Genomic DNA, 57,280 nt, shown 5'->3' with positions numbered 1-57,280 from the left:
GAGCCGGAGATGATGTACTCGCCTCCGCAGAAGAGCGCCCCGTCCCCGCTACAGGAACCCTCGCAGTTCGCCCGGAACTCGTGCTCGCACTCCTCGAAGATCTCGTCCTGGCAGGTGGTCTGGCAATCCATGTTCGCGTCGGCCGTGCACGAGCCCCCGCAGCACTCGACGCAGTGCTGATAGCAGCCTCCGTCCACCGTCACGCACTGGGCGTCGCACTCGCTGTCGCAGTTCGCGTCCCACGTCGCGGCGCACTGCACGGCGTCGGTGGCGCCGGAGCACTCGACGTCCCGGGTCGTGGTGCACTCGGCGAAGCAGTTGTGAGAGCAGATGACGTTGACGCCGTTATCGCAGTCCGTCTTGCACTGCGTGGTGCAGCTGTCCGTGCAGGTCGGCGTCGCGGAGAGGGAGCACTCCGTCTTGCAGACGGGCACGAGCTTCGTGGCGCACGCCGTCTTGTAGATCCCGAGCTCGCTACAGCTCGCGGAGCACTCGGCCGTGACGCGCACTTCACAGTTCGACAGCCCCTCGAACCGGATGTTGCCGCACTCGTCGACACCGGCGCTCGCCGGGAGCGCGGCCGTCAGACCAACGGTGAACCCCATCAACCCAAGAAAACCGGTTCTTCGCATGGCGAGCCTTCCTTCTCAACAGCGGTAAACACAAGATTCTACACGGGGGGCTTGCCATGGGAAGCGCCATCTCCTCTGCGCACAGTCGAGACGCGCGCGGTGAATTCCGGGACACACCGAGCGCTCGTGTACGTGTGGAATCGTCCGTTGATAGGTCGTGTGTGAACGCCGGGCGACAGCGTCGCCCACAGCGGCCCTCACGGCGTGGATCCCTGGCGCCCGGCGCCTCGCATCCGGGCGTCCCGGGCCTCGGGTCGCGCCGCTGCGAGGCGCCGTGCCCCGGCAAAACAGGGCGAGGCGCCGAGCCCCGCTCCGCGGCAGCGGCGGCCGTCGCCCGCCGCGGTGGGGTCAGTCGGCGGGCCAGGGGTTCGGCGGGGCGGCTGGCGTGTAGGGCTGCACGTTCGCCTCCGCCTCGATGAGGTTCGCGATGAACAGGTCGACGTAACGCAGGTCGTCCTCGACGTCCGGATCCGGGTTCGCCTCGAGCCACGCCTCGACGTTCGGGCGCAGCGCCTCCAGCGTGCGGCGCGCGGTGCGCGGGTCGGCGTCGGCGGCGAGCTGCGCGGCGAGCCTGAACCCCGCGTAGAGGTTCAGCATCACGAAGCCCTTCTCGACCGTGTCGTCCGAGAAAAACCCTGCCTTGGGCGGCGCGTCGGGCGCGGTCGGCGCGTCGATGTCGACCTCTTGCGAGCGCGCTTCGCCGGTCAGCGGGTGCCTCCAGGACAGCTTCAGCGTGCCGACGGCGTGCGGATCGTCGACGCCGCTCTGGTCCTGCCGCGGCACCAGCTCGAGCAGGATGGCGCCGCCGCCGCCGCGCCGGCCGGAGCCGACGGGCTCCGCGGCGCTGGTCCGCCCGGCGAGGAAGAGGCTCGGGATGTGCACGGTGCCGCCGCCCTCGCCGGCGCTCCAGCCGTTCGTGCCGTAGGCGCCGCGCACGACGTAGCCGTCGCCCAGCGTGACGTCGAGATCGACGTCGAGCGCCACGGGCACGAGGAACGTCTTCACCTCCTCGGTGAAGACCTCCTCCACGGCCTTCGGGTCCTCGAGGAAGTAGAAGTTGCCCGCCCCGACCTCGCTGATCCCGCGCATCGCGTCGACGTCGAACTCGCTGCCGACGCCGATGGCGGTGACGCCGATCCCCATGGCCGCGTAGCCCGCCGCGAGCGACTCGAGCCGCGCGGGCGAGGTGAGCCCGGCGGTGGCCACGCCGTCGGACAGGAAGATGACGCGGTTCTGCCATGCGGGATCGAGGTGCCTCTCGGCGAGCGCGAACGCGGTGAAGAGCCCCTCGTAGAGGTTGGTCGACCCGAAGGTGGTGAGGCCCTCGAACGCCTGCGTGAGCGCTTCCCTGTCCGAGGCCTCCGCCTGCTCGAGGACGACCTCGGCGGTGCTCGAGTAGCGCACGAGCGAGATCCGGTCCGCCGGCCCGAGGGCGTCGATCATCTCGACGAGCCCCGCCTTGACGTAGGTGATCGGGTCGCCCTCCATCGAGGCGCTCGTGTCGACCGCGATGACGAGGTGCAGCGGCGGCCGCTCGAGCGCGCCGAGGTCCACGGGCGAGTTCATCCCGATCTGGATGAGCGTGCAGGGCGACCCGCTGATCATGTTGCCCATGATCCCGAGCAGGCCGTGCATGCACACGTCCTCGCCGCAGTCCGCGGCCGGGTAGTCGAGCTTGTGCTCGGCGAAGAAGCCGACATCGTCGAGCGTGCCCGGCCCGGGGATCTCGCCGTCCTCCAGGAGCTGGCGGAACAGACCGAAATCCTGCGCTCCGCCCTGGGAGACGCCCACGTTGCCCGGGGAGGGCCCGGGCTGCGCGGGCGGCCCGGGCGCGACGAGATCGCCTGAGCTCGCGTCCTCGCCCATGCCGCAGCCGGGGGCGCCGAGCGCGACGGCGGCGCCTAGCAACACAAGATCATGGATTCGAAGCTTCATGGTGTGACCTCCTAGGGCGCCGCGTTGACGGCGACCAAGACCGACTCGAGCAGACGGGGTTGATCGATGGGAGCGGTGAAGCACTCGGCGTCGCGCACGGGCATGTCCTCGGCGCGCACGAGCAGGAGCGTCTCGGCGCCCTCCGCGAGCTTCGCGCTCTCACCGGCGCGCAGCGAGACGACCCCGGAGACGCCCTCGCCGAGGAGCGACGCCTCGAGCGGCGCGACGAGGCTGCCGCACGCGTCCTGGAACGCATCGCAGCCCGCGAGCGGCGTGAGGGCGGCCGAGAAGCCGGCGGGCGCCTGCCTGTCGACCATGGACCAGCGGGCGAGCACGTTGCCTCGCACCGCGAGCACCGAGTGCGTCTCGCTCTCGATGTGGATGCCGCGCGCGAACGCCTGCTGGTCCTGCGGGAGCTCCGGGTAGCTGCCGCCGTCGACCCCGACGGGGCTCACGCGCACGATGTCGCCGACGCTGAACGGCATCGCCTCGGCAGGAGCGCAGAGGAAGAAGGTCTCGCCGCGATCGAGCGTGAGGGCGTGGCAGCCGTCCGGGGACGACGTCACGCTGGTGAGGACCGCTGCCTCGGCGAGGGGCAGGGTCCAGTCGAGCCTGCTCCCGTCGACGGAGACGCTGCACGCCTCCGCGGGCGGCGGGGTCTCCAGGGGCGGCGCCGGGAACACCGCCGGGTGCTCGGCGAGCTCGAGCCTCGCCCCGACGCGCAGGAGCGTGATCATCCGACCCGGGAGCGGGTTCTCCGTCGATGTGACGAGGAACTGCTCCGGAAACTCCGCCGCGGACCACGCGAGCAGCGTGAGCGGCAGCCCGTCGGCGTCGATCAGGTAGGCGTCGCACCTCGTGTTGCCCAGCGGGAGCGCGCGGCCCGGCTGGATGAGCCAGGTCTCGGCGTTCGCGAACAGATCGCGCGAGAGGGCGCTCGTCGGGTCGGCGAGCACCACGCCGCAGTCGAGCCGGACCGACTCGCGGAGCCGGCGCACGCGGATGAGCTGCTCGGTCTCCGTCGTGTTGCCGATCACGAGCGACGCGGACTCCTGCGGATCCGGCGGCTCGCATCCGTCGATCCCGTCGCACGGCTCCGGCGCGCGGCTCGTGGCGGCGCACGCGAGGCTGCCCGCCATCAGCGCGAGCCGGTGCGCGACCGGCCGCGGCGCGGGCCCGGGCCGCCGCGCGGCCTCGCCGAGCACGCGGTACGAAACGAGGAGCGCGGGCAGCGCGATGAGGTCCGTCGGATCGACGGTGATGCGCCACGGAATCGGCGTGAGCGCCATGAGCGCCTCGACCGCGCGGGCGGCCTCCGGAGCGAGCTTGATGGCCGAGAAGACGGCGCCGGTGGCGAGGTGCGCGCCGAGGAAGGCGCGGCGCGACGAGAGGCAGAGCAGCGCGGCGAGGACCGCGGGCGCGACGAGCAGCCCGGCGAAATCGCTGAGCTTCCCGGTGAGCCACCCGGGGAGCAGGCCGGAGCCCTTGAGGGCGTGGTCGTTGAGGACGAGGAGCGCCAGGGCGCCCAGCCACAAGGGGTGAAGGAGCGATCGGTACGAGCGCAGTTCTCGATACATCAGAGCTATCCCTCCGTGCGATGAGCGGCCAGCACGGGTGGCCAAGCAAGCAAGCGGCTTGCTGACGGCCGGGCCACAGCAAGCGACATACCGGGGAGGAATATGAATTAATTCAGGTAGTTACAGCGCAGCGCCGCGGCGTGCCCCTGACGTCGATGTCAGCCGGACGGCGGCGCGTCGCGCCGAGCGGTCTGCTGGCGGGGGTCTGGTGGCGGCGGTCTGCTGGCGGGGGAGCGGCGTCAGGGCGTCAGTACGACCTTGACGCAGTCTTCAAGCTTCTTGTTGAAGACCTCGTAACCGTGCGGGGCGCGCGAGAGCGGCAGGCGGTGGGTGATGATGTCGTCCGCCCGCAGGTGGCCGTCCTCGATGTGCTTGAGGATCTGGTCGACGTAGTTGTGCGCCGGAGCCTGGCCGGCCCGGAGCCTGAGGCCCTTGTCGAAGAACTGGCCAAACGGGAAGTTGTCATAGGGCACGCCGTAGACGCCCACGACCGGCACGATGCCGCCCCGGCGCACGGCGCTGAAGGCGAGCTTGAGCGCCGATATCGTCCCGACCTGGCCGTGAATGACGTTGGCGGCCTTCTCGAGGACGGTGCGGTGCGCCTCCATCCCGACCGCGTCGACACACACGTCGGCGCCGCGGCCGTCCGTCATGGAGCGGATCGCCTCGACGGCGTCCGCCTTGTCGAGGTTGATCGTCTCGGCCTGGGCGACCTCGCGGGCCTTCTTCAGGCGGTACTCCTCCCGATCGACGCCGATGACCCGCCCCGCGCCGCGGAGCCAGGCGCACTTCATGGCCGCGAGGCCGACCGGCCCGCAGCCGAACACCGCGACAGTCTCTCCGCCCTTGAGCTCGGCCCACTCGATCGCCGTCCAGCCGGTGGGGAGGACGTCTGTCGTGAAGAGGACCTGCTCGTCGGTGAGCCCCTCGGACACCTTCCGCGGCCCGAAGTCGGCGTAGGGGACGCGGACGGCCTCGGCCTGACCGCCGTTGTAACCGCCATAGAGATCCGTGTACCCGAAGAGGGCGGCCCCCTTGCTCTCGAGCACGCCGCCCTCGGGGCCGTAATTCTTGGGGTTGGAGCGCTCGCAGTGGACGGGGAGCTCCGCCTGACAGAAGAAGCAGTGTCCGCAGGCGATGGGGAACGGGACGATGACCCTGTCGCCCTTCTTCACCTTCGTGACCAGCGGGCCGACCTCTTCGACGATGCCCATGAACTCATGGCCGAGCACCATCGGCCGCGGCTGGGGGAAGAAGCCGTTGTAGATATGGAGATCCGAGCCGCAGATCGCGGTCGCGGTGACGCGCACGATGGCGTCGGTGGGCTCTTCAATCCTGGGATCCGGGACGTCCTCGACACGGACGTCGGAGGGTTTATGAAAAACAAGGGCCTTCACGATACCTCCTCTTCTGGTGAAACATCGGTATCGGGCGATCGACGGCTCTACCCGGTCGAGCCCAAGCACGAGAACTGCTGAACCGCTGCGTTGGTCCGCCGGTCGCACAAAACGAGCCATGGAGCATGGCTGCGCCTGCGGACGGAGCGCGGACGGAAATTGAATGATTGCCGCGAATTCCGATGTGGCGCGGTGCCCCAGGGTGGCGGTTTGTCTCGGAGTCGCGCCGGGCAGCGGTGAGCCGGGCCCATCCGCTGCCCATTCACCCTCTCCGCCCGCTCATCCGCCGCCCATCTCCGCTCGTCCGCCGCCCATCTCCGCTCGTCCGCCGCCCGTCTGTCTGCCGCTTCGCGGCGCAGGGGCCCCTCGCACACGACCCCGCTGGCACCCCTCGCACGCGACCCCGCTGGCACCCCTCGCACGCGACCCCGCTGGCACCCCCGCCCGCGACGATGTCTACTCCTCCCCGATGCTCCCCTCCTCCCGCGAGCCGCTCCTCGACGCGAGCTTCGTCCGCGAGCTCGAGGTCCTGCAGCGGCGGCTCGAGGTCCGCGCTCGCTCCGGCGGCGTCGGCGAGCACCTCGCGCGGCGTCGCGGCGGGTCGGCCGAGTTCAAGGAGCACCGCGCCTACGCCCCCGGCGACGACATGCGGCGCATCGACTGGGCCGCTTACGCCCGCACGGGCGAGCCCGTCCTCAAGCTGTTCCGGGCCGAGGAGGACGTCATCGCCCGCATCGTCTGCGACGCGTCGGCGTCCCTCGATTTCGGCGAGCCCACGAAGCTCGACGCCGCCCGGCGGCTCGCGGCCGCGATCGGCTACATGACGCTCGCGCGCTCCGAGCGCGCGCAGCTCTTCGTGGCGGGCGACGGCATCGCGCGCGAGCACGCGCCCGTGCGCGGGCGCGCCGGGCTCGCGGCGCTGCTCCGCGCCCTCGACGGGGTGAGGGCGGCCGGCGGGACCCACCTCGCCCGCGCCATCGACGCCGTCGTGCGGCAGAGCGCCCGGCCCGGCCTGCTCTGCGTCCTCTCCGACTTCTTCGATCCGGGCCCCGTCACCGCGGCGCTCGGGCGCGCGGCGCAGGCGGGCCACGACGTCGCCGTCGTCCAGGTCGTCGCGGCCGAGGAGCTCGCGCCGGGCCTCGAGGGCGACCTGACGCTGGAGGACGCCGAGACCGGGGCGCTCGTCGACGTGACCATGGACGCCGCGGCCCTCGCCGCCTACGCCGCGCGCTTCGCCGCCCTCTGCGAGGCGCTGCGCGCCTGGGCGCGCCGCCACGGGGCGACGTACGTGCGCGCGCGGAGCGACGAGCCGCTCGAGGGCGCCGTCCGCCGCTTCGTCTCGAGGAGCGTCGACTGACGTGGCCGCGCCGCTCGCACAGGCCTCCGCGGGCCCCTCGCTCACGCTGCTCGCCCCCGGCGGCCTGTGGCTGCTCGCGCTGCTCGGCCCGCTCGTCCTCCTCTACATCCTCAAGATCAAGCGCACCCGCCGCCGCGTCCCCTCGACGTGGCTCTGGGCCGCCGCGCAGCGCGACCTCATGGCGCGCGCGCCGTTCCGGCGGCTCATCGCCCAGCTGCCGCTCATCTTGCAGGCGCTCGCGCTCGCGCTGCTCGCCCTCGCCCTCGCCCGCCCCGCCTCGCGCGGGCGCGCCTTCACCGGCGACCACGTGGCGATCCTCCTCGACACGAGCGCCTCGATGTCCGCGGCCGCGCGGGCGCCCTCCGGCGAGGCGACCACGCGGATCGAGCTCGGAAAGCGGCTCGCGAAGGATCTCCTCTCCGGCCTCACCCCCGGCAGCGACGCGCTGATCCTGGAGGCGGGGCGCGAGGCGCGCCTCGTCGCGGCGCTCGATCGCGACCTCGTCCGGCTCAAGGCGGCGATCGATCCCATCGCGGCGCGCGACGTGGAAGGCGACCTCGGGGCCGCTGTCGCGCTCGCCGTCGACCGGCTCCGGCAGCTCGGCGGCGCACGCCGGATCGTCGTGATCACCGACGGGAACCTGGCCCGCCCCGCCGCGCTGCGCGGCGTGTCGCTCCCGCTCGAGGTCATCACCGTCGGCGACGCGGTGGACAACGCCGCCATCGTCCGCGTCGACGTGCGCTCCGGGAGCGGGCCCGCGGGCGAGGCCGCCGCGGGCGACGCGGACGCGCCGCAACAGGAGCGCCGCGAGGAGGTGCAGGCGTTCCTCGTGGTCGCGAACTTCGGGGCGCAGCCGCGCGATCTCTACGTGACGATGCGGCAGGACAGCGCCTCGGACGTGCTCGGCTCGCGGCGCGTGCTGGTGAAGCCGGGCGAGCGACTGCCCGTCGTGCTCACGTTCCGCCCGTCGCCCGGCGACTACCGCAAGGGGCTCGTCTTCGAGCTCTCGCCGCGGGACGCGATGCCGCTCGATGACGTCGCCTACGGCCGCGTGCCGGCGGGCGACAAGCTCCCGGTGTTCCTCGCGTCGGGCGGGCCGGCTCCGGGTGGGACGCCGGGCGCGACGGCCAGCGGCAGCTCCCCGTGGCTGGCGCGGGCGCTCGCTTCCGATCCGATGACGTCGGTCACCGCGGGCTCGCTCGCGGAGCTCCTGGGGACGCCCGCGCTCGATCCGGACACGTTCGTCGTGATCGACGGCGCCTGCCCGCCCGACCCGCCGGGGGGCGACCTGCTCATCGTGAACCCGCCGCCCGGGCGCTGCTTCGGCACCCTCGTCGGCCGCCCCCTCGATCGGCCCACGCTCACGTCGTGGGACACGGCCGACCCGCGGCTGCGCTTCCTCACGCTCGACGGCGTGCACCTCCGCGCCGCCGCGTCGCTGGAGCCCGAGGCGGCGACGCAGGCGCTGATCCGGGCGCAGGAGGGTACGGTGGCGGCCGACATCTCGACCGCCTCGCGGACCGGCACGCTGCTCGGCTTCGACGTGGGCGAGAGCGACTGGCCGCTCAAGGCGTCGTTCGTGCTCTTCGTGCGCAACCTGCTCGAGCAGGCGCGCGCCCACCGCGCCCACGGCATCACCGGCCCCGCGCGCACGGGCGAGCCGCTGCGCGTGGGCGTCCCCGCGACGGCGCGCGAGCTCCAGGCCATCGGCCCTGCGGGCGAGCGGCTCGACGTCGCGCAGCGCGCCGGCCTCGCCCTGATCGCGGAGACGCCGCGCGCCGGCTTCTACCGCCTCTCCTGGCAGGGGCCGCAGGCCGGGTCCGTCCTGGTGCCGGCGAACCTCACGAGCGTCGCCGAGAGCGACCTCGCGCCGAAGCCGCTCGTCGCCGAGGGCGGCGGCGAGGTCGCCGTCTCCAGCGCGGCGAGCCAGCCCGACGCCCACGCCGAGTGGACCTGGCTGCTGGCGCTCGCGGCGCTCGGCCTGGTGGTGTTCGACGTCTGGTACTTCACGCGCGCGCCGCGGCGGCTGCCGGGCCAGGACAGGCCCGCCGCGTAGGTCTCGCTGTCATCTTCGTCTGGCGTGAACGACGCGTGGGGCGTGGAAAGGCGCGCACCGCGGGCTCCAGGTAGGCCCCCCGCCGTCAGTGGCAGGAGGCGGCCTGCTCGACCTGAGGCCGGGTCCGGTGCAGCCGGTGCACCCGGCGGCGCGACGACCAACGGCGGCTTGGCCGGCCCCGCTCTTCCATCCATGAAAAGCGTGGCGTTATGCCACAGGTCACGGGCGCGCAGGCTTCCTCGCGGGGGAGCCACTCGCCCTGGAGCGACACGCCGCGCGCGTCCTCGTGCACGTCCCGCGACCAGAGCCACGCGGCGAGCGCCTCGCCGAGCTCGCGCAGGCTCGACCAGCGCGCCGAAGGCTCCTTCTGCAGCCCGCGCTCCAGGATCGCCCAGAGATCCGCGTCGAGGTTGCACGAGTCCACCAGCGACGGCACCGCGTCCTGCAGGACCGCCCGCAGGCCGTCCAGCGCGTTGCGCGACGAGAACGGGGGCCGGCCCGACAGGAGCTCGTACATCATCGCGCAGAACGACCAGACGTCGGCGCGGCGATCGACCGTGGGCAAGGCCAGCGCCTGCTCCGGCGGCATGTAGTCCGGGGTCCCGAAGACCTCGAAGCTCGCCGACGCGGGGCTCTCCTCGCGCTCGGTAAGGAGCTTGGCGACGCCGAAGTCGACGACCTTCGGCAGCAGCCTGCCGCCGCCGCGGCGGACCAGCATCACGTTGTCCGGCTTGAGATCGCGGTGGACGACGCCCTTCTCGTGCGCCGCGTGCATCGCGCCCGCGACCGGCAGGAGCAGCGAGATCGCCCGCTCCGGCGTCATGCGCCCCTCGCGCGCCAGCACGCTCCGCAGCGACTCGCCCTCGATGAGCTCCATCACGATGTAAGGATCGCCCTCGGCGGTCTCGCCGAGGTCGAACACCCTCACGATCTCCGCGTGGTTCATCCGGCCGGCGGCGCGCGCCTCGCGGTGGAAGTAGTCCGTGAGCTCCGGCGACCGGAGCTCGGGGCGCATCAGCTTGATCGCGACCTTCGACTCGACCGCGACGTTCGTCGCGACCCAGACCGTGCCCATCGCCCCCTCGCCGATCTTGTGGAGCAGCCGGTACTTGCCCGCGATGAGATCACCGTCCTGGTAGTGCACGCTGCAGGGCGACTCGCCGAACCCCTCGCCGAGGTCCCATGAGCTGTCGTCCGTGCTGCTCCAGGCGTCCGTGGTCTCGATGCGCGACATGATCTCTCCTGCCCCTGCACCGCGGTCCTCGCCGCGGTCGTGACCGGGCATAAGCAGACAGCGTGCCATCCATGGCAAACCTGGAAGGTTTCCAGGTGAGGCTGAATTTCCGCATGAAACACGCTCGACACCGACAGAGACGCCGCACGGCTGCCTCGATGGGGCACTCGGCCACACCCACGCGAAGCGGCGTCCCCCGGAGCGGCGCAGAAGGTGGTTTACTGCGGCTCCCCCGCATGCGGATCGAACGGAGGCCTCCCTGATCCCGGCGGCCGCGCTGCGCTTGCTGCCTCATGCCGCCACGCTGGCCGGCGCGCTCGCCTTCCTCGCTCTGCTGCGCCTCGCCCTGCGGCGCGGCGCGCTCGGCCGCCCGATCCTGCTCGCCTGGATGGTCGCGGGCGCGCTGCCGGCGCTCCACGTGGGCCTGGTCTGGTGCGGCCTGCTCCCGGAGACCCACCTCCGGCTCGCGCGCCCCTGGGGCGCCCTGCTCGCGCTGGGCGCGACCTCGTTCGTCGCGCTGCGGTACCTCGCGCTCGCGCTCGCCTCGCCGCACGCCCGCAGGCAGGGAGCGTGGCGCGCGCGGCTCGGCGACCTCCTCGCGCCGTTCGCCGCGTTCGCCGCGGCCATGGCCGTGGCCGGGCCGGAGCTCGGCCGGCCACTCGACCGGCTCACCGTCCTGGTCGCCATCGATCGCAGCCGCTCGATCGACCTCGTGCCGAACGCCGACAAGCGCGTCGCGCACGAGCTCTCCGTCGCCGAGCTCGGCATGCGCGAGGACGACCGGATCGCCACGATCGCCTTCGCCGCCGGCGCGGCGACCGAGGATCCGCCGCGCCCGCGATCGCAGCTGCCCGCGCCGCAGCGGGTCGCGCTCGGCCGCGACGGGACGGACCTCGCCGCGGGCATCCGGCGCGCGCTCGCCGAGGTGCCGCCGGACTCCGCCGCGCGCGTCGTGCTCCTCAGCGACGGCGTCGCGACCCGCGGCGACGCGATGGCCGCGGCCGCGGCCGCCCTCGCCGCCGGCCTCCCCGTCGACGTGATCCCGCTGGAGCAGCGGGCCGTCCCCGACATCCGCGTCGTCGCCCTGCGCGCGCCCGCGCGGGCCGACGAGGGCGAGGCGCTCGATCTGCGGCTCGTCACCGCGTCGCCGTCCCCGGCCGAGGTCGAGATCCGCCTCCGCCGCGACGGCGAGCTCATCGCGCGCACCGAGGCCTCGATCGCCGCGGGGGAGGACGTGCTGCGCATCCGCGAGAAGGCGCCCGGGCCGGGGCTGCACCGCTACGACGTCGAGATCACCGCGAAGGATCCGCGGCTCGACGAGGCCGCCGAGGACAACGCGGCGAGCGCGTTCCTGCGCGTCCGCGGCGCCGCCGCCGCGCTCGTGCTCGAGGGCGACGCGGGGCAGGGCGCCTTCGTCGCGCGGGCGCTCGAGGGCGGCGCGTTCCGGGTGGCCGAGGGCGGCGTCGACCGCGTCCCCGCCGATCTCGGGCAGCTCGCCGGCTACGACGTGGTGGTGCTCAGCGACATCCGCGCGGACGCCCTCTCCCCGGGCCAGATCGACGCGCTCGCGAGCTACGTCCGCGACCTCGGCGGCGGCCTCATCTTGATGGGCGGCGACCGGAGCATGGGGCCGGGCGGCTACGCGCGGACGTCGCTCGAGGAGGTCTCGCCCGTCTCGTTCGACCTGAAGCAGGAGCGCCGGCGGGCGAGCCTGGCCGAGGTGATCGGCATCGACATCTCCGGCTCGATGGCGGCGAGCGCCGGCGCCCACACCAAGCTCGAGCTCGCCAACGAGGCCGCGGCCCGGTCGGCGTCGCTGCTCGGACCGGGCGACCGGGTCGGCGTCGCGCACGTCGACACGGCGGTGCGGTGGAGCGTGCCGCTCGGGCCCGTCGTGGACAAGGCCGCGATCGAGAAGGCGATCCGCGCCGTGGGCCCGGGCGGCGGCGGCATCTACGTCGACATCACGCTCGAGGCGGCCTACCGGGCGCTCGACCGTGAGGCCGTGAACCTGAAGCACGTGCTGCTCTTCGCCGACGGCTCGGACGCCGAGAACATGGGCCCTTGCCGCGCGATGGTGGAGGAGGCGGTGCGCCGCGGGATCACGACGAGCGTCGTGGCGCTCGGCCAGGGGAGCGACGTGCCGGAGCTCGAGATGCTGTCGCGCCTCGGGAACGGCCGCTTCTACCTCGTCGAGGACGCCGCGCGGCTGCCCGCCGTGTTCACGCAGGAGACCATCCTCGCGGCGAGGAGCGCGATCGTGGAGGAGCCGTTCCACGTCGCGCTGGGCGCGCCGTCGTCGATCACGGCCGGCGTGCCGTTCGGCGAGGCGCCGCCGCTCGCGGGCTACGTGGTGACGATCCCGAAGGGCCGGGCGACGGTGCTGCTGTCCGGGCCGGAGGGCGATCCGGTGCTCGCCGTGTGGTCGGCGGGGCTCGGCCGGGCGGCGGCTTTCACGAGCGATCTGAAGGGCCGCTGGGGGGCGGCGTGGACGCGCTGGCCCGGCGCGTCGCGGATGATCGCGCAGGCCGCGCGCGACGTGACGCGCAAGGCCGAGGACCCGCGGGTGCGCCTCGAGGCGGACGCGTCGGGCGGCGAGCTGTCGGTGCGGGCGAGCGTCGTGGGCGACGACGGGCGGGCGCAGTCGTTCCGCCGGCTGGTGGTGCACGTCGCGGGGCCGGACGGCTTCTCGCGCGAGCTGCCGCTCGAGGCGACGGGCGCGGGGGCTTACACGGCGACGCTGCCGCTGTCGCGGCCGGGGACCTACGTCGCGGTGGCCCGCGACGAGCTCACGGGGGAGGCCGTCGGGACCACGGGCGCGGCGATGACGGCCGGCGAGGAGCTGCGCCCGACGGGCAGCGATCTGGCGCTGCTCGGGCGGATCGCGGAGTTCACCGGGGGAAAGCGGCGCGACACGCTCGCGGGCATCTTCGAGGACCGGGCGTCGAGGCGCTTCGCTTACCGGGACGCGACGCCGCAGCTCGTGCTGTTCGCCGCGCTCGCGCTGCTCTTCGCCGTGGCCGCGCGGCGGCTCGCGCTGCCGGAAGCGGTGGGGGCGTGGGCCGCGCGGGCCGGGGAGCGGCTGCGGGCGAGGCGGTGGACGGGCGCGGCGGAGCCGGCCGGCGCGGGCGCGACGGTGGGGGCGCTGCTGTCGGCGAGAGAGCGGGGGCGCGAGCGGCGCGAGGGCGCGCAGGAGAGGCCAGCAGGGGGGCTCGGGGATGGGGGCGGCGAGCGCGGCGGGCGCGGCGAGCGCGGCGAGCACGGCGAGCACGGCGAGCGCGGCCCAGCGTGGGCGGCGCCTCCCGGGAGGCCGGCGCAGTCGGCGTGGACGCCGCCGCCCCAGGGGGCGGCGCAGCCGGCGTGGACGGCGGAGCAGGTGGCCGCGCGACAGGATCAGCGCGGCCCGGCCGGGGCGCCGGCGGCGGGGCGAAGCGCGCCAGGGACAGCGGCGCCCGCAGCACCCGAGCCCGCGCGCCAGGAGCGGCCGCTCACCGCCGCGGAGAAGATCCTGGCGCGGCGCCGCGGGCGCATGTGACATGGCCTGTCGGCCATCGCGACGCAGACGATCAACGCTCTCGACGGTGCGCGGGGAGAGGCGGTGTCCGCCGGGAGCCGTCGATCAGCGCCGCCTCGCCCGAGCTCATCCCCGGTTCATGAGAGATGAACCAGAAGCACAGAGGACACAGAGGAGAGAGTCAAAGAAGCTCTGTGTCCTCTGGTCCGATCAAAGCGGGACCTGGATCACGTCATCGCAGGTGAACTCGACGGCGAGCGCCGCCGCGGCGTCGGCTTGCACCGTGGCGCACGTGCTGGCGCAGAGCTCGATCGACGTCGGGTTCGCGGGGTCATCGTAGCGCCATGCGCCCTCGGCCGCGCATTCCTGATCATACATGAGGGTCGTCGGCGCGTTGCCCCCGCCGCTCGTGTACGTCACGTTGACCTTCTGCTTGTCGAACGTCCTCCCATCGGGCGCGGCCGGGATCCCGATGGTGCACGAGATCGCGGTCCCGCGGATCTGGTCGATGGCCGCCTTGAACGTGGCTGCGGTCTGCGCCGGGTCGCCGGTGTCGATGAGGAACGCGTCTCCCGTTCCGCCCGCCTCCGCGATCTCCTGCAGGTTTTCGACGCTCTCCGGAGCGCCTTCCACCGGCGGATTCGCGACGCCGACCACGTAGGTGAAGATGTTGTTCTCGCGCGCCGCCTGGACGCGCCGCACGACGGCCTCGATCGTGTCCGCCCCGTCGTCGCACAGCTGCGGGTAACCGTCGGTCACGAGCACAACCGCGTATTTCCCGGGGTTCTGCTGCCGCGCCTCCTCGATGAAATCGACCGTGCCTTCCACAACGAACGCCGTCGGCGTGCCGAGGCGCCAGTTGTCATCGTCGCGGGGCGTGACGTCGTCGATCGCCTCGCCGAACGCCGGAGAGGGCAGCGGCGTCATCTCGACATCCGGGTTCGTGTAAGCGCGGGCCGAGCACATCCGCCGCCGGTCGGGGCCGGGGAAGAACGTGAGCGACGCCATGAGCCCGGCGGACTCTGTATCCGAGAAGAACTGCTTCGTGGCGGCGACGACCGGATCCCACTTGAGCGTCTTGTCGTGCCAGGGCTGGTCGCCCGCTCCCATGCTGCCCGACACGTCGAACGCAAAGGCAAGATATACCTGCTGAAGCCCCGCTTCGGACTGCTGGGTGGCGCACGCCTGCCCTGCGCCCGTCGAGCCAACGGTGCTGTTGCCGCCCGCGCCGGAGGAACCGCCCGGGCCAGCGCCGGTGCCCGCACCTATATCGCCGGAGCCCGTCGAGCCGGTCGGCGAGCTGCCGCTGCTCTGCGAGCTGCCACCGCTCTCGCCGCTGTCCGAGGCCCCTCCGCACGCAGCGCCGACCAAAGCCACCATTGACAAAGCAATGGTCATCGTAAGCAATCTCATGGTCTAACTCCTCTTAAGCCCGTGCCAGCGCCTTCGCCGGCGCGATAGCAACCAGAATCGAGGAGGCCTCCGGAGACGGCACCTGCCGGACCACCCTTGCTGAAACTCCGGGACCAGTGTGGAGTATAACCGAGAAAGCTACCCTTTGGGTGACATACGCATGAAAAAGAGACCGCGTCGGTCGCGACGATCACAGCGCAAGACATCCTCGCGCACGCAACGCGCCTGTGCGCTCGTGTACCCGAGGGGCTCACACGGAGGCGTCGTGGGAGCTCTGCACGCGTAGGACGGGATAGTTCTGGCGACGTTGCTCGCTGACCGAGCGGTAGTGAGCGCTAGGCGAGCGCTCCGCCCACGTGCGCCGCGTGCGCCGGCGCGCCCGGGTGCCCCGGCGAGAACCCGAGGCGCTGCCGCACCTGCGCGAGGCCGACGCCAACGCCCCCCGCGGCGAGCGCGAGCGGCCAGGGTTTCCCGGTCTTCTGTCCGATGAACGCGCGCACCCGCCCCACGTCCTCGAGCACCGAGGTCAGCTGAGCCGGGTCGGTGAAGTTGTTCACGAACGCGTTCGCGAGCGCCTGTTGCCTGCTCGTGTTGTCTGCCCGCCCATCGCTGCCGTATTGCGCGAAGAGGAGGTGAGCCATCCCGGGCGTGACACCCTCCAGGAGGAGGTTGTTGAACCTGTCCGTGGGCCTGCCGTGGCGAGCATAGAAGCGCTCGAAGGTGCGCGTCATCCATCCGGCGTCGAAGGGGCGCTCGCCGTGCTCCACGATGCATTCGACCAGGTTGCGCGCCATCTTGCTCCCGTTGTTGGCGCCCTGGCCGCCGACCGGGTCGAGCGACATCGCCGTGTCGCCCAGCGGCGTCACGAGCCGGCCGGAGGGCAGCCGTCCGACGGGCTTGCGCACCGCCGGGACGACGCGGCCGTTCTGCCACCCGTGTCTGTCCGACAGCTCGGCGGTCCTGAACCATTCATGATCCCACGGGATGAACTCCCTCACCAGATCCTTGGCTATCGCGAGGATCTCCTCTCCCGTCTTCGCGTTGGCACCCTGGAACCGGTCCAGCGGCCCTCCGGGCACCGCCTCGACCAGACAGTTCCAGCTCGGCCCCACGTCCTTGTGGTAGTACGGCACCCAGAACGCCTCCCCGAGGCCCGCGAACAGGTTGAACTTGACCGGGAGCAGCGGGATGCCGTCGAACTCGAGCTTCGGGCCCGTCACGCACATCATCACGGTGTTGCGCTGCGCCTCGGTGTAGGCGGTGCGCGCCGCGTCGCGCTCGAACAGGCTGCACAGATCGCCCCGCCCCGCGGCGACGACGGTGAGATCGTTCTCCGCCGCGATCTGGTCGAGCCGCTCGACCGAGACGGGCTCGATCGCGATCTTGCCCCCACGCGCCTCGAGCTCGAGCATCCACCGGTGGCTCTGGAGCCGGAGATCGATCGCCACGAACGGCCGTTCCAGGCGGCCTGCCAGCGTCAGGAGGCGGTTGCCCGGGGCGGCGCACGCTGTCAGGTGAGCGCCCTGGCCCTTCGGCGCGGCGTCCTCCCAGAAGGCGAGGCCGAGCTCGCGCTCGAACTCGAGCGCCATGTCGAACCTGGCGGCGGTGCCGGTCGGCTTCGATCCGTTCAGCCACTGCTCTGGCGTGCGATCCGAGTAGAGCGTCACGTCATACCCGGCCTTCACCAGGGCATGCGCCGCGAGCAGGCCAGCCTGTCCAGACCCCACGATAGCTATCTTGCGCACAAGGTTACCCCCGGGTTGCGTTGGTCTGCGATCGCCTCACGGACGATGCGCGCGCTGAGCCGTCCGAGTCGGTTCGCCCTCAGGGACGCTGGGGGCGTCGCGAACAAGAAAAGCCCAGTCAAGACCCACCGTATCACCTGAGCCATGAGCTCAGGAAGCCTCCTCTCGAGGAGGCGCGCGCCTCGACGACATCCGGCGTTCCATCGCTACAACGCGACGTCCCGCACCTCGCGCGCCCCCCGCGGCCGTCTCGATCACCCCCCCCACTCAGAAAGGAGCCCGCTCGGGGTGGAGCGCGCGCGGGGGGCCGAGGGGGAGGGCCCCACGAACCCGAGCGCCGGCCCGCACCGCGGCGTGTCGCTCATGGACTCGCCATCATCCGCACAGCCGGCAACAGCCGCCAGAAGGCGCGAGTTCGTGGGAGGGCCCCCCTCGGCCCCCCGCGCGCGCCCCACCCCGAGCGGGCTCCCCCTCCCCCGCCGGTTGCGAGGCGCAGCGCCTTGGAGTAGCGTCCGCGCCGCCGCGGGGCCAGGCGATGTAGCTCGCCCAGCTCCAGCGGACGAGCCGGGCCTCTGGTGCGCGCCCCGGCTCGCGCGGCTCCCACCGCGCACTGGAGACGAGAATGGCCCGAGGCTCGACAACCACGCGCAGCGAATCGGACGCTGCCGAATCGCTCATCGGCCGGGGCGCCCGCATCCGCGGGCGGGTCCACGGCGACGGCTCGCTCCGGGTCGAGGGGAGCGTCGAGGGGGACATCCAGCTGACCGGCGACCTCGAGATCGAGGACGGAGCGTCGGTCACCGGGGACGTCGAGGCGAGCTCGCTCGTCGTCGCCGGACAGCTCACGGGAGACGTGACGTCGCGCGGCCCCGTCACGATCCGGGCGACCGCGCAGTACGCCGGAAACGTGGGGGGCAGCGAGGTGATCCTCGAGGAAGGCGCGGCGTTCGCCGGGCGCATCGAGGCGGAGTTCGACCTCCCGGCCGAGCTCTCGGAGCGGACCGGCGGGCGCGGTCAGGGCTCCCGGCGTGAACCGGCGGGGCGGTAACGCGCGTTGACGGACGATGAAGCGCGCCGCGACGGCGCGACGAGGAGCACGAACGTGGCGGGTACGATCATCGGAAACGGGCTCACGATCGAGGGCGAGATCACCTCCGACGAGGAGGTCATCGTCGCCGGGACGGTGCGCGGGAGGCTCACGGTCGAGGGGCCTCTGACCATCGACGCAGGGGCGCTGGTCGAGGCGGACATCGGGGCGGCGTCGCTCCAGGTGGGCGGCAACGTGACCGGCAACGTCACGGCGGCCGACCGCGTGGACCTCCTCGCGGGCGGTCGACTCGTCGGCGACGTGAAGGCGTCGCGCCTGACCATCGCGGACGGAGCCTCGTTCAAGGGCAACGTCGACATGGACGTGTAGCCGATGGCCGCCCAGTCCACGATCGGGCCGACGACGGCCATCCGCGGCAACGTGCAGGGCGACGGGGATCTCGAGATCCTCGGCCGCGTCGAGGGGAGCGTCGTCGTGAACGGCGACGTGACCATCGGCGAGGGCGCGCTCATCCAGAGCGACGTGCGCGGGCGGCGCGTGATCGTCCGCGGCGCGGTCGCCGGGAACGTCTCCGGCGAGGAGGCCGTGATCCTCGAGCCGGGCGCGCGCGTCGTCGGCGACCTCGGCGCGCCGCAGATCGGCATCCAGGCGGGCGCGCTGGTGCGCGGCAACGTCACCACCGGCGCGCCGCTCGCCGCCGCGCCCGCTCCGGCGCGCGCCGCCGCGGCTGCAGCTGCGCCTGCGCCGCGCGCCGCGGCCGCGCCGGCTCCGGCGCGACCGGCGCGGGCGCCGGCGGAGCACCGCGCGCCGGCCCCGCCCGCGCGGCCCGCCCCGCGCGCCGCGCCTGCGGCCGCGCGCCCTGCGCCGGCCGCGCGCCCCGCCCCGGTCGAGGCGAGGCCCGCGCCGGCCCCCGAGCCGCGCCTCGCGGCGGCGCACGATGATGAAGACGCCGATCTGTCGGGCTCGGCGGCTGGCGAGGGCGACGAGCCCGAGGCGGCCGAGGGCGCCGGCGGGCCGCCGCCGCCCGTCGTCCCCGCGCTCCGGAAGGGGGCCGCGAAGGCCTCGCTCCGCAAGCGGGGCGGGCGGTGAGCGCCACCGGCGCCTCGGAGCGCGAGCGGCTCGTCGCGCTGCTGCGCGAGCGGTCGTTCGAGCAGAAGCGCGTCGTCCTCGCGTCTGGCCGCGAGAGCGACTTCTTCATCGACTGCAAGCAGTCGGTGCTGACCGCCGAGGGGCACGCCCTCGTCGGCTCGCTGATGTTCGAGGCGCTCGCCGCGCTCCCCCGGTGCGAGGCCGTCGCCGGCGTCGAGCTCGGCGGCTGCCCCCTCGCGAGCGCCGTGTCGCTCACGAGCTTCCTGCGCGGCCGCCCCCTCCCCGCGCTCTACGTGCGCAAGGAGGTCAAGGACCACGGCTCGCGCCGCCTCGTCGAGGGCGATCGCGGGCTCGTGCCCGGGATGCCCGTCGCGATCCTCGAGGACGTGATCACGACCGGCGGCTCGACGCTGAAGGCGGTCGAGAAGCTGGCCGCCGCGGGCGCCTCGGTGGTCGGCGTGATCGCCCTCGTCGACCGCCTCGAGGGCGGCGCGGACGCGATCCGCGCGGCGGGGCTGCCGCTCGTCTCGATCTGCACGCGCCGCGACTTCCTCCCGGACAGCCCGGCCGGCTGAGGCGGCGCGCCGCCTCAGCCGCCGCTCGCGGCGCCGCTGCTCCCCCGCCAGCGGCTCGCCTCGCCGGCGGCCCCCGCTTGCGCCGCCGGCCTCGCCTGCGCCTCCCTACTCCGCCGCCTTGGCCTGCTCGCCGAGGAGCGGGAACCCGAGCGCCTCGCGCTGCGCGAGGTACGTCTCGGCGACCGCCCGCGCGAGCGCGCGCACGCGGCCGATGAAGCGCTGCCGCTCGGTCACGCTGATCGCGCCGCGCGCGTCGAGGACGTTGAACCGGTGCGCCGCCTTGACCACGAAATCGTAGGCCGGCAGCACGAGCGCCTTCCTCGGATCGATCGTCGCCCCCTTCGCCGCCGGGTCCGCGCCCCGGTAGAGGAGCCGCTTCACCTCGGCCTCGCACACGTCGAACGCCGCGAAGTGCTCGGGGATGTCGGCCTCCTCGAAGTTGTAGGTCGACCACTCCCACTCCGCGCGCTGGTAGAGCTCCCCGTAGCGCACGACCTTCCCGCCTCTGTCGGAGTAGACGACGTCGTAGATGCTGTCCTTCTCCTGCAGGTACATCGCGATCCGCTCGAGCCCATACGTGAGCTCGCCGGACACGGGGCGGCAGTCGATCCCGCCGATCTGCTGGAAGTAGGTGAACTGCGAGATCTCGAGCCCGTCGATCCACACCTGCCAGCCGAGCCCCCACGCCCCGAGGGTCGGCGACTCCCAGTCGTCCTCGAGGAACCGGACGTCGTGCTCGAGCGGGTTCGTGCCGATCGCGCGCAGCGACTCCAGGTAGAGGTCCTGGATGTCGATCGGGCTCGGCTTGAGGATCACCTGGAACTGGTGAAACTGCTGCATGCGGTTCGGGTTCTCGCCGTAACGACCGTCCGCGGGCCGCCGGGAAGGCTCGACGAAGGCCACATTCCAGGGCTCGGGGCCGAGCGCGCGCAGGAACGTCGCCGGGTTGAAGGTGCCGGCGCCGACCTCCGAGTTGTACGGCTGCACGACGAGACAGCCGCGATCGGCCCAGAACTTCTGCAATGTGAGGATGAGGTCTTGGAAGGTCATGGGAGGGCCGGTTCTTAGCCTGGATCGCCCGCGCAGGCGACGCCCCGCGCGGGGTCGCCCGCACGGTCCGCCCGACAGGCAGTCCACGCGCGCCCCCCGCCCCGCGCGCCGCCGCGCCGCGCGCGCGGCATCAGCGAACCGGCCGCTCTCCCCATCCCCCCTCTCCCCTCCCCCCCGTCGAGGACGGCCCGCCCCGAACGCGCTGACCTGGCGCGGGCCCGCTGCCCGCTTGCACATGGCGGGCGAGCGGCGTAGGTTCCCGCGCAATTATATGGGAGCCCATGCATCTTCCACGACGCGCACGACGCGCGCGCGCCGGAAGACCGCCGCGCGGCAGGCGCCCGGCGGGCCGGACGCGCAGCGGGTCATGGATGCGATCCGCTCCATCGTGCAGCGCCTGCGGGTCTCCTCGCGCGCGTGCGAGCGGCAGCTCGGCCTGAGCAGCGCGCAGCTGTTCGTGCTGCAGCAGCTCGATCAGGCGGCGGCCGCGTCGATCGCCGAGCTCGCGCAGCGCACGCTCACGCACCAGAGCTCGGTGTCGGTCGTGGTGACGCGCCTCTCGGAGCGCGGGCTCGTCGCCCGGCGCGCCTCGGCCGAGGACGCGCGCCGGACCGAGATCTCGCTCACCCCTGCCGGCCGCGCGCTGCTCCGCCGCGCGCCCCGCACCGCGCAGGCCGACCTCATCGCCGCCGTCGACCGCCTGCCGGCCGACGAGCGCCGCGGGCTCGCGCAGAGCCTCACGACCCTCGCCCGGGCGCTCGGCGCCGGGGACGAGGCTCCGCCCCTGTTCTTCGAAGGTGACGAAGCCCGCCCCGGCGCCGGGGCGGAAGATTGCGAGGAGAGCTGACATGTCGAGCGTGAACCCCCCACATTCCACGAGCGCCGGGAGCATCCCGGTCGCCCCCTCGATGAGCCCGACCCTCGAGGATCTACGGGTGCCCGCCCCGAAGGCGGCCGTCGACCGGCGGGTCGTCCTCGTGAGCGGCCTGGCGATGGCGGTCGCCGGCGCCGCGTTCCTCGCGGCGGAGCTGCTCACCACGCTCATCGCCGTCATCACGAACCTCGCGTTCTTCGGCCGGCTCTCCGCCGCGCCCGCGTCGCCCGCCGAGCACCACCTCGGCGCGCTCGTGCTCGTCGTGCCGATCGCCGGGGCGCTCGTCGTCGGCGTGATGGCGCGCTACGGCTCCCAGGCGATCCGCGGGCACGGGATCCCGGAGGCGATGGAGCAGGTGCTCTTCAACCAGAGCCGCATCCCGCCGCGGATGACGCTGCTCAAGCCGCTCTCCGCCGCGATCGCGATCGGCACCGGCGGGCCGTTCGGCGCGGAGGGGCCCATCATCGCGACCGGCGGCGCGCTCGGCTCGCTGCTCGGGCAGCTGCTCCGGATCACCGCGGACGAGCGCAAGACGCTGCTCGCCGCGGGCGCGGCGGCGGGCATGTCGGCGACCTTCGGGAGCCCGGTGGCGGCCGTGCTGCTCGCGATCGAGCTCCTGCTCTTCGAGTACCGGCCGCGCTCGGTGATCCCCGTCGCCCTCGCCGCCGCGACCGCGACCGCGGCGCGCCTCGCGGCGGGCCACACCGCGCCGGCGTTCGAGATGCCGGCCGTGGCGCCCTCCACCGGCCCCGCGCTCGCCTTCTACATCGCCCTCGGCGCGGTGCTCGGCGTCGCGGCGATGGGCGCGACCCGCGCGATCTACGCGATCGAGGAGGCGTTCGAGCGGCTGCCGCTCCACTGGATGTGGTGGCCGGCGATCGGCGCCGTCGCGATCGGCGTGGTCGGCTACTTCGCGCCGCGCACGCTGGGCGTCGGGTACGACAACATCGACGACATCCTGAGCGGCCGCCTGGCGCTCGCCGCGCTCGTGTCGCTCTCGCTGATGAAGTTCATCTCCTGGTCGATCGCGCTCGGCAGCGGCACCTCGGGCGGCACGCTCGCGCCGCTCTTCACCATCGGCGGCGGGCTCGGCGCCATGCTGGGCCTCGGCGCCAGCGCGCTCTTTCCCTGGCTCAACGCGGACGCGCGCGTCGCCGCGCTCGTCGGGATGGCGGCGATCTTCGCGGGCGCCTCCCGGGCGCTCCTCGCCTCGGTCGTCTTCGCCTTCGAGACGACCCGGCAGCCGATGGGGCTCCTGCCGCTGCTCGGCGGCTGCAGCGCGGCGTTCCTCGTCTCGAGCCTGCTGATGCGGCACTCCATCATGACGGAGAAGCTCGCCCGCCGCGGCGCGCGCGTGATGGCGGAGTACGCGGCCGACCACCTGGCGCAGCTCACCGTGCGCGAGGCCGCCTCCCGCCCCGCCGTGACGCTCTCCGCCGACGACACTGTCGCGGCGGCCCGCGCGTTCCTGCTGTCGCAGGCGGCGGGCGCGCGCCACCAGGGCTTCCCGGTCGTGGACAGCGCAGGGGAGCTCGTCGGCGTGGTCACCGCGCGCGACGTGCTCACCCAGCAGGCCGGCGATCTCTCGATCCGTCACCTCATCCGGCAGCCGCTCGCCGTGGCGTTCGAGGACAGCTCCCTCCGCGAGGCCGCCGATCACATGGTCACCGAGGGGGTGGGCAGGCTCCCGGTCGTGTCCAGGGACGCGCCCCGCAAGGTGCTCGGGATGCTGACGCGCAGCGACCTGCTCGACGCGCACCGGAGCCGGCTCGATGCCGGCCATCGCCGCGAGCAGGCGCTCGCCCGGCGGGGCGGCGCGCCGCCCCCGCGCCGGCGAGGCGCGGTGGAGGGGGAGCTCTCGTCCTGAGCGCCGTCCCCCCGGGGGGGGTCAGCCGACGGGTCAGTCGACGAAGTACTCGCGGTCGCCGGCGAGCCCCTGCTCGAGCGCGGCCATGCCCTTGGAGACGTCGAGCTTCACGCCCTCGCGCTGGAAGCTCATCCCCATGGCATAGAGCGTCTTGAACAGGTTGTGCGAGCGGCACTGCTCGCCCATCTGGCCGACGCGCACGATGTTGAGGCCGAAGGCGCCCGAGATCTCGACGCGGAAGGCCTTGGTCATGTACTCGCGGATGCGGGCGCTGTCGACGCCGCCCGGCAGCTTGATCGCGAGCACGCTGTTGAGGCGCACGTCCTTCGACGCGAACAGCTCGAGCCCCATCGCCTCGAGGCCCGCCTGCATGGCGAGGGAGCTCATCTCGTGGCGGCGGAACCGCCGCTCGAGCGTCTCCTCGCAGACGAGGCGCAGCGCCTCGTGCAGCGCGAGCACGCCGGGCACGGGCGCCGTGTAGTGGTACTGCTGGTAGCCCCAGAACCGCTGCGCGCGCGTGGCGTCGTAGCACCAGTGCGGGCGCGGCGACGGGCGCTCCTCGACCACCTTCCACGCGTCCTGCGAGAACGCGCACGCCGAGACGCCCGGGATCGACGAGAGCGCCTTCTGCCCGCCGACGATGCCTACGTCGATGCCCCACTCGTCCATGTGCACCGGCATGGCCGTGAGCGTGACCACCGCGTCGACGATCGTGAGCGCGCCGTGCGCCTTCGCGAGCTTGCAGATCTCCGGCAGCTCCACCATGCGGACGCCGCACGACGTCTCGCCGTGCGCCATCGTGATCACGTCGTAGCGCTGCTTCTTCAGCGCCTCGCGCACTTCGGCGAGCGTGACGGGGCGGCCGGGCGGCCCTTCGAGGAAGGTCACGTCGGCGCCGACGCCGAGCGCCATCTCGCCGAGGCGCCCGCTGAACGTCCCCACCTTCAGGCAAAGGACCTTGCGACCGGGCCAGCACAGGTTCGCCACGGCCATCTCCATCGCCGCGGACGCGGGCCCGGCGATGCCGAGGATCTTGTCGCTGCGCGTCTGGAACGCGTAGGCCGCCATGTACTTCACGTTCTGGATGACGCGGTCCATGGTGGGGCCGAGGTGGTTGATGATCACCCCGTTCGCCTGCGCCACCGCCTGCGGGATGGGCACCGGGCCGGCGCCCATGAGGAGCAGCGGCTCGGAAGGCAGGATCGCGGCGAGGGGCGTGATCGGCGGGGGCAGGATGGAAAACGACATGGCCAGGACCTTGGGCGAGAGCGCGGAGCGCGCTAGCAAGCCCAATGCATCCTGCGGCGTCAAGTTCTACCCGGCAAGCGGCGCGATGTCGGCGGCGTCTGGCCGCCGCGGGTGGCCCGCCGGGAGCGAGCCGACCGCCTCCTTGGCCCGATCTATCCAGGTGCCGGTTCGAGCAGACGGCCAGAGGAGATCCTGATCGTCGCACTACCCTTGGGGGGGTGAGTCATGCGACGAGCAGGGCCTCCTCCGGCCTGCTCCTGAGGAGGCCCTGTCCGTCGCACGACCCTGGGGGGGTGAGTCATGCGACGGAGAGGGCCCCCTCTGGCCTACCGTGAAGAGCGGAGAGAGCGTTGCGTCAGCTGAGCCGGAGCTCACGGACAGCAAGGCCTTCTCCACCCGTCGCGCGGTCGACCCGAGGTGATCCCCGATGTCACGGGGCGCGGCAGCGGAGCCGGAGCTCCTCCATGTCGCGCCCTGCGACAGCATCGGGCGTAGCGCCTCACGAAAGGGTCAGTCGACCCGTTCATACCACCGAGCGGCGCCGCGTGATGGCATGGTAACCCGCGGTGAGCAGGATGGCGCCAATCAGGGACATGAAGAACCCGGCCGGCTCGCCCTCGCGGTACATGAAGAGCATGCGGCCGAGCAGCCCACCGACGAACGAGCCGACGACGCCGATGATCATCGAGACGACCCACCCGCCAGGCTCACGCCCCGGAACGATGAGACGCGCAAGAGCACCGACGACGAGACCAAACAGGAGAAAGAGGATGAACGACATGATGAACCTCCCAGGAAGGAGCGAAGTGCTCCTTGTTGCTATGCGGACCCTTTCAGCAAGCGCCGGGCCATGCCGCTGAGTCCTGTTCCTCCACAGGCGCCCGGCCGGGCAGGGCGCCGTGGACAGAGCGCGGGGGTTCCGTTTCACCGCAGAATCCGGCCGCAGCCCGCAATGCTGCCCGGATGGTCGGGACGGTCCGCGCGCCCGGCTGGGAGCGCTTGTGGCCCCCAGCGTGGCGGATTGCCTCAAACGAGCTGAAACGTAGAGCGCAGGCGGGGTAGCCTGCCTCAATCCCCTCGCCCTTCTGCAGAACGAGGGGGCGCGCGGTCGTGGCGCAGCGGTTGCTACATGAAGGGCATGGCGCGCCGCAGAAGTCCTCTGCGAATGTCCCGTCATGAGGAGAGCACGATGAGCAACGAAAGCGACCGTAAGGAAGGGGCTGCCGACGAGCTGGGCGGCAAGCTGAAGAAGGGCCTCGGCAAGCTGATCGGCGACGAGCAACTGGAAGCGGAGGGCCGCGCCAAGGAGGTCAGAGGAAAGGTCCAGCAAGAGGACGCCAAGGCGGATGAGCGCGCCAAGGGCGCGCTGGAGGAGGCCGCCGGCGCCATCAAGAACCGGGTCGGGAAGCTGGTCGACAACGAGCAGATGGCCGCCGAGGGGAAGGCCAAGGAGCTCAAGGGCGAGAACCGGCAGAAGGCCAATCAGTAGATCCGCCCCGGGAGCGCCCCGGGGGGCCCCCGGGAGCGCCCGGAACGGGCGCTGCCCTCGGGCAGCACGCTGCAACGGCGCGCGGATCGAGGACAGCGCCCGCCCGGTCCTGCACCGGGCTCAGCGGCGCATTCACGGGAGATGATGGGCTCTCCCGCACAGGTACAAAGAGCTGTGTGCGCCGCCCCGCGCTACTTCGCCGGTTCGGCGGACGGGCGAGGTGGCTCGACGTCTTGCACCTCGGCGGCCGGCCCGCGCTGGAGCTGCTCCCGCAAAAGCGGCATCGCGCCGTACCCGGCGCCGATGAGGCGCTCGTCGAGCCTGGCCAGGCCGCAGCGGAACTCATACGCCCTGAGGTGTGCCTCGTTGTGAAAGTACCTGAGATTCACGCCGGGGCCGACGGCGGCGTCGATCTCCATGGCGACGATGCGGAATCCCGCCTTCAGCTTGGCGATGAGCACCGCGTTGTTGCTCGGGGCGTGCTCGCTGACCACGTAGTCGAAGCCGAGCTCACGCGTGTAGGCGAGGAGCCGCTGGACGATCTCCGCATAAAGGCCGCGCCGGCGGTACGCTGGGTGAACGATCGAGTGCCACATGCGGTAAGTCTCGTTGTCCTTCTGGTGGCCGGAGAACATGGCCACGATCGCCTCGCCGTCGCGCGCTACCCAGAAGTCCGCGAGGCGATCGGCCCCCTCCGACGCCGCCAGCCGGGCGCGGGCGCGCTCGCCCTCCCCGCCCGACAGGGCCCGGAGGTCGAAGAAGACCTCGGCAGGGAAATGGCGGCGCAGCTCGACCTCGTGCAGCGCCCAGTACTCCGCTGCGCTGGCCAGCCGCTCGACCGGGTAGCGGCCGGCGAGCGGCTCGCCAAGGTGCTTCTGGCGAATCGGGGTGACCCAGTCCCAGGCGTCGCTCATGCCGAGACCCTACCATGGCGGATCGTTCCCCCCCGACATCCCGCCGGCGCGGGGCGGCTCCGCTCTGGCGCCTCCGCGGCGCCCGGCGCCGCAGCGCGGTCCTACCGCGGCGCGGTCAGGCTGCCCCGCGGTCGCGCGCTCACGCCGTCATACTTCGGCCGCCGAGACGCGGTGCCGCTGGAGGAGCTCGCGCAGGTGGCTCCGGTCCATCCGCGCCGCGCGGGCTGCGCGCGAGAGGTTGCCGCCGTTGGCGCGCACGAGCGCCGTCAGGTACGCCCGCTCCCAGCGCGCCACGGCGCGCTCCTTCGCCTCGCGGAACGACAGGCTGAGATCGTCCTCCCGGAGCCCCTCGAGCGCCGGGGAGCTGCCCTCCTTCCCGTCCCTGCCCTCCGAGCCCATCACGGCCTCGCGGAAGAGCGCCGGATCGATCATCAGCACCGCCCGCTCCACCGCGCCGCGGAGCTCGCGGACGTTGCCGGGCCAGTCCTGGCGCATGAAGGTCTCGAGGAGCTCGCCCGGCGGGCTCTGGTCCTGCCCCTGCGCGAACTGCCGGTAGAAGTGCGCGGTGAGCAGCGCGATGTCATCCGGGCGCTCGCGCAGCGCCGGGACGCGGAGCCGGACGATGTTCAGCCGGTAGTAGAGGTCCGACCGGAAATTGCCGCGGTTCACCTCCTGGCGGAGATCGCGGTTGGTCGTCGCGATGACGCGGATGTCGAGCTTGGTCGGCTCGACCGTGCCGATGCGCCGGATCTGCCGCTCCTCGAGCACGCGCAGGAGCTTCGGCTGCATGTCGAGCGGGAGCTCGCCCATCTCGTCGAGCAGCACCGTGCCGCCCCGCGCCGCCTCGAAGGCGCCGACGCGCGCCGCCTGCGCGCCCGTGAACGCCCCCTTCGCGTGGCCGAAGAGCTCGGCCTCGATGAGCGTGGGCGGGATCGAGCCGCAGTCGATCACGACGAACGGCCCGCCCGCGCGCGGGCTGCTCTCGTGGATCGCCTCGGCGAGCAGGCCCTTGCCCGTGCCCGTCTCGCCCTCGATCAGCACCGTCGAGTCCGACGCGGCGATCCGCGGCAGCGCCGCGAAGATCCGGCGCATCGCGGCGCTCTGCCCGAGCACCCGGCCGTACCGCTCCTCGTCGCCGAGCGGCTCGCGGATCTCCTCGGCCAGCGGCTCGAAGCGGAGCGTCGACTGCCCGACCCCGAGCACGGCGCCCGGCTGCAGGTAGGCCGCCTCGACGCGGAAGCCGGAGAGGGTCGTGCCGTTCTTGCTGCCCAGATCGCGCAGCAGGAAGCCCCGCGGGGTGACGGAGATGACGCAGTGATGCCGCGACACAGCGCGATCGGTCAGGATGAGCTGGTTGCCGGGCGCCGTGCCGAGCACGAACTCGGTCGCGTCCGAGACCTGGGACGACCCGGCGTCGGGGCCGGCCGTCACCTGCACCCGGAAGCGATTGAATGCGATCTCTTTGGAGCGGACCTTGAGGAGCGCCGTCTCGGTGCTCGCATGAACTTTCGGCTCGGAGCCCATCCCGCCATCGTACCACGACGGTGCTGCGCATGGCCGGGGCCGGCCGGCGATCTTCCCCCGGACGCGCCGGCGCCCGACAGGGTGTGGCCATGAGCCCGGCCACCCCAGGCGCGCGGCGCGACACCGGCGCCGACGCGGACGCGGACGCCGACGTCCTCGTGATCGGCGCCGGCTTCGGCGGCCTCGGCGCGGCGCTCTCGCTCGCGGAGCGGGGGGCGAAGGTCATCCTGTGCGAGGCGCTCCGGTACCCCGGCGGCTGCGCCAGCACCTTCGAGCGCGGCGGCTACCGCTTCGAGTCGGGGGCCACGCTGTTCTCCGGGCTCGCCCCGGAGCAGCTGTTCGGTCGATGGATCGCGCGCCACGGCCTCGACGTCGCGGTCGACTGGATCGACCCGCTGGTCGAGCTGCGGACCCCCTCGCTCCGCCTCTCGGTCGGGCGCGACCGCGAGGCGCTCGTGGGCGCCCTCGCGGGCTTGCCCGGCGCCCCGGCGCGCGGGATCCGCGCCTTCTTCGCGTACCAGGCGCGGATCGCGGACACCCTCTGGGCGCTCTTCGACGACCCCGCCCTGCTGCCGCCGCTCGGCGCGGCCGCGCTCCTGCGGCACGCGGCGAGCACGCCCCGCTACGCCGCGCTGCTGCCGGTGCTCGGCCGGCCGCTCGAGCGCGTGCTCGCGCGGTTCGGCGTGGCGGAGTTCGCCCCGCTCCGGCAATACCTCGATGGGCTCTGCCAGATCACCGTCCAGTGCGGGGTCGCCGAGGCCGAGGCGCCCTTCGCGATGGCGTCGATGGACTACTACTTCCGCGGCACGGGCCACGTGCGCGGCGGCATCGGCGCGCTCGCGTGGGCGCTCGCCCGGGCGGTCGAGCGGCTCGGCGGCGAGGTGCGGATGGCGAGCCGGGTGCGCTCGCTCGCGGCGGGCCCGGGCGGCTTCCGCGCCGCGACGCGCTCGGGCGAGATCCGCGCGCGCCAGGTCATCGCGAACCTGCTCCCGCAGGACCTCGGCGCGTTGCTCGGCGCCGCGCCGGGCGCCCTGCCGCGGCTCGACCGGCTCGCCCGCGACGTCGAGGGCGGCTGGGGCGCGGCGATGCTCTACCTCGTGGCGCGCGCGCCCGAGGGCGCCTCGCCCGCGGCGCACCACCTGGAGCTGGTGCAGGACCCGCGCGCGCCGTTCATCGAGGGCAACCACCTGTTCGTGTCGGTGAGCGGCGCCGCGGACGAGGGCCGCGCGCCGCCGGGGCACCGGACGCTGACCGTGTCGACGCACGTGCCGCTCGCGAAGCAGCGCGCGCTCCCGCCCGGGCAGCAGGGCGACTACATCGGCGGCGTCCAGGCGCGCATGCGCGAGGGGCTCGCGGCGCTCGCGCCCGAGTGGAGCGCGAACGTCGTGCACGCGCTGACGGCGTCGCCGCGGACGTTCGCGCGCTTCACCGGGCGCGCGGGCGGCGCGGTGGGCGGCGTGCCGCGGCGCGCGGGGCTCGGGCACTACCTGTCTGTGTGGCCGCGCCCGGTGCAAGACGGGCTCTGGATGGTGGGCGACTCGGTCTTTCCGGGGCAGAGCACGCTGGCCACGGCGATCGGCGGCGTTCGCACCGCGGAGAGCGTCGCGCGGCGGCTCGGGCTCGCGCGGGGCGGGGGCTGAGCGGCGCCCGGGCGCGCGGGAGCGCCGGAGGGTGCGCCGCGATCTCCTCGGCGGCTATCCCGGCGAGCCCAGCAGTCCGGCGTCCCGCTCCTCGGCGCCTGGCCCGAGCGGCTGGCCATACGAGAACTCGACATAGTTGCCGTCCGGGTCCCTGAGCGCGCAGAAATAGCTGACCGGATAGGGCAGCTCCTTGGGAGGCCAGACGAGATGTGCCTGGCCTCGACTCGCCACCTCATCGACGGCGGCGCGGCTCTCGAGCGCGAACCCGAAGTGGCTCATGTCCTCGGGGGCCTGCGGCGCGCGCCGGCCGCCCTCGATGATCACGAGGACGAACGTCCGCTCCTTTCCCTCCTCGGCGAGCCAGGCGACCCGCGTGCCGGCGTCGTTGCGCTCGTGGACCACCTTGAGCCCGCAGAACTCGCGATAGAACGCGATCGTCGCGTCGATGTCGCCGACGTGGAGCGCGACGTGGGTCATCATGGGCTTCATTGTAAAGTCTCCTTCTTTGTTCTCCCGGTAGACTGGCATACAGGCGGGCTCGGCAGCAACAGCCGCCCCCGACCGCTCGCGCCAAGGCCCTTTCCTGCGCGGGACTATGCGGGATCGAGCGCCTTGCTCGCCGCGTACCTGCGCGCGGAGGACCGGATCGTCGCGATCTGCGCCGCGTCGAAGGAGACGGGCGCTCCGGTGCGCGAGTAGCTCATCACGTTGTCGTCCGTGCCGCTGTGCCCGAGCCCGAAGAAATGCCCGAGCTCGTGCGCCAGCACGGTGGGCGGCGCGTGCGCCGCGACGATGACGAAGCGGCGCTCCGGCGTCGCCCGGTGGCGCCAGTGCACGCCCATCCGGAAGCGCCGCGGGTCGTCGACGTCCCGCAGCGACGCGACGATCATCACGTTGATCCGGCGCGCCTCGAGCGCCGAGGCGAGGGCGTCGCGGTCCGCGCGCGTCTCGATCCGCGAGAACCGGGGGGAGAGCGCGCGCGAGGCGGCCTTGCGCAGCGCCACGCCGGCGGGCTCGAACAGCCGGACCGCCTCGGCGATCTGCGCGTCGACCCAGGCCTCGTCGCGCACGGGCTCCCCCGCGTCGCCCTCCGCCACGGCGATCGACAGGGGAAACGCGCGGACGGGCGCGGCCGCGGGCCCCGCGGCGCGGGCCAGCCGCGAGGCGAGCGAGCCGGCGGAGAGCAGACCGGCCGCGGCGAGCAAGACACGACGGGAGACCATGGATAAGGCCGTATACCATGCGCCGCCCGACCCGCGCGAAGGCGCCGGTGAGACGACATGAACCGAGGCGCGAGGCGATGTAACGCGGCCCGCCGGGCCCGCTTGCTCCCCTTGTCGCTGCGGCGCGCGGCGGCTAAGACGTCGCTCCATGATGCGAGGCGCGCTCAGCGACATCACGAGAGCCGTCGGCAACACGCCGATCGTCAAGCTGAACCGGGTCACGGAGGGGCTCGAGAGCGAACTCTACGTGAAGTGCGAGTACCTGAACCCGGGCGGCAGCCACAAGGATCGGGTCGCGCTGAACATGATCCGCGACGCGGAGGCGCACGGGCTCAAGCCGGGCGGGACGATCGTGGAGGCGACCAGCGGCAACACCGGCGCCGCCCTCGCCATGGTCGCCGCCATCCGGGGATACAAGTGCGTCTTCGTCATGCCAGACAAGATGTCGCAGGAGAAGATCGCGACCCTGCGCGCCTATGGCGCCCGCGTCGTGGTCTGTCCGACAGCCGTCGAGCCCGACGACCCGCGCAGCTATTACCAGGTCGCGAAGCGCATCGCCGACGAGACGCCGAACTGCTTCTACGCGAACCAGTACCACAACGCGTCGAACCCCGAGGCCCACGTCGGCTCCACCGGCCCCGAGATCTGGCAGCAGTGCGGTGACGAGCTCGACGTCTTCGTCGCCGGCATGGGGACGGGCGGCACCATCAGCGGCACAGGCAAGTTCCTCAAGCAGAGGAAGCCGGAGATCAAGATGGTGGGCGTCGACCCGGTGGGCTCGCTCTATTACGATTACGTCAAGACCCAGCGGATCACGAAGCCTTTTGCCTACAAGGTCGAGGGGATCGGCGAGGACTTCTTCCCGAGCACGATGAACCTCAAGATCATCGACGAGATCATCCGGGTCGACGACAGGGAGTGCTTCCTCATGACGCGCGACCTCGTGCGGCTCGAGGGCCTCTTCGTGGGCGGCTCCGCGGGCGCGGCGGTCGCCGGCGCGATCAAGTATGCGCGCCAGAGCGGGAAGAAGGAGAACATCCTCGTCCTCTTGCCCGACGGAGCGTCCAAGTACATCTCGAAGATCTTCAATGACGACTGGATGCGGGAGAACGGCTTCCTCGAGGAGGAAAAGAGCCTCGGGACGGTGCGCGACCTGCTCGCCGGCAAGCCGAGCGGGGCGGTGGTCATCGCCGACGCGAACGCCCGGGTGCGCGAGGTCATCGACATGATGAAGTCGCACGGCTTCAGCCAGCTCCCGGTCACCGAGGACGGCAAGCTGCGCGGGCTGGTCCACGAGGTCGACCTGCTGCGGCACCTCGTGGAGGGGAGCGGCACGCTCGACTCGAGCGTCAGCGGCCTGGTCGAGAGCGACTACGCGACCGTGACGCCCGCGACGAAGGTCGAGCTCCTGAAGGGCGTCCTGGGCGACGCGCGGATCGCCCTCGTCGTCGACGAGGAGAAGGTGCTCGGCGTCGTGTCGAAGATCGACCTCATCGATTACCTCGCTCGCAAGGCGACGCCGGCGGCCAGCTAGCGTCTGGACAGGAAAGGATCATCGCGGTGACTGTCGATATCGATACGGTGCGGCGCGCGCTGCACGACCATATCGTGAAGGAGATCTTGCTCCGCAAGGCGCCGCTCGCCCCGGACGAGGATCTCTTCGCGGGCGGGTCCGGGTTCGACTCCATGTCGCTGACGCGGGTGCTCGTGTTCATCGAGCAGCGCTTCGGCGTGCAGATCCCGGACGAGGAGGTGGACCTCGACGAGGTGTCGACGGTCGACAGGATGGCGCGCTTCGTCGCCGGCCGCATCGCGGCCGCGCAGGGCTAGCGGGTCCGCGGTGGCCGGCCCCTACCGGCTGCGCGCCGAGGACCTGGCCGCGCGCGGCGACGCCGTCGCGCTCGTGTCGCGCGGCGCCGCGGTGACCTACGCCGAGCTGGCGGCGCGCGCGGCGGCCGTGGGCGAGGCGCTCGCCGGGGCGGGCGCGCGGCCGGGCGACCGGGTGGCGCTGCTCTCGTCGGGCCGCGCGCACGACGAGCCGGCGGCGCTCGCGGGGGTGCTCGCGGCCGGCGCCGTGGCGGTCCCGCTCGACGCGACCGCGCCGCCCGCGCGGCTCGCCCGGATCGCGCGGGCCCGCGGCTGCCGGGCGCTCGTGCTCGACGCCGCGGCCGCGGGCCTCGCGGACGGCATCGACGCCGCGCTCGGCGCGGGCCTTCCGCGCGTGGAGCTCGACGCCGAGGGGCGGGTGGTGCGCGGGGCGGCGCCCTCCGACGCGGGCGGCGAGCGCGACGCAGCCGGCGCGGACGGCGCGGACGGCGCGCGCGACGTCGCCGGGGCGCAGGACGTCGCGTGCATCCTGCACACCTCGGGCAGCACCGGGGAGCCGAAGCCGGTCCCCATCACCTGGGCCGGGCTCGACGCGTTCACGGCCTTCTGCATCGATCTCGTCGGCCTCTCGCCGGTGGACCGGGTCCTCCGCGTGGCCGAGCTCGTTTTCGATCTCGCGTGGTTCGATCACCTCGCGACGTTCCGGGCCGGCGCGACGCTCGCGACGATGACGCGGCGCGACCTCGCCTCGGGCCGGGCGCTCCGCGACGCGGTGGGCGCGCTCGCGCCGACGGTCATCTACGGCGTGCCGTCGATGTTCATGAAGCTCGTCGCGGCGCTCCCCGCGGGGGGCGCCGGCGCGCCGGCCGCGGCGCTCTCCCCGCCGCTGCGCGCGATCCTCTTCGCCGGCGAGGTGTTCCCGCCGCGCGAGCTCGCCGCGCTGGCGGCGCGCGCGCCCGGCGCGGCGCTCTACAACCTGTACGGCCCGACCGAGACGAACGTCTGCACGTTCCACCGCGTCGACAGCGCGGCGCTCGACGGGGTGAGCGAGGTCCCGATCGGGCTGGCGTGCCCCTACGCGGCCTGCGCGCTGGTCGCGCTGGACGCTGACGACGCGAGCGGCCGCTTCATCGACGGCCCTGGCACGGGCGAGCTCGTCGTCTCGGGGCCGACCACCGTGAACGGCGGCCCCTACCGGACGCGCGACAGGGTGGAGCGCAAGGCCGACGGGCTCTTCTATTTCCGCGGCCGCATCGATCGGATGGTGAAAATCCGGGGCTACCGGGTCGAGCCGGGCGAGGTCGAGGCGGCGCTCGCGTCGCACCCCGCGGTGCGCCAGGCCGCCGTGATCGCCGTCGAGGACCCGCGCCTCGGCAAGACGCTCCGCGGCTTCGTCGCGCTCACGGCCGACAGCGGCGACGCGGACGACCGCTCGCTCAGGATGTACCTCGCGGAGCGGCTGCCCCCCTACATGATCCCCGAGAAGATCGTCGCCCTGGACGAGCTGCCGCGGACCTCGACAGGGAAGATCGATTACCGCGCGCTGCCCGGGTGAGCGTTCGCCCGCTCCCTGACCTCGTGGGAGCCGGGCACCTTCCGGAGCGCGATGGCCATCCGGTTCCAGGCGTTGATCGTCGCCACGAGCCAGGTCAGATCCGTGAGCTCCCGCTCCGAGAAGTGCGGGCGCACGGCGTCATGGACGCGATCGGGCACCTGCTCCTCGGCCACGAGGGTCACCGCCTCTGTCCACTCCAGCGCAGCCCGCTCGCGCTCGCTGTAATAAGGTGCCTCGCGCCACGCGCTCAGCCCGTAGAGCCGCTGCTCGCCCTCGCCCGCGGCGCGCGCGTCCTTCCAGTGCATGTCGATGCAGAACCCGCAGCCGTTGATCTGCGAGGCGCGGAGCAGCACCAGGTGCTTCAGCGCCTCCTCCAGCGCGCAGCGGTTCACACAGGCGCTGAGCCCGAGCATCGCTCTGTACGGCTCGGGGGCGACGCTCGCGTAATCGATACGTGACTGCATGCTCACCTCGTCTTCCGTGAAATCCATTCCCGCGCGGCCGCGACGAGCGCGACAGCCCACCTCTAAACGGCGCGCGGCGCCGCGACGAGCGCCACTTCGCCCCGATCGACTGGATCCACCGCGCGGAGCGCTCGCGCTCGTGCTCGTGCCGCGCGCCAGGGCTCCCGCTCCAGCGCCGGCGAGCGAGATGCTGCGCTGGCTCCGGGCAGCCTCGTCCGGTTATCCGCAAGGATGAGCCCACGCGCCTGAGAGGCGCGACACAGGCGGCGAGCATGTCCATGGCGGCACGCGCGCCCCGGCCGCCGTCAACCGATCGGATCGATCATGAACCACTCGTGGAACACGTGCGCGATATAGAACCGCTCGCCCGGTACACGATCGCACACGGCGAGGAAGCCTGCAGAAAAGAACTCGAGCTTCGGGTCGTCGACGTAGGTCGTGTCTTTCAGAAAGAGAACCGTAGCACCGCCCTCATCGGCATCGCGGAAGCCGAACACGACCGCATCCCGACGATCCGTTCCACTCGAACAGTGACCAGGAACGACTTGCTCGACGCAGGCTAGCGCAATGCCGCCCTGAGCCGCCGGACGCCCTCGTCGATCTCGTCCTCCGGCACCGCGGCATAGCCGAGCAGCAGGGCGCCGCGGCCGGCGGTGTCGACGCGGAGCTCGGACAGCGCGACGCACCGCACGCCATTCGCAGCCGCGCTCTCCGCCGCAGCGCTGTCGGCGCGCCCTGTCGGCAGCCAGCCGAGGAGGTGCATCCCGGCGGGCGCCGGCCGAACCTCGAGGAGCCCCGAGAGAGCCCGCCCCGCCGCCGCGACGAGCGCGGCCTGGCGCCGCTCGTACAGCACGCGCATCCGGCGCACATGGCGAGCGAAATGCCCCTCGGCCATGAAGTCGGCCAGGACCGCCTGCTCCAGCGAGGGCGACGACACGTCGGCCAGCGCCTTGGCCGCGACGAACGCGTCGACCAGCCCCTCGGGGACCACGAGGTAGCCGAGGCGCAGCGACGGCGAGAGCACCTTGCTGAACGTGCCGGCGTAGATCACCCGCGCGTCGGGCGACAGGCCCTGAAGGGCGGCGAGCGGCCGGCCCGCGTAGCGGAACTCGCTGTCGTAATCGTCCTCGAAGACCCAGCCGCCCGTCGATCGCGTCCAGTCGAGGAGCGCGAGCCGGCGCCCGAGGCTCATCGTCACGCCCAGCGGGAACTGGTGCGACGGCGTCACGACGGCGAGCCGCGCGGACGCCGAGAGGCGGGCGGCCGCCGCCACGTCGAGCCCTTCCCCGTCCACCGGGACCGGGACCGGGATCGCCCCGGCCACTACGAGGGCGCTGCGCGCGGCGGTGTAGCCCGGGTCCTCGACCCAGACCGCATCGCCGGGATCGAGCAGCACCTCGGCCGCGAGCGAGATCGCCTGCTGGGCGCCGCTCACCACGATGACCCGGTCCGGCGTGCACCGCACGCCCCTCGCGGTGACGAGGTGGTCGGCGATCGCCTGGCGCAGCGGCGCGTACCCCTGCGGATCGTGGCGCGGCAGGAGCGCCCGCCACGAGCGGTCCCAGCGCCGGCTCATCAGTCGGCCCCAGGTGGCGGCAGGGAAGGCGTCGAACGCGGGCACGCCCACCTGGAACGCCCAGCCCGCAGGCCCGACCGACGCGGAGGCACGCCGGAACGGCGACGCCGCGCTCGCCACGAGGGCGCCGCGCCTCGACAGGCCAGCGCCGTCCGGCGCGGGCGCCGGCCGCGACGCGGGCTCACGGCGGGCGAGCAGGAGGCGCTCCGGCAGCGCGTCGGCGACGTACGTCCCGGAGCCGATCCGGCCGCGCAGGTACCCCTCCGCGAGGAGCTGCGCGTACGCGCCCAGCACCGTGTTGCGCGACAGGCTCAGGTGCGCGGCGAGCGCCCGGGTCGACGGCAGCTTGCTCCCGGACCGGAGCCGCCCGGCGAAGATCGCGCCGCGCAGCGCCTCGTACACCTGCCGGTGCAGCGGCGCGCTCGACGCCGGATCGAGCACCACGGCCGTCACCGCGCCGGCGGGCGAAGGGGCCCGCTCTGGCCGCCTCGCCGAGGTCTTCCGCGTCAACGGTGCGCTCTCCGAAGTGGATCCATCCGATCGGCCAGGACCGGCTCTCGCCCGGGGCCACCGGGGATTCTACCGTCGCCCTGATCCCGAACGAGGAGGAACATCGCCATGAGCTTGCGGCAAGGCATCGCCGTCGTCTTCACGCTGATCGCGATCGGAGGGTGCGCCGACGCCGGCGGCCCGGAGCCCGCGGAGGCGCACGCCGGGGACGAGGGCCACGAAGAGGATGGACAGGCGCGCGTCACGACGCTCCTGACGGAGCCCCTCGCCGACGCTCCGGGGCTCGAGGCGCGGGTGCTGACGGTTGAGCTCCCTCCTGGCAGCTCGTCGCCAGCGCACCGTCATCCGGGTCAGGTCTTCGCCTATGTGTTGCAAGGAGCGGTGCTGACCGGCCTCGATGGCCAGGCGCCCGTGCGCTACACGCAGGGGCAGACCTGGTCGGAGGCGCCGGGGCAGGTGCACAGCGCCTCGCAGAACGAGAGCCCCACCGCGCCGGCAAAGCTGCTCGTCTTCTTCGTGACCGAGCCGGGCGAGCCCGTCGTGGAGCCAGCCCCGTGAGCCCCGGAGGCCGGTCTCCTGGCGCGCCGGGAGCGCCTCGGGAAGGGCTCGCCGGGCGGCCCGCGCCGCCCGGCCCCTCCCCCGCGGCGCGTCAGTGCGCGCCGACCTTGGCGCCCGCGCTCGCGCGCGCCGACGCCGACGCCTTGAAGCTCGGCTTGGGGATCGAGATGCTGGGCGCCTTGAGCTGCACGTTGATGCTCGGCGGCGTCACCCGGACGCTCGGCGCCCTGACGTTCACGTTCGCCTTCGCGTTGGCCCTGGCGCCGGCGCCGCTGTGGACGTGGACCTTCGGGTCGAAGTCGGCCTTCGCCTTCAGGTCGGCGTGCGCGTGTGCGTGCGCGCGCGCGTCCCAGTCGGTCCTCACGCGCACCTTCACGCGCGGGGCGCGCGCGTGGACGGCGAACGCCGCGCCGGCGTGGTAGCCGCAGAGGGCCACGGCCGAGCGGCCCGCGTTCCGCACCGCGATCGTGAGCTTCAGCGGGTCGGCGGCGAGCGCGAGCTTGCCGGTCAGGTACGCGCTCGCGGCCACCTTCGCGTTCACGTCCGCGTTCACGTCCGCGCTCGCGGCCACCGGCGTGAGGACCACGACCTGCGGCGCGTCGGCGACGACGCCGAGGGTGATCTTGCGCTCGCCGATGTCGACCGGCTTCAGGTCGACGTCGAGCACGTAGACGCGGACCTCGCCGGTCGCCTCGTCGACCAGGAGCTCGAGGCGATCGTCGCCGACGATCTCGATGCGCCCGCCGTGCGGGCCGAGCTTCCCCTCCGGGAGCCGGAGATCCGCCGCCCCCTTGGCGTTGGCGTAGAGCTCGGCGGTGCCGCCGGCGGGGACGTGCAGCGTGCCGCTCCACGGCTTGCCAGCGACGTTGAGCGTGTAGCCGATCTGGGTGAGGTCCGCCTCGAGCTTGGGGCCGGCGGCGACGAGGAGGCCGGCCTTCTCATCGAACGTCAGGGGAACGGTCTTCTCCTCCCCGGAAGGCCCCTTCCACAGGAGCGTGCCGCTGACGTTCTCCCGGATCGGCTTGCCGTCCGGCCCCGTCACGGCCGCCTTGACGCTCCCGTCCGCGGCGACGTTGAAGGCGGCCTTGCCGCTCTCGTGATCCTCCACGTAGGCGTCTTCGCCGATCGCCGACTCGGCGGTGGCGGTCACCTCGGCCGTCGCGTTCGCCTCGGTCTGCGGCTCCTCGCCCTTGCCGCATGCAGCCGCGGCGGCGATAAGCAGCAGGGCGAACACTCCGGAAAGCTTGGTGATCTTCATGAAATCCTCCTCGGTGCGAGCGCCCCCGCGGCGGGAGCCGCGGCTTCGCTCGAGCCGGTGCGCCGAGGTCGAAACCTCCCCGGACGCCACGGCAACGGGGCCCATCATACGACGAGACGCCCTCGAAGGCGCGGAAGAGCGCGAATATCGGTGTGAATCAAAAGATACAGGAAAACGCAGGTAGGACAAGGGGGCTCACGGCCGCCGAGCGGCCGTGACGCGCCTACCCGCAATGCGTTCAGTCGGTCTTCGGCGCGGGCGCGTGCCTGCGCGCCCGCGTGCGTGCCGTGCGCGTGACGATCACCCGCGCCGCGGCGCCGCGCTCAGGGGTCCGCGGCGCCCTGACCTTCGCCCTCCGTGGCGAGGATCTGCGGGCACTTCCGGGCCACCGCGTCGCAGTCCGGCGGCGTCGCCTCCAGCGTGTTCAGGACCGAGTCGCACGTGAGCTGACGGATCAGCTGGGTCTGCGCGACGAGGCAGACCTCGAACTCGGCCACCGTGGCCGTGCAGCCCGCGCGCTGGTCGGTCGGAGGCATGCAGTCCTTGTCGAAGGCCTGGCCCTGGGTCGACTCGTCGGCCTCGGAGATGCACTCGTCCTTCAGCGTCGCGCACGGCTTCCCGAGGGCGGGAGAAGCGATGAGGCCCAGGTACTCACAGGCATCTTCCTTGGAGAGCTTCACCCTCGCCTCGAGCGACTCGCAGGTGGACCGGACGTCATCGGCCGTCAGATCCTTGAGCTGCTTGCTGCTCATGGCGGTGTCCGTCGGGGCGGTATCTGCACCTTCGCCGCCGCACGCGGCGAGGGACAGGACGGTCAGAAGGGCCCCGAGATGAGTCATACGCGTCATTCGTTGTCTCCCTTTCTAAGTGCGGCCGCGAGCGCGGCCGTGGCGCACCCGGGAGCAAGCCATGTACCGGGAGATCGAGCGTGCACGATTGGACCGCACCACGGCGGCGAAGCGCGGTGAAAGCGACAAAACCCACGCGAGATACCGGATCTACCAAGCGAGGAAAGCAAACCTTTCTTGGCGCGCCGAGCGCCCCGAGGTATCGAGACGTTCTGGCTCGAGCGCCGCGCCGCCAGCCTCGCCGCGAACTCGCGTTTCGCGCCCGGCCGCGGGCGCCGGCGCACGCTGGCGGCGGAGCGGCCCTCCGCCGAGTCCCAGCTCCACCGTGTTTCGCGTCCCGCCGAAGACCGCGCGCGCGCCCGCTGGCGGGCTCCTCCCCGTGCACGCGCCGCCCGCCCTCCCGCCGGACAGCGGGCCGCCCGCGGGCGGGAACGCCGCGCGCGGGCGGCGACGACGTGCCGCCCGCGGCCCCGGCGACCGGGGTGAGACAGGGAGACAGGCACTCTCACGCCGGGTCGCGTGTAGTCGCCTGTCAGTGCGAGCGCTCATGACACGGTGTTCGTGCGGCGAGCGGGGCTCGACACGGACTTGTTGTACGGTCGGCCGCTCCGTGACATCATGGCAGGCCGTCGGGTGGATGTACTCAGACCCAGCGGCGATGTGGGGAGCTCGCCCTCGGCCTACCACCTGGAGCGCATCCCGGCCCGGGCCAGGGACGCCTTGGTCCCCAGATGATCACCACGCCGAGCTCGCGACAGGCCAAGCAGTCTCCGGACGTACCGGCGTCCGTCGGGCCGTGGCGGGTGCTCGAGCCGCTCGGCCGCGGCGGGATGGGGGTCGTCTACCGGGCCCAGCACAGCGCCACGGGGGCGCTCGCGGCGCTGAAGACCGTCTGCGTGAGCGACGAGAGCCTCGTCTCGAGCATCCGCCGCGAGATCCACGCCCTGCGGGGCGTCCAGCACCCGGGCGTCGTGCGGATCCTCGACGAGGGCATCCAGGGCGGCATCCCGTGGTACGCGATGGAGCTGCTCGAGGGGCGCACGCTGCGCGACCACAACCAGGAGCGCTGGCGCGGCCGGGCGAGCGTGAACAGCGAGCCCACCGTGAGCGTCTCGGCGGGGTTCGACGCGCAGGCGCTGACGAGCACCGCGACGGCCGAGATCGGCCCCGACTCGATCATCCCGCGCTCGTACCAGCCGTTCGCGCCGCGGCCGTTCTACCGCGCTGCCGGCGGGGCGCTCCGCCACGCGCTGACGCTCCTGCGCGCGGTCTGCCGGCCGCTCGCGTACGTCCACGGCCGCGGCCTCGTCCACCGCGACCTCAAGCCGGACAACGTCTTCATCCGCGAGGACGGCGCGACGGTGCTCTTCGACTTCGGCCTCGCCTTCCAGTTCGAGGGCCACAAGGGGCGCGACGAGCTCCAGTCGGGCGGCAGGCTGATGGGCAGCCCCGATTACATGTCCCCCGAGCAGATCCGCGGCGACCTCGTCGACGCGCGCGCGGACCTCTACGCGCTCGGCTGCATGCTCTACGAGGTCGTCACCGGGGCGGTCCCGTTCCTCGGCGACTCGAGCGCCGTCGTGCTGTCCATGCACCTCTACGCCGAGCCGCTCCCCGCCTCCGAGCTCGTCAGCGACGTGCCCCCCGAGCTCGACGCCCTCATCGCGCGGCTCCTGAAGAAGCGCCCCGAGGACCGGCTCGGCTACGCCGACGACGTCGCGACCGCCCTCGCGCAGCTCGGCGCGGACGACGCGCCCGCGCGGCAGGGCGAGGCGCGCGCGCCGGCGGCGCAGCCGTACCTCTACCGGCCGCGCCTCGCCGGGCGCGGCGAGGCGCTGCGGCAGCTGAGCGAGGCGCTCGAGCGCGCCCAGGAGCGGCGGCAGGGCAGCCTCGTCTTCGTCGGCGGCGAGAGCGGCGTCGGCAAGACGCGCCTCGCCGTCGAGGCGGCGCACCAGGCGGCGCTCATCCAGATGGCCGTCGTCGCGGGCGCGTGCGCGGCCGTCTCCGCGGCCGACGCGCGCGAGGGCGCGGTCAAGGCCGCGCCGCTGCACCCGTTCCGCCCGCTCCTGCTCGCGGTGGCCGACAGGTGCAACGAGCTCGAGGCCGGGGGCTACGACGCGCTGCTCGGCCCGCGCGGCCGGGTCCTCGCGCCGCACGAGCCGTCGCTCGCCCAGCTCCGCGGCCACGAGCGCTACCCCGAGCCGCCCGAGCTGCCCCCGGACGCGGCCCGCTACCGGCTGCAGACCGCGCTCGCCGACACGCTCGCCGCGTTCGCGGCGACGCGGCCCGTCCTGCTCGTGCTCGACGACCTCCAGTGGGCCGACGAGAACTCGCGCGGCGTGCTCGAGCACCTCGACGCCGACTACTTCGCGGCGCACCCGGTGGTCCTGCTCGGCACGTACCGGACCGAGGAGATGTCCCCCGCGCTCTCCTCGCTCCTCGCCGCGCCGTGGGCCTCGCGCATCGCGCTCGGGCGGCTCGACCGCCCCTCGGTCGGGCGGATGGTGCGCGACATGCTCGCCCTGGACGAGCCGCCCGAGGCCTTCGTCCGGTACCTCTTCGAGCAGTCGGAGGGGAACCCGTTCATCGTCGCCGAGTACCTCCGGGCCGCGATCCAGGAGCGGATGATCTACCGGGACGAGGCCTACGTGTGGCGCATCCGCGCGAGCGCCGAGGGCGCCGCCGCGGAGGAGCTCTCCCGCGCGGCGCGCGCGAGCCAGCCGCCCGCGGCGCTGCCGCTGCCGGGCTCGCTGCGCGAGCTCGTGGCGCGCCGGCTGTCGGGCCTGAGCCAGGGGGCGCTCGCGCTCGCGCGGCTCGCGTCGGTGCTCGGCCGCGAGCTCGAGGAGCGCCTGCTGCTCGGCGCCGCCGGCCTCGCCGAGGTCGAGGCCATGGACGCGCTCGCGGAGCTCGAGGGCCGCCACGTGCTCGAGGCGGCCGAGCCGGGGCAGCTCCGCTTCGTGCACGACAAACTGCGCGAGATCGTCTACGCGGGCATCCCCGAGGCGGAGCGGCGGGCGCTGCACGGCGCGGCGGCGCGCGCGATCGAGCGGCGGCACCGCGACGCGCCGGATCTCGCGCTGTCGTACCCGCTCCTCGCCCACCACTACGCGATCGCGGGCGTCGTCCCGGAGACGCTCGAGTACCTCGACAAGGCGGGCGCCCAGGCGCTCGCGACGGGCGCGTCCGGCGACGCGGTGGATTTTTACAGGAGGGCGCTCGACCTCGACGGGGCGCTCTCGCCCGAGGAGCGCGCGCCGCCGCTCCGGCGCGCGCGCTGGGAGCGGCGGCTCGGCCAGGCCCACTACAACCTCGGCGACCTGCTCGGCGCCGAGCGGCACTGCGCGGCGGCGCTCCGGCTGCTCTCCCGCGACGAGGCGGCGTGGATCCGCGCGGGCGAGCGCGCGTCCACGTCGCGCCGCGGGGCGCCGCTGCGCGCACGACTGAGGGAGCGGCTCCGCCCCGTGACGGCCTCGCTGCGGCACCTCGGCCTGCAGCTCGCGCACGTCGCGGGCGTCCCGTTCCCTGTCGCGCGCGACGCGCACGAGCGCGAGCGCCTCGCCGAGGCGTCGCTCGCGGCGGAGAAGCTGTCGGAGACGTACATGTTCCGCAACGAGCCGACGCTCGCCTTCCTGGCGGCGCTGACCGCGACGAACGCCGCGGCGCGGCTCGGCCCGTCGCTCGCGCTCGCGCGCGGCTACGCGACCCTGAGCGTCGCGTTCGGGTACGTCCCGTGGAAGGCGGTCGTGGACGCGTACGCCGCGCGCGCTGTCGAGGCCGCGGCGGCGCTGGAGGACCCGCGTGGCGTCGCGTTCGTCTCGTGCCTGCGCGGGCTGACCGCGCTCGGCGAGGGCCGGTGCCGGGACGCGCGCGCGCTGCTCACCGAGGCGGAGCGGCTGGCGGAGGCGCTGCAGGACCGCCGCCGCAAGGAGGAGTGCATCACGCTGCTCGCCGGCGTGGCGCACTCCGAGGGCCGCTGGATGGAGGCGCTCGATCGCTACAGCGCGCTCGCTGTCGCGTCGCGCCAGAGCGACAACGCGCAGGGCCACATCTGGGCGGAGAGCGGCCGCGCGCAGTGCCGGCTGCTGCTCGGCGACGGCGAGGGCGCGACGGCGATCTTCGACGAGCTGACCCCCGAGGTGCAGCGGCTCGGCGATCGCACGCAGCAGATCACGCACGGCCAGGTCGCGCTGGGGCACCTGCTCCGCGGCGCGCGCGACGACGCGCGCGCCGCCGCCCAGCGGACGCTCGCGCTCATCCTCGAGGGGCAGCCGGCCGGCTACCACTGCCTGTACGGCTACGCGGCCACGTGCGAGGTGCTGCTGTCGCTCCTCGCGGAGGCCCGGAGCGCGCCGGAGCGGCGCGAGCTCTCGCGGCTCTCGACGGAGGCGTGCCGCGCGCTCGGCAGGTACGCCACCCTCTTCCCGCTCGGGCGCTCGACCTCGCTCCGGATGCGGGGCCTCGCCGCGTGGCTCGCCGGCCGGCGCGCGCACGCGCGGCGGCTCTGGGCCGGGGCGATCGGCGAGGCCCTGTCGCGCGGCCTGCCCGTCGACGAGGCGCGCGCCCGCTTCGAGCTCGCGCGGCACCTCCCGCGCAGCGATCCCGAGCGCGGGCGGCAGATCGCCCGCGCCGTCGCGCTCTTCTCGACGCTCGATCTTCAGTACTGGCGCGACCGGGTGGCCCGGCTGCGCGAGCGGTAGCCCGCGAGGCCGGCCAGGGGCGACCGACGCTGGCCGGCGCCGCGCTGGCGTCGCGAAGCCCCACGTCCGCCCGAGCGAGACGCGGGCGAGGCTCGCCAAGGCATCTCCTTCTGCACCTCTGTCTGGAGCGGATGCCCCACGAGCACGCCGAGCACGGATGACCGTCTCACGCGGTGACCGCAATCACATCTTCGCCGCGCTCACCGCATCACGTCGACAGGCGCTGAATCGATCGGCGCGCGAGAGCGTCTAGCACCACGCCCGATCGGCGCCCGATCGCACCGCGGAGCGCCCCAGTCGCGACGCGTCAGGGCCAAGCCGAGCGAGAGAGACAGAGGCCCGCGCGCTCCGACGGCCTGAGCGCCGGTTGTCCTCGTGAGCGCAGTGGACATATCGTCCGGAACTCCGGAAAAGCCATCTGCCCAGGACGCCTGAAGAACCGCCGTGACAGCCCAGGAAAGCGTAAAAACGCCGGCCCAACCTCGGTTTTATCCGTTGGACAACGTATCAGCCCAGGGTATACACCGATGCTCATTGGCGGCGTGTCCCCAGCACACCGGCAAAACACGCAGGGAATCGGCGCATTATCCGCGGCGCCCGTGCCCTGGACGACGAATTTCCGCGTCGACTGGGAGACTATAAGGTCTCATAAAGGAAGGCGAGCGGGCGTCACCTTGCATCGCACGGAGGAGCGGAAAGTTCCACCGGACATCGAACCACGGGTCACCGTCGACACAGGTGACCAAGGTCCTCGTGATGGGTCACGGCGATAATCACCCATGACCGCACGCGGGACCGGGGCGACACTGGCGACAGGCACAATCAACGGCGGCACGCGATCTCGTGAAACCTATTCACCCCCTCTCTCCTGGATTGCATTGCGTACCCGCCGCGGCGCCGGTGTCGGAGCGGACTGCTTACCAGGCCATCTCAGCGGTCGTCGGTTCATCGCACTATCGCGCCCTGTCTGACGACGCCTTGAAGGACGAGGACAACGCCGCCTGGGTGCTCGGCCTTGCGCCCGAGGTGAAGCAGGCGTGGCTCGAGCGCATCCGCTGGATCCGCATCGTCGACCGCCTGGCCGAGAACGAGCGCATCGAGCCGCACGAGCAGCGCTTCAGCCGGTTCATGGAGGCGTGGCGGCTCCTCCGTTCACGCGGGTTCGTCGATCCGAGCTGCCCGTTCGCGAGCGAGCTCTCGGCCATCCGCGCGCTGTGGCTCCGGGACGCGGGCGGCCCGGATCGCGCCGCCTCGCGCGAGCGGCGGGAGCAGGACGACATCGAGCGGCGCTCGCTCGCCGCCTGGGACGCTTACCTGCTCGCCCTCGACGACTACCACGCGCCCGGGCTCCTCATCCGCACGATGAAGGAGCACGACACGATGCTGATGCGGCTGTCGGGGCATATCTTCCAGCTGGTTCCGTTCCTGACGACAGAGCACTGGGACGCAGCCGGCGAGTTCGGCCGGCTCGATCAGTTCTTCAACAACCTCAGGGACATGCAGGAGGACGCCGATCGCGGCATCTGCTATCTGCCCGAGGAGGAGCTCGAGCGCCACGGCGTCACGCGCGCACAGATGATCTCCGGACGTTGCATCGGGACGCCCGGGTACGAGCGCCTGATGGGGTCCTGGCTCGATGAGGTCATGCCGGCGCTCTACGCGCGGGCTGCGCCGTTCATCGACGCGCGCGGCCTCCACCCCTCGCTCCAGATCATGAGAGCGTGGAGCCTGCGCCGTTATGCCCGCATCACCCGCGTCTTCCGCGCGACCGGGTACGATTACCGCCGGTTCCCCGCGCGGTACTGGGCCGAGGTGCGGCGCGACCTCGCCGAGCGCCGGCAGCTCCCCCGCGCTCACCCTGTGTAACGCCTCACGGTCGAGAGCAGCGCGTCCGGGTCGAACGGCTTGCCCAGCCACGCGTCAGCGCCTACCTCGGCCGCCCGCCGGTGCGCGTCCGCCGCGGCGGTGAGCACGACGATGGGCGCCTGCCGCCCGTGCCGGACCTCGAGCTCGCGGGCGAACTCCGGTCCGTTCATCACCGGCATCTTCATGTCGAGCAGGATGAGATCCGGGATGTCGTTCTCCAGCTTGGCCAGCGCCTCGCGGCCGTTGCACGCGATCTTGACCCGGTAGCCGCCCTCCTGGAGCACGAGCGAGATGAGCGCCACGAGGTCCGCGTCATCCTCCACGAGGAGCACCGTCTTTGCGTATCTGCAGCTCATCGTCGGTCAACCGTGGGGGCCTCGCTGCTGAGTGGAACGGTGAAATAGAACGTGCTGCCCTTGTCCTCCTCGCTCTCGAACCAGATACGGCCACCGTGACGGGAGATCATGTCCTTCGCAAGGAACAGCCCGATCCCCATGCCGCCGTAGTCGTGTCGGGTGTCCGTGTGAGCGCGAAAGAAGCGCTCGAAGATCCGCGCCTGCTTGTGGGCCGGGATGCCGACGCCCTGATCGCGCACCGACACGATCGCCTCGAAGCCCGGCGCCGAGCCGCGGCGGTGCGAGAAGAGCGCGGCGTCGCAGAGCGACGGCCGGGACACCGGCGCGCGCTCGGCCACGGCGACGCGGACGTCGATGTCGCCGCCGTCCGGCGAGTACTTCATCGCGTTGTCGAGCAGGCTCGCGAGCACCTGGCGCAGCCGCTCCGGATCGGCGCGCACGACGGGCGGCCGCTCGGCCCCGAGCGACAGCCGCACGCGGTGCCGGCTCGCCGACTTCGCGGCGCGATCGACCGTCTCCTGCAGGAGCGCCCCGAGGTCGACGTCCTCCTCGGAGACCTGGAGGACGTCGAGCGAGACCTGCGAGATCGCCAGGAGGTCGTCGACGATGCGGTTGATCCTGTCCGCGCCGCGATCGATGGCCTCCAGCATCTTGCGGCGGGGCGCCGGCAGGTCGGTCGTGTTGCGCAGGAGCGCGAGCGCGTAGCCCTTCATGATCGCGACCGGCGTCTTGAGCTCGTGCGCGCCGACCCGGATGAACTGGTCCTTGACGAGATCGAGCTCCATGAGCTCCGTCACGTCGCGGGCGACCGTGACGGCGCCGAGGATCGTCCCGCACTCGCTGCGGATCGGCGCCGCGCTGGTGCGCAGGAAGACGTCCCGGCCCGCCCGGCCGCCCTCGAGCACCTGCTCCTCCTGCACGATGGTCTCGCCGGCGAGCGCCCGCACCATGGGCAGCTCGTCGCGCGTGAAGGGGCGGCCGTCGCTGTGGCGCATGCGGCTCAGGTCCATCACCTCCTCGACCATCCGGCCGACCTGCTCGGAGCGGCCCGACAGGCCGAGCAGCCTGAGCCCCGAGGCGTTCAGCATCGTCAGCCGGCCCTGGCGGTCGCACGCGAACACCCCCTCGACGAGGTTGTCCAGCACGGCCCCGAGCTGCGCCGCGCGCTGGGCCGCGTCCTGCAGCAGGCGCTCGCGCTCGGCCAGGTAGCTGCGCGTGCGCCGGGACGACTCCTCCAGGCGATCGACCATCGCGTTGACGCCGCCCGCCAGGGCGCCGATCTCGTCCTTGAAGTAGACGGGGATCCTCTCCAGCCGGTCGACCTCGCCGCGCCGGACGATCGCCTGGATGACCGCGGCGACCTGCTGGAACGGGCCCGCCAGGGCGCCCGCGAGGAAGCCCGCGCAGACGGGCGCCCAGGTGACCGCGACCATCGAGAAGATGGCCAGCGTGAGGTTCAGGCCGGGCTTGGCCGGCCCCGCCGTCTCGCCGAGCACCATCGCCGCCATCCAGCTCGTCGGCGCGATGGCGAGGCAGGCGCCGAGGATCACGAGGCGGACCGCGAGCGAGTAGCCCTTGCCCGGCACGGAGAGGCCGCGCTCGCGGGCGAGCAGCGAGATGACGCCGGCGGCGGGCGAGAGCAGGCGGCCGAGGATGCTGTAGGCGAGCGGCAGCGCAGCCGCGAACAGGGCCAGCGCGAAGAGGGCGAGCGCGATGCCGCGCTGCACGCCGAGCGGGCTCTGGTTCGGCGCGATGACGTAGAACGCCACGGTGACGGGCAGGTACAGGAGCGCCCACGAGATCGCCCATACCGTCGCGAACGCAAGCGGGGTGTCGTAGGCGGCGTTGGCCGCGGCGAGGATGAGGTCTTCCGGAGGCGCCGCGGCGCCCGCGCCGGGCTCCTCGAAGCCCGCGCCGCTGCGGAGCGGGTGGCCCACCGCATACCGACGCAGGCGCTCGATGGGGCGCAGCATGTGGACGAGCAGCGCGATGAGGCCCGCTGTCTTGACCACGTACATGAGCCCGATCAGCCCGACCATGCGCGCCTGGACAGTCGAGTCCACGACGCCGAGGAGCCGCAGGTGAGCGACCGGGACAAGCAGGCTATACGGCAGCTCGATGCCGAACGCATAGGCCACGACCCGGGGCGTGAACGAGCGAGTCCGCGCCCTCCCCAGATTCCAGACTCTGAACCAGGCGGCTCGGCTGATCGCCACGTCCGTCACCCCCCTGTTGAAGCATGGCTCCGGGGTCCGCGCCTGCGGGGCCCTACGCGCCAGGTCGATGAGCCAGGTCGCTAGACCAGGCTTGCTATGGAACCAACGCGCGAGTTGTCGACCTCTTTACGCGGGGGTTCATGTCGATTCAGGCAACTCACGCATTCCGTCCTGGCCTGGGCGTGCTGCGATTTCCGGATCAACTCAGGCGCTGCCTTATGGCGCTCCTGGCGATGAGGAAAAGAATGGTGAGCACGTGGCGAGCGCGGAGGCCGCTCGCCTCACCGCGGTAGACGGGGCGCACGCTGACCTCGCGGACGCGGAGCCGGCGCGCCGCGAGGGCGGCGAGGAGGTCGTTCGGATAGCCATAGCGAGGCCAGAGGCCGTCGAGGTCGAGCGCGTCGATCGCGCGGGCCGAGATGGCGGTGTATCCGCACTGGCTGTCGGAGAGCGCGTCGAGCCCGGCCGCGCGGCGGGTGAGCGCCGCGAGCGCCGCCGTGGCGGCGAGGCGCTGGAGGGGCATGACGCGCCACACGTCGGGGTGCCGCAGGCGATCGCCCTTCACATAATCGGCTTCGCCCGTGGTGATCGGAGCGACGACGCGCGGGAGGTCGCGCGGGTCCATCTGTCCATCGCCTGCCATGACGGCGACGGCGGCGGCGCCGAGGGCGCGAGCGCGCCTGTAGCCGGCGACGATGGCAGCGCCGACGCCGCGGCACGCGGGGTGCACGAGCACCTCGAGGCGCTCGTCGCCGGCCGCGCGCGCGATCTCGGCCGTGCCGTCTCGGCTGGCGTCGTCCACGACGATCACGTGGTCGACGAAGGCGGGGACCGCCCCCACAGCCTCGGCGATCCAGCGCGCCTCGTCCCGCGCGGGGATGACGACTGCGACACGCGCACCGTGGAGCACGCCGGTTCGTAGCGGAAGGCGCGGTCCCCGGCAACGCGCTCGGGGCCGCGGCGACGCGCCCGGGCCGGCGAGGCGCCCGGGCCGCGGCACGGCGCCCGGGGCGCGGCGACGCGCCCGGGGCGGCGACGCGAACCGCTGCGCGCCGGAGCGTGGTAGAGGGAGCGCCCTCGGCTCCACCCCCGCTTTCGTCGACCATGCACCGCCGCAACGTCATCGCACTGGGAATCACCGCCGCCGCGTGCGGACTCACGGGCTTCACCGTCGTCCGTCAACCCAAGGACACGACGCCGGAGGGCGTGTATCTCCGCATCGCGAGCGCGATCGGCCGCGGGGACGTGCGGGCCACGTTCGCGGCCCTCGACGATCAGGCGCAGCACGCCTGTCACGCGATCCACGATCACCGCCAGAAGGCCAGCGACCGGATCCAGGGCAGCTATCCGGAGCCGGAGCGGTCGAAGCTGCTCGCCCTGTACAGGGCGCACGCCGAGGCGCAGGACGGCGCGGACGTCTGGGTCGAGATGTCGACGCGGCTCGGCTGGATCGCCCGCCTGCGCCGGGACCTCTCCGGCGTCGCGCGCGTGGAGGTGGACGGCGATCGCGCCGTCGTCGAGACCGCGCGGGGGGCGCGCTACCTGTTCCGGCGTCGCGACAGCGGGCTCTGGGGGCTGTCCGTCTTCACCGCCGAGCTCCTCGCCGAGGCCGAGCGGGCCGCCCTCGACGGGGACGTCGTGGAGCGCGCGGCGCTCGACTACGACCGCGCGCGCTGACGCTCCAGCGCGATCGCGATCGCGATCGCGATCGCGCGCGCTGACGCTCGACCACCCGGCGCGCGGCAAGGCGGCGCGCGCCGCAGCCGACCAGCGCGCGCCGGCGCCCCGCCGAGCGGCGCGGACGCGCAGCGGCGCGACCGGGCCGCTACCTGCCGGCCTTCTGCCGGAGCTCGGCGTACGACGCGCCGGGCGTGGTCGTCTCGACCGGCAGCCCGGCCGGCCCCCACCCCCGCTCGGTCAGCGCGCCGAACGCGTCGCGCGGCCCCTCGAAGCCGGCGCGCTGATCGATGACGGCCGTGTAGCCGGCCGACACCATGGCCTCGGCCGCGCGCATCGAGCGCTGTCCGGACCGACAGCCCACGACGATCTTCGCGTCCTTGGGGTACAGGGAGCAGACCACATCCAGGAAGTCCGGGTTGGGCTTCATGCCGCCGGCGCTGGCGTGCAGGAGCGGCACGTTGTGCGCGCCGCTCGGGTGGCCAGCCGCGTACTCGGGCTCGCTCCGGACATCGAGGTAGAGATACCCCTCCTCGTCGATGAGCCTCTTTGCCTCTCCGGGTGATACGCGCTTGATGTCCGCCATGGGCGCAGTCTACCCCCGGCGGGTCGCGCCCGTCAGAACGTATGCACGAAGAGCCCGCTGCGGAGCTTCGGCTCGAACCACGTGCTCTTCGGCGGCATGAGCAGCCCCGCGTCGCTGACCGCGAACAGCTCGCCGATCTGCGTCGGATAGAGGAGGATCGCCACCGAGAACGCGCCCGAGTCGACCCGCCGCTCGAGCTCGGCGACGCCGCGGATGCCGCCGACGAAATCGACGTGCTTGTCCCGCCGGGGGTCGCTGACGCCGAACACCGGGCCGAGGATCTGGTCCTGGCAGATCGAGCAGTCGAGCGAGGCTACCGGGTCCTTCGCGTCGAACGAGCCCGGGCGGACCTTCGCGGTGTACCAGCGACCGCCGAGGTAGAGCCCGAACGCCTTCGGGCCGGCCGGCGTCGCGGCCGCGCCGTCCTGGACCGGCGCCGGCGCGACGTCGAGCCGCTCGCCGAGGGCGGCGAGGAGCGCCTCCGGGCCGCGGCCGGCGAGGTCTCGCACGACGCGGTTGTAGGGCATGATGTTCATCTGGTCGTGCGGGAAGACGACGGCCAGGAAGACGTCGTGCTCGCCGCCGTCGCCGCGCAGCTTCCGGTGGACGCGCGCGGCCGCGGCGCTGCGGTGGTGGCCGTCGGCGACATAGAGCGTCGGGATCTGCTGGAAACGCTCCTCGAGGTCAGCGGTCGCCGCGCGGCCGAGGACCCAGAGCTTGTGCTCGACGCCGTCGGCGGTCGTGAAATCGTAGATGGGCGGCGACTGCGTGGCGTGCGCGACCGCGCTGTCGAGGCCCGCGTCGGCGCGGTACGTGAGGAACACCGGCTCGTCGTGGGCGCCGAGCTCCTCGATGTGGCGGGTGCGATCGTCCTCCTTGTCGGGGCGCGTCTTCTCGTGCTTCTTGATGACGTCCTGCTCGTACTCGGCGACCGAGGCGCAGCCGACGACGCCGATCTGCCGGTGATCACCCATCTTCTGGGCGTAGAGGTAGAGGTGCGGCTCCGGGTCCTGCGCGAGATCGCCGGTGGCGATGAGGTCGGCGAGGTTCTGCGCGCCGCGGGCGTAGACAGCGTCGTCGTGCTCGTCCGTCCCCTCGGGCAGGTCGATCTCGGGGCGGGAGACGCGGAGGAAGCTGTGCAGGCCCCCTGCCGCGAGGGCGCGCGCCTCGGCGGTGGAGATGACGTCGTACGGCGGGCTGGCGACGCGCGCCGCGTGCGCCGGGGGGGGACGGTAAGCGCAGAAGGGTCGGACGGTGGCCACGGCGAGCGCCTAACCCGGCGGCGGGGGCGCGTCGAGGCAGCTCTGGCGGGCGGCGCTGAGCACGCGCGGCGGGCAGACCGCGCGCGGGCCGGGCGACGGCGGCGCTGATGGCGGCGCGCGGCGCGTGCTAGGAGGGACACGCCCGCTCCACGAGCAGCTCGCCGCGCCGCTTCTTCCACACCGCGCACCGCATCCCGAGGAACCTTGTCCAGCTCCGGTGAGTCCTACCCCCCGTCCCGCTTCTCGACCCTCCCGCCCAGCTCGGCGGACGACCTCGCCCTGCCCGGCGAGGCCCATTCGTTCTCCACGTCGCGCTCCCGCCGCGTGATCGCCGTGGGCGGCGGCCGCGGGGGCGTCGGCAAGGCGACGCTCGCGGTCAACCTGGGGGTGTACTTCGCGCAGCTCGGGCGCGACGTGATCATCATCGACACCGACGCCTACAGCCCGGGGCTGCACGCGGCGCTCGGGATCGAGGCGCCGCCGCTCGTCACGCGCGAGGACATCGAGGAGGGCAAGGCCGAGCCGATCGCGACCACGGTGCCCGGGCTCCGGCTCGTCCCGACCGCGTACGACCCGATGACGGCCACGCCGCTCCGGCCGAGCCGCGCCGCCTACTGGATGAAGATGATCCAGGAGCTCGACGTCGACTACGTGATCGTCAGCCTCGGCGCGGCGACCGGCTCCTCGACGCTCGATCTCTTCCTGCACGCCGACGTCGGCATCTGCGTGACCACGCCCGAGCCGCTCGCGGTCGAGCACGCCTACCGCTTCTGCCGCGCGCTCTACCAGCGCACCTTGCGCCGGGCGCTCATGAAGGAGCGCTTCAAGGTCCGCCTCGTGGAGAAGGTCGCCGCCTCGCTCCCGGCGCTCGCGACCCCGCGCGACTTCATCATGGAGGTGAAGCGGTTCGACGAGGGGGTCGCGTCGCTCGCCGCCGCGCAGCTGCCGCGGGTGACGCCGCACCTCGTGGTCAGCCAGACGCGGCACCGGTCGGACCTGGAGCTCGGCCCGGCGATGAGCGCCGTGTCGCAGCGCTTCCTCGGCATCTCGCTCGACTACCTCGGGCACATCGAGCACGACGACGCGGTGTGGCTGACCGCGCGGCGGCGCCAGCCGCTGCTCATCGACAGCCCGACGTCGAAGAGCGCGCGCAACCTGGAGCGCGTGGCCCGGCGCATCCTCGCGCTGCTCGCCGCGCGCGACTCGCGGCCGGCCGAGGCGCACGCGCGCGCGCTCGCCGCGGCCGCGAAGGGCGCCGCGCCGGCCACCCTCTACGAGGCGCTCGGCCTGGCGCGGACGGCCGCCGACGACGAGATCCGGCGCGCCTACAAGCGGCAGCGCGAGATCTACCGCGAGGGGAGCCTGCCGGTGGTCAGCGTGCTGAGCCCCGCGGTGCTCCAGAAGGAGCAGGCGCGCATCGAGGAGGCGCACGACACGCTCCTCGATCCGGTGCGCCGCCGCGCCTACGACCTCTCGACCTACCCCGACGATCCGCGCACGCCGCTCGGCCCGGCGCGCGCCGAGAACGCCGCCGCCGCGGCCGAGCTCGCCATGCTCCAGGCCGAGCTCGCGCGCGAGATCAACGCCGAGACGCAGTTCAGCGGCGCGCTGCTCCGCAAGGTGCGCGAGTCGCAGGGCGTCGAGCTCACCGACATCTCGCAGCGGACGAAGATCTCGCTGGCGCACCTCCAGGCGATCGAGAACGAGTCGATGGGCGACCTGCCCGCGTCCGTCTATGTACAAGGATTCATTCAGGAAATAGCGAAATACCTGCGGCTCGATCCGGCCCAGGTAGCGAAGACTTACATGCGCCGCCTGCGCGAGATCTCCGCCGGCACGCGCGCGAAGCAGCATGGCTGAGGCGGCGCGCGCCCGCGCCGGGGCGGCGCGAGACGGCCGCGGCCCGGCGAGCGCGCGCGCCGGCGGAGATCTCGTGTTCTCGGCCATCGCGTTCGTGCTCGCGCTGCTGCCGCGGCTCTACGTGGCGATCGCGTGGGCGCGCGAGCCGGTGTGGGACGGCCATTACTACGACTTCGGCGCGCGCCGGATCGCCGCCGGCCTCGGCTACTCGGACGATCTCATCGTCGGGGGCCAGCCGGTGTGGCACCCGTGGTGCCACTATCCGGTCGGCTACAGCGGCTTTCTCGGCCTTGTTTACAGGCTGTTCGGCGCCGGGCCGCACGTGGCGACGGTCGCGAACGCGGTGACCGGCGCGCTGCTCGTGGTCGTGGTCCACCGCCTGGCCCGGTACGCGACGACGCCGGCGCGCGCCCGCGCCGCGGCGCTGCTCGCGGCGCTCTCGCCGGGGCTCATCGTGTACGCGGCGCTCCTCATGACGGAGCCGCTCGCGGCGCTCGGCCTGGTGACGGCGCCGTGGCTGCTCGCGCGCGACGCCGCGCGCGGGCGCTTGCTCCGCGGGGCGGTCCTCGCGGGCGTGGCGCTCGGGCTGACGGCGCTGGTGCGGCCGCAGAGCCTGCTCTGCGCGCCGGCGCTCGCGCTGCTGACGTGGCGCGCGGGGCGCGGCCCGGGCGGGGTGGCCGATGGGGCGAGCGCGGCGTGGAGGCGCGGCGCGCTCGCGGCGGCGGTCTCGGCCGCGACGGCCCTCGCTGTGGTGGCGCCGTGGACGATCCGGAACTGCCGGGTGATGGACGGCTGCGCGCTCGTCTCGACGAACGGCGGCTGGAACCTCGCCATCGGCGCTTTCCCGCGCGCGACGGGCCGCTTCGAGACGCTGCGCGCGGGCGACGGCTGCCCGATCGCGCGCGGGCAGGTGGCGCAGGACCGCTGCTGGATGGCCGAGGGGCTCAAGTGGATCAAGAATGATCCAGTCCGCTGGCTGGCGCTGATCCCGAGGAAGCTGAGCTTCACCTTCGATCACGAGTCGTTCCCCGTCGGCTATCTCGGCGAGGCGAACCCCGCGGCCTGGCCCGAGGAGCGGCGCGCGGCGGGGCGGCGCGTGCTCACGGCGTCGCACCTCGGCCTGCTCTCGGTCGCGGCGCTCGGGGTGGTGGCGCTGCCGCGGCTGCGCCCGTGGCGGGCGCTCGCCGCGCAGCTCCTTGCGCTCGCGGCGGTGCTCGGGCTCGTCGCGTGGGGGGTGCTCGGCGACGAGCACGCCTTCTGGCCGCTCGCGGTGGCGATCCCGGTCATCGCGGCGCTGCCGCTGCCGGGCCGGCCTGCGAACGGGGGAGTCGTCGGCTATCTCGCCTTCGCGGTGGCCTCGGTGACGCTGACGCACGCGGTGTTCTTCGGCGAGGACCGCTATCACATGGTCGTCACGCCGGCGCTGTGCGTCCTCGCCGCGTGCGCGCTGCGGCGGGGAGAGACGGCGCCGGCCGCGGGGCGAGCGGACGCGCGGTGAGCCGCGAGGCGGAGCGTTCATGTCGCGCGCAGCATGGACGAGCGGCGCGCCGGTCTCCTCCTGACCCTCTCCGGCGAACGGCTCGCCGGCCGGGGTGTCAGGCGAGGATGGGTGTCTCTCGGCTCAATGCCGCGCTGGCCGGTGCGTGATTCCGTTGATGGCCAGCGCACCGATTGCCCGACTCACGCCCTTCAGGGCGCTGTCACCGCTCCGGTCTCGCCGGCTGCCTTCCCCCCCTTCTCCGTTCCGTCCTGCTCCGCCACCAAGCCGATCTCGATCCGCCGGTTCTTCGCCCGCCCCGCCTTCGTGGCGTTCGTCGCCGCCGGCGCGAACTCGCCATATCCTGCGGCCGACAGGCCCTGCGGCGCCATTCCCGCCTCGATCAGCGCCTTGACGACCGCCACCGATCGCGCCGCCGAGAGCTCCCAGCTCGACGGGAACCGCGCGCTCTTCCCCCGCGTGCGCCCGTCGTCAGCGCCGTCGTCGGTGTGCCCGGCGACCTGGAACCTGCGGTCCGGCAGGGTCCGGAGCACCCTGGCGAGCTCGACCAGCACCGCCCGGCCTTCCCGTTTGACGTCGGCCTTCCCGGCGTCGAAGAGCACGTCGCTCGGCACCTCCACCAGCAGCTGTCCCCCGCGGAGCCCGACATGGACCTTCCCCGCGTGGACCATGCTCTGGAGCCGGGCCACGACGTCGCGGACCCCGGCCGCCCGCGCCTCGGCCGCCGCCTGCTGGCGGCGGAGCTCGTCGAGCCTGGTCCGCGCCTCGGCGAGCTCGGCCGACAGGCTGCCGCGCTCGTTCGCGAGCTGGCCCACGCTCTGCCCGGCGCTCCGGAGCCGCGCCGACAGCTCCTCGTTCATGGCGGCGAGCTCGTCCAGCCGCCGCACGAGCCCGGCCTCCGCCGTCGTCGCCTCGGACAGCCGTATCTCGCGCGCCCGGACGTCTTCCTCTAGGCGCGCGAGCTCTGCCTCGAGCGCGGCGACCTGCGCGGACCGCTGCGCCGCCTCGGCGCGGGCGCCCTGGGCCTCGGCCCGGGCCTTCTTTCCTTCCTCGCGCTCTCTCTGGATCCCGGCGCGCGCCTCGTCGTAGAGCTCCTGCCGGACGAGGCAGCCGGACGCCGCCAGCCCGAGCATGCCGATCGCGAGCAGCCGCGCCGCGGCGGGCGACCGCCGCGAGAACCACGCCGGGAACCTGCCGGCCTTTGTCGTGTGTCTCATGGACCGGCCGACTCTGGCACGAAACGGCCGGCACGACGAAATTGCGGG

At 73.1% G+C, this 57,280-nt stretch carries 45 protein-coding genes (1 of these 45 only partly in view); 20 read left to right on the top strand and 25 right to left on the bottom strand.

Going from position 1 to position 57,280, the window contains the following annotated elements:
• The 4 genes from WME89_RS03575 to WME89_RS03560 all read right to left on the bottom strand — a co-directional run.
• Positions 1 to 632, bottom strand: the 5' portion of a protein-coding gene (locus WME89_RS03575; RefSeq protein WP_438007861.1) for a hypothetical protein. Its footprint begins 217 nt before the window's first position; 632 of the gene's 849 nt are visible here — the first part of the coding sequence; the start codon lies at positions 630 to 632; its stop codon lies off the left edge, out of view.
• Between the two features lie 348 nt (positions 633 to 980).
• Positions 981 to 2,567, bottom strand: coding sequence for a vWA domain-containing protein (locus WME89_RS03570; RefSeq protein WP_438007860.1), 1,587 nt, complete (start codon positions 2,565 to 2,567; stop codon positions 981 to 983).
• A gap of 11 nt (positions 2,568 to 2,578) precedes the next feature.
• A complete protein-coding gene (locus WME89_RS03565; RefSeq protein ID WP_438007859.1) occupies positions 2,579 to 4,144 on the bottom strand; it encodes a hypothetical protein in 1,566 nt (521 codons plus the stop codon).
• A gap of 239 nt (positions 4,145 to 4,383) precedes the next feature.
• Positions 4,384 to 5,541, bottom strand: coding sequence for a zinc-dependent alcohol dehydrogenase (locus WME89_RS03560; RefSeq protein WP_438007858.1), 1,158 nt, complete (start codon positions 5,539 to 5,541; stop codon positions 4,384 to 4,386).
• 469 nt (positions 5,542 to 6,010) lie between these two features.
• Between WME89_RS03560 and WME89_RS03555 the strand changes: the two genes are divergently transcribed.
• On the top strand, positions 6,011 to 6,898 hold the full coding sequence (locus tag WME89_RS03555; RefSeq protein WP_438007857.1) for a DUF58 domain-containing protein: 888 nt from the start codon (positions 6,011 to 6,013) through the stop codon (positions 6,896 to 6,898).
• A 1-nt stretch (position 6,899) separates the two neighbouring features.
• A complete protein-coding gene (locus WME89_RS03550) occupies positions 6,900 to 8,954 on the top strand; it encodes a VWA domain-containing protein (RefSeq protein WP_438007856.1) in 2,055 nt (684 codons plus the stop codon).
• A gap of 85 nt (positions 8,955 to 9,039) precedes the next feature.
• On the opposite strand, the gene WME89_RS03545 is transcribed toward WME89_RS03550, so the two are convergent.
• Positions 9,040 to 10,188 (bottom strand): serine/threonine-protein kinase, encoded by a 1,149-nt coding sequence (locus WME89_RS03545; RefSeq protein ID WP_438007855.1) that lies wholly within the window; start codon positions 10,186 to 10,188, stop codon positions 9,040 to 9,042.
• A 283-nt stretch (positions 10,189 to 10,471) separates the two neighbouring features.
• Here WME89_RS03545 and WME89_RS03540 point away from each other — a divergent pair, with 283 nt between their 5' ends.
• The gene (locus WME89_RS03540; protein ID WP_438007854.1) at positions 10,472 to 13,723 is read left to right on the top strand and encodes a VWA domain-containing protein; all 3,252 of its coding nucleotides are present in this window, start codon (positions 10,472 to 10,474) and stop codon (positions 13,721 to 13,723) included.
• A 189-nt stretch (positions 13,724 to 13,912) separates the two neighbouring features.
• Here the strand turns inward: WME89_RS03540 and WME89_RS03535 are convergent, their stop codons facing one another.
• Together WME89_RS03535 and WME89_RS03530 are read right to left on the bottom strand one after the other, a co-directional pair.
• Positions 13,913 to 15,082, bottom strand: coding sequence for a vWA domain-containing protein (locus WME89_RS03535; RefSeq protein WP_438007853.1), 1,170 nt, complete (start codon positions 15,080 to 15,082; stop codon positions 13,913 to 13,915).
• 368 nt (positions 15,083 to 15,450) lie between these two features.
• Complete coding sequence (locus WME89_RS03530; RefSeq protein WP_438007852.1) at positions 15,451 to 16,860, bottom strand: styrene monooxygenase/indole monooxygenase family protein; 1,410 nt, start codon at positions 16,858 to 16,860, stop codon at positions 15,451 to 15,453.
• A 622-nt stretch (positions 16,861 to 17,482) separates the two neighbouring features.
• On the opposite strand from WME89_RS03530, the gene WME89_RS03525 reads away from it, so the two are divergent.
• The 4 genes from WME89_RS03525 to pyrE are packed head-to-tail and all read left to right on the top strand — an operon-like array spanning position 17,483 to position 19,572.
• Positions 17,483 to 17,908 carry a bactofilin family protein gene (locus WME89_RS03525; protein ID WP_437307611.1) on the top strand — a complete coding sequence of 142 codons (426 nt, stop codon included), beginning with the start codon at positions 17,483 to 17,485 and terminating at the stop codon, positions 17,906 to 17,908.
• A 54-nt stretch (positions 17,909 to 17,962) separates the two neighbouring features.
• Positions 17,963 to 18,277: a bactofilin family protein gene (locus WME89_RS03520; RefSeq protein WP_061611987.1), complete on the top strand. Its 315-nt coding sequence runs from the start codon at positions 17,963 to 17,965 to the stop codon at positions 18,275 to 18,277.
• A 3-nt stretch (positions 18,278 to 18,280) separates the two neighbouring features.
• Positions 18,281 to 18,997, top strand: a complete 717-nt coding sequence (locus WME89_RS03515; RefSeq protein ID WP_438007851.1) for a bactofilin family protein — start codon at positions 18,281 to 18,283, stop codon at positions 18,995 to 18,997.
• Positions 18,994 to 19,572 carry an orotate phosphoribosyltransferase gene (pyrE, locus tag WME89_RS03510; protein ID WP_438007850.1) on the top strand — a complete coding sequence of 193 codons (579 nt, stop codon included), beginning with the start codon at positions 18,994 to 18,996 and terminating at the stop codon, positions 19,570 to 19,572. Before WME89_RS03515 ends, pyrE begins: the two co-directional genes overlap by 4 nt.
• A 105-nt stretch (positions 19,573 to 19,677) precedes the next feature.
• Here the strand turns inward: pyrE and glyQ are convergent, their stop codons facing one another.
• A complete protein-coding gene (gene glyQ, locus WME89_RS03505; protein WP_437623530.1) occupies positions 19,678 to 20,622 on the bottom strand; it encodes a glycine--tRNA ligase subunit alpha in 945 nt (314 codons plus the stop codon).
• Positions 20,623 to 20,893: 271 nt separating this feature from the next.
• Here glyQ and WME89_RS03500 point away from each other — a divergent pair, with 271 nt between their 5' ends.
• Positions 20,894 to 21,469, top strand: coding sequence for a MarR family winged helix-turn-helix transcriptional regulator (locus WME89_RS03500; RefSeq protein WP_438007849.1), 576 nt, complete (start codon positions 20,894 to 20,896; stop codon positions 21,467 to 21,469).
• Between the two features lies 1 nt (position 21,470).
• Positions 21,471 to 23,363, top strand: a complete 1,893-nt coding sequence (locus tag WME89_RS03495) for a chloride channel protein (protein ID WP_438007848.1) — start codon at positions 21,471 to 21,473, stop codon at positions 23,361 to 23,363.
• 33 nt (positions 23,364 to 23,396) lie between these two features.
• Here the strand turns inward: WME89_RS03495 and WME89_RS03490 are convergent, their stop codons facing one another.
• On the bottom strand, positions 23,397 to 24,611 hold the full coding sequence (locus WME89_RS03490; protein WP_437654155.1) for a pyridoxal-phosphate-dependent aminotransferase family protein: 1,215 nt from the start codon (positions 24,609 to 24,611) through the stop codon (positions 23,397 to 23,399).
• A gap of 523 nt (positions 24,612 to 25,134) precedes the next feature.
• Positions 25,135 to 25,392, bottom strand: a complete 258-nt coding sequence (locus WME89_RS03485) for a GlsB/YeaQ/YmgE family stress response membrane protein (protein WP_436624917.1) — start codon at positions 25,390 to 25,392, stop codon at positions 25,135 to 25,137.
• A gap of 408 nt (positions 25,393 to 25,800) precedes the next feature.
• Between WME89_RS03485 and WME89_RS03480 the strand changes: the two genes are divergently transcribed.
• Complete coding sequence (locus WME89_RS03480) at positions 25,801 to 26,100, top strand: CsbD family protein (protein WP_438007847.1); 300 nt, start codon at positions 25,801 to 25,803, stop codon at positions 26,098 to 26,100.
• Positions 26,101 to 26,291: 191 nt separating this feature from the next.
• On the opposite strand, the gene WME89_RS03475 is transcribed toward WME89_RS03480, so the two are convergent.
• Entirely contained in the window at positions 26,292 to 27,014 is a 723-nt protein-coding gene (locus WME89_RS03475; protein WP_438007846.1) for a GNAT family N-acetyltransferase, read from the bottom strand.
• Positions 27,015 to 27,161: 147 nt separating this feature from the next.
• Entirely contained in the window at positions 27,162 to 28,538 is a 1,377-nt protein-coding gene (locus tag WME89_RS03470; protein ID WP_438007845.1) for a sigma 54-interacting transcriptional regulator, read from the bottom strand.
• Between the two features lie 89 nt (positions 28,539 to 28,627).
• Here WME89_RS03470 and WME89_RS03465 point away from each other — a divergent pair, with 89 nt between their 5' ends.
• Entirely contained in the window at positions 28,628 to 30,178 is a 1,551-nt protein-coding gene (locus WME89_RS03465; protein WP_438007844.1) for a phytoene desaturase family protein, read from the top strand.
• Positions 30,179 to 30,232: 54 nt separating this feature from the next.
• On the opposite strand, the gene WME89_RS03460 is transcribed toward WME89_RS03465, so the two are convergent.
• Both WME89_RS03460 and WME89_RS03455 read right to left on the bottom strand, forming a co-directional pair.
• On the bottom strand, positions 30,233 to 30,667 hold the full coding sequence (locus tag WME89_RS03460) for a VOC family protein (protein WP_438007843.1): 435 nt from the start codon (positions 30,665 to 30,667) through the stop codon (positions 30,233 to 30,235).
• Positions 30,668 to 30,771: 104 nt separating this feature from the next.
• On the bottom strand, positions 30,772 to 31,401 hold the full coding sequence (locus tag WME89_RS03455) for a hypothetical protein (RefSeq protein WP_438007842.1): 630 nt from the start codon (positions 31,399 to 31,401) through the stop codon (positions 30,772 to 30,774).
• A gap of 148 nt (positions 31,402 to 31,549) precedes the next feature.
• Here WME89_RS03455 and WME89_RS03450 point away from each other — a divergent pair, with 148 nt between their 5' ends.
• Genes WME89_RS03450 through WME89_RS03440 form a run of 3 tightly spaced genes read left to right on the top strand, consistent with a single transcriptional unit; the run spans position 31,550 to position 34,783 of the window.
• A complete protein-coding gene (locus WME89_RS03450; protein WP_437654173.1) occupies positions 31,550 to 32,935 on the top strand; it encodes a cystathionine beta-synthase in 1,386 nt (461 codons plus the stop codon).
• Between the two features lie 26 nt (positions 32,936 to 32,961).
• On the top strand, positions 32,962 to 33,231 hold the full coding sequence (locus WME89_RS03445) for an acyl carrier protein (protein WP_436624909.1): 270 nt from the start codon (positions 32,962 to 32,964) through the stop codon (positions 33,229 to 33,231).
• A 10-nt stretch (positions 33,232 to 33,241) separates the two neighbouring features.
• Positions 33,242 to 34,783 (top strand): AMP-binding protein, encoded by a 1,542-nt coding sequence (locus tag WME89_RS03440; RefSeq protein WP_438007841.1) that lies wholly within the window; start codon positions 33,242 to 33,244, stop codon positions 34,781 to 34,783.
• On the opposite strand, the gene WME89_RS03435 is transcribed toward WME89_RS03440, so the two are convergent.
• The 3 genes from WME89_RS03435 to WME89_RS03425 form a co-directional block, all read right to left on the bottom strand.
• Positions 34,762 to 35,247: a carboxymuconolactone decarboxylase family protein gene (locus WME89_RS03435; RefSeq protein WP_438007840.1), complete on the bottom strand. Its 486-nt coding sequence runs from the start codon at positions 35,245 to 35,247 to the stop codon at positions 34,762 to 34,764. The genes WME89_RS03440 and WME89_RS03435 overlap by 22 nt on opposite strands.
• Positions 35,248 to 35,552: 305 nt before the next feature.
• Complete coding sequence (locus tag WME89_RS03430) at positions 35,553 to 35,744, bottom strand: hypothetical protein (RefSeq protein ID WP_438007839.1); 192 nt, start codon at positions 35,742 to 35,744, stop codon at positions 35,553 to 35,555.
• Between the two features lie 62 nt (positions 35,745 to 35,806).
• Positions 35,807 to 37,276 (bottom strand): PLP-dependent aminotransferase family protein, encoded by a 1,470-nt coding sequence (locus WME89_RS03425; RefSeq protein ID WP_438011883.1) that lies wholly within the window; start codon positions 37,274 to 37,276, stop codon positions 35,807 to 35,809.
• Positions 37,277 to 37,441: 165 nt separating this feature from the next.
• On the opposite strand from WME89_RS03425, the gene WME89_RS03420 reads away from it, so the two are divergent.
• Positions 37,442 to 37,891, top strand: coding sequence for a cupin domain-containing protein (locus WME89_RS03420; RefSeq protein WP_438007838.1), 450 nt, complete (start codon positions 37,442 to 37,444; stop codon positions 37,889 to 37,891).
• 91 nt (positions 37,892 to 37,982) lie between these two features.
• Here the strand turns inward: WME89_RS03420 and WME89_RS03415 are convergent, their stop codons facing one another.
• Positions 37,983 to 39,149: a hypothetical protein gene (locus tag WME89_RS03415; protein ID WP_438007837.1), complete on the bottom strand. Its 1,167-nt coding sequence runs from the start codon at positions 39,147 to 39,149 to the stop codon at positions 37,983 to 37,985.
• A gap of 323 nt (positions 39,150 to 39,472) precedes the next feature.
• A complete protein-coding gene (locus WME89_RS03410) occupies positions 39,473 to 39,901 on the bottom strand; it encodes a hypothetical protein (protein ID WP_438007836.1) in 429 nt (142 codons plus the stop codon).
• Between the two features lie 827 nt (positions 39,902 to 40,728).
• On the opposite strand from WME89_RS03410, the gene WME89_RS03405 reads away from it, so the two are divergent.
• Positions 40,729 to 44,694 (top strand): serine/threonine-protein kinase, encoded by a 3,966-nt coding sequence (locus WME89_RS03405; RefSeq protein WP_438007835.1) that lies wholly within the window; start codon positions 40,729 to 40,731, stop codon positions 44,692 to 44,694.
• A 978-nt stretch (positions 44,695 to 45,672) separates the two neighbouring features.
• Entirely contained in the window at positions 45,673 to 46,560 is an 888-nt protein-coding gene (locus WME89_RS03400; RefSeq protein WP_438007834.1) for a squalene/phytoene synthase family protein, read from the top strand.
• On the opposite strand, the gene WME89_RS03395 is transcribed toward WME89_RS03400, so the two are convergent.
• From WME89_RS03395 to WME89_RS03385, 3 genes are all read right to left on the bottom strand, one after another.
• Entirely contained in the window at positions 46,548 to 46,916 is a 369-nt protein-coding gene (locus tag WME89_RS03395) for a response regulator (RefSeq protein WP_436624900.1), read from the bottom strand. The two genes, WME89_RS03400 and WME89_RS03395, sit on opposite strands and share 13 nt — an antisense overlap.
• Positions 46,913 to 49,132, bottom strand: coding sequence for a HAMP domain-containing sensor histidine kinase (locus tag WME89_RS03390; protein ID WP_438007833.1), 2,220 nt, complete (start codon positions 49,130 to 49,132; stop codon positions 46,913 to 46,915). Before WME89_RS03390 ends, WME89_RS03395 begins: the two co-directional genes overlap by 4 nt.
• Before the next feature lie 199 nt (positions 49,133 to 49,331).
• A complete protein-coding gene (locus WME89_RS03385) occupies positions 49,332 to 50,042 on the bottom strand; it encodes a glycosyltransferase family 2 protein (protein ID WP_437307583.1) in 711 nt (236 codons plus the stop codon).
• Positions 50,043 to 50,236: 194 nt separating this feature from the next.
• On the opposite strand from WME89_RS03385, the gene WME89_RS03380 reads away from it, so the two are divergent.
• Positions 50,237 to 50,809: a hypothetical protein gene (locus WME89_RS03380; protein ID WP_438007832.1), complete on the top strand. Its 573-nt coding sequence runs from the start codon at positions 50,237 to 50,239 to the stop codon at positions 50,807 to 50,809.
• Positions 50,810 to 50,957: 148 nt separating this feature from the next.
• Here the strand turns inward: WME89_RS03380 and WME89_RS03375 are convergent, their stop codons facing one another.
• A complete protein-coding gene (locus WME89_RS03375) occupies positions 50,958 to 51,395 on the bottom strand; it encodes a rhodanese-like domain-containing protein (protein ID WP_438007831.1) in 438 nt (145 codons plus the stop codon).
• A gap of 32 nt (positions 51,396 to 51,427) precedes the next feature.
• On the bottom strand, positions 51,428 to 52,657 hold the full coding sequence (locus WME89_RS03370; protein ID WP_437654191.1) for a DUF1015 domain-containing protein: 1,230 nt from the start codon (positions 52,655 to 52,657) through the stop codon (positions 51,428 to 51,430).
• Positions 52,658 to 52,861: 204 nt separating this feature from the next.
• Between WME89_RS03370 and WME89_RS03365 the strand changes: the two genes are divergently transcribed.
• Positions 52,862 to 54,517 (top strand): helix-turn-helix domain-containing protein, encoded by a 1,656-nt coding sequence (locus tag WME89_RS03365; protein ID WP_438007830.1) that lies wholly within the window; start codon positions 52,862 to 52,864, stop codon positions 54,515 to 54,517.
• Entirely contained in the window at positions 54,510 to 56,015 is a 1,506-nt protein-coding gene (locus WME89_RS03360; protein ID WP_438007829.1) for a glycosyltransferase family 39 protein, read from the top strand. The genes WME89_RS03365 and WME89_RS03360 overlap by 8 nt, the downstream gene beginning before the upstream one ends.
• A 191-nt stretch (positions 56,016 to 56,206) precedes the next feature.
• Here the strand turns inward: WME89_RS03360 and WME89_RS03355 are convergent, their stop codons facing one another.
• Entirely contained in the window at positions 56,207 to 57,232 is a 1,026-nt protein-coding gene (locus WME89_RS03355) for an OmpA family protein (RefSeq protein WP_438007828.1), read from the bottom strand.
• Between the last annotated feature and the right edge of the window lie 48 nt (positions 57,233 to 57,280).

This window comes from Sorangium sp. So ce321, from assembly GCF_051530195.1.
Lineage (GTDB): Bacteria > Myxococcota_A > Polyangia > Polyangiales > Polyangiaceae > Sorangium.
This window is presented reverse-complemented; position numbering and strand designations above follow the sequence as displayed.

Bases quoted from the DNA above. Each gene is read 5' to 3' on its own strand.
- WME89_RS03450 (WP_437654173.1), top strand. From the start codon at position 31,550: ATGATGCGAGGCGCGCTCAGCGACATCACGAGAGCCGTCGGCAACACG.
- WME89_RS03570 (WP_438007860.1), bottom strand. From the start codon at position 2,567: ATGAAGCTTCGAATCCATGATCTTGTGTTGCTAGGCGCCGCCGTCGCG.
- WME89_RS03420 (WP_438007838.1), top strand. From the start codon at position 37,442: ATGAGCTTGCGGCAAGGCATCGCCGTCGTCTTCACGCTGATCGCGATC.
- WME89_RS03465 (WP_438007844.1), top strand. From the start codon at position 28,628: ATGAGCCCGGCCACCCCAGGCGCGCGGCGCGACACCGGCGCCGACGCG.
- WME89_RS03460 (WP_438007843.1), bottom strand. From the start codon at position 30,667: ATGAAGCCCATGATGACCCACGTCGCGCTCCACGTCGGCGACATCGAC.
- WME89_RS03565 (WP_438007859.1), bottom strand. From the start codon at position 4,144: ATGTATCGAGAACTGCGCTCGTACCGATCGCTCCTTCACCCCTTGTGG.
- glyQ (WP_437623530.1), bottom strand. From the start codon at position 20,622: ATGACCTTCCAAGACCTCATCCTCACATTGCAGAAGTTCTGGGCCGAT.
- WME89_RS03475 (WP_438007846.1), bottom strand. From the start codon at position 27,014: ATGAGCGACGCCTGGGACTGGGTCACCCCGATTCGCCAGAAGCACCTT.
- WME89_RS03380 (WP_438007832.1), top strand. From the start codon at position 50,237: ATGCACCGCCGCAACGTCATCGCACTGGGAATCACCGCCGCCGCGTGC.
- WME89_RS03555 (WP_438007857.1), top strand. From the start codon at position 6,011: ATGCTCCCCTCCTCCCGCGAGCCGCTCCTCGACGCGAGCTTCGTCCGC.
- WME89_RS03375 (WP_438007831.1), bottom strand. From the start codon at position 51,395: ATGGCGGACATCAAGCGCGTATCACCCGGAGAGGCAAAGAGGCTCATC.
- WME89_RS03410 (WP_438007836.1), bottom strand. From the start codon at position 39,901: ATGAGCAGCAAGCAGCTCAAGGATCTGACGGCCGATGACGTCCGGTCC.
- WME89_RS03470 (WP_438007845.1), bottom strand. From the start codon at position 28,538: ATGGGCTCCGAGCCGAAAGTTCATGCGAGCACCGAGACGGCGCTCCTC.
- WME89_RS03485 (WP_436624917.1), bottom strand. From the start codon at position 25,392: ATGTCGTTCATCCTCTTTCTCCTGTTTGGTCTCGTCGTCGGTGCTCTT.
- WME89_RS03405 (WP_438007835.1), top strand. From the start codon at position 40,729: ATGATCACCACGCCGAGCTCGCGACAGGCCAAGCAGTCTCCGGACGTA.
- WME89_RS03490 (WP_437654155.1), bottom strand. From the start codon at position 24,611: ATGTCGTTTTCCATCCTGCCCCCGCCGATCACGCCCCTCGCCGCGATC.
- WME89_RS03500 (WP_438007849.1), top strand. From the start codon at position 20,894: ATGGGAGCCCATGCATCTTCCACGACGCGCACGACGCGCGCGCGCCGG.
- WME89_RS03545 (WP_438007855.1), bottom strand. From the start codon at position 10,188: ATGTCGCGCATCGAGACCACGGACGCCTGGAGCAGCACGGACGACAGC.
- WME89_RS03455 (WP_438007842.1), bottom strand. From the start codon at position 31,401: ATGGTCTCCCGTCGTGTCTTGCTCGCCGCGGCCGGTCTGCTCTCCGCC.
- WME89_RS03355 (WP_438007828.1), bottom strand. From the start codon at position 57,232: ATGAGACACACGACAAAGGCCGGCAGGTTCCCGGCGTGGTTCTCGCGG.
- WME89_RS03480 (WP_438007847.1), top strand. From the start codon at position 25,801: ATGAGCAACGAAAGCGACCGTAAGGAAGGGGCTGCCGACGAGCTGGGC.
- WME89_RS03495 (WP_438007848.1), top strand. From the start codon at position 21,471: ATGTCGAGCGTGAACCCCCCACATTCCACGAGCGCCGGGAGCATCCCG.
- WME89_RS03395 (WP_436624900.1), bottom strand. From the start codon at position 46,916: ATGAGCTGCAGATACGCAAAGACGGTGCTCCTCGTGGAGGATGACGCG.
- WME89_RS03435 (WP_438007840.1), bottom strand. From the start codon at position 35,247: ATGCAGTCACGTATCGATTACGCGAGCGTCGCCCCCGAGCCGTACAGA.
- WME89_RS03525 (WP_437307611.1), top strand. From the start codon at position 17,483: ATGGCCCGAGGCTCGACAACCACGCGCAGCGAATCGGACGCTGCCGAA.
- WME89_RS03535 (WP_438007853.1), bottom strand. From the start codon at position 15,082: ATGGTGGCTTTGGTCGGCGCTGCGTGCGGAGGGGCCTCGGACAGCGGC.
- WME89_RS03360 (WP_438007829.1), top strand. From the start codon at position 54,510: ATGGCTGAGGCGGCGCGCGCCCGCGCCGGGGCGGCGCGAGACGGCCGC.
- WME89_RS03515 (WP_438007851.1), top strand. From the start codon at position 18,281: ATGGCCGCCCAGTCCACGATCGGGCCGACGACGGCCATCCGCGGCAAC.
- WME89_RS03415 (WP_438007837.1), bottom strand. From the start codon at position 39,149: ATGAAGATCACCAAGCTTTCCGGAGTGTTCGCCCTGCTGCTTATCGCC.